This window comes from Nocardia vinacea NBRC 16497, from assembly GCF_000308835.1.
GTDB lineage: Bacteria > Actinomycetota > Actinomycetes > Mycobacteriales > Mycobacteriaceae > Nocardia > Nocardia vinacea.
The window spans coordinates 1-57,671 of record NZ_BAGN01000015.1; the positions used below are offsets into that span (position 1 = coordinate 1).

Sequence of the window (57,671 nt, forward strand, 5' to 3'; positions counted from 1 at the left end):
GGTGCGCGTTGCCAGCGTCCCTGGAGCCGTGGGTCGTCTGTGCCCCGGGGTGGGCGACAACCTGTGCCTGCAGGCGTACGACACCTGTGCCTTGGAAGCATGCGGCATCTCCGTCCTGGAGGCGTGCGGCATCGGCGTCCCGAAGCACCCAGCCGCCCGGGTCTTCCGTGACCGCCGCCACATCCGCTGGCTGACCCGCGCGACAAAGATTCTTTTCTGGATCTCTCCAAATTCTTGACTAATTCAAGAAAAGGCGTAACCATCGGATGCATGCACACCAACCTCACCGATCCGCGCGAACGCTTGCGCGCGGCCGGCCTGCGGGTTACCGCCCCGCGGGTCGCGGTGCTGGCCGCGGTCGTGGCCCGACCGCATTCGGATGCCGATCGGGTGGCCGCCGCCGTCCGCGAAACCCTGGGCTCGGTATCCACGCAGGCCGTCTACGACGTGCTCCGAGCCTGCGTGAACGCCGGAATCCTGCGGCGCATCGAACCCGCCGGTTCGCCCGCGCTGTACGAGGCCAGGGTCGCGGACAACCATCACCATCTGGTGTGCCGAAGCTGCGACACGGTCGTCGATATCGACTGTGTCGTGGGCACAGCCCCCTGTCTGGAACCCGAGGACGCGCACGGGTTCGTGATCGACGAGGCCGAGGTCGTCTTCTGGGGTCTGTGCCCGACCTGCCGTACACATTCAGCGAAGGAGGCTGCCGATGACCAGGCCGACCACCACCAACACCGGAGTGCCGGTGCCGAGCGATAACGAATCGCTCACCGCGGGCACCCAGGGCCCGATCCTGTTGCACGACCACTACCTCATCGAAAAGCTCGCCCAGTTCAACCGGGAGCGGGTGCCGGAGCGGATCGTGCACGCCAAGGGCGCGGGCGCATACGGCGAGCTGGTGGTGACCAATGACGTGAGTCGCTACACCAAGGCCAAGCTCTTCCAGCCGGGCGCGCGGACTGAATCGCTGGCGCGGTTCTCCACCGTCGCGGGCGAGCAGGGCAGCCCCGACACCTGGCGCGACCCACGGGGTTTCGCGGTGAAGTTCTACACCGAGGACGGCAACTACGACCTCGTCGGCAACAACACCCCGATCTTCTTCATCAAGGATCCGCTCGAGTTCCCGGACTTCATCCGTTCGCAGAAGCGCCTGCCCGGCAGCGGCCTGCGCGATCACAATATGCAGTGGGACTTCTGGACCCTGCGTCCGGAGACCGCCCATCAGGTCACCTGGCTGATGGGCGACCGCGGTATCCCGAAGACCTACCGCCATATGAACGGCTACGGCTCGCACACCTACCAGTGGATCAATGCCGCGGGCGAGCGCTTCTGGGTGAAATACCACTTCAAGACCGATCAGGGCATCGACTACCTGCCCCAGGCCGAGGCCGATCGCCTGGCCGGTGCGGACGCCGACTATCACCGCCGCGATCTGTATGACGCGATCGACCGCGGCGAGTTCCCGAGCTGGACCCTGTACGTGCAGGTCATGCCGGTCGCCGAGGCCGAGGGCTACCGCTTCAACCCGTTCGACCTGACCAAGGTGTGGTCGCATCGGGACTACCCGCTGATCGAGGTCGGCAAGTGGACCCTGAACCGCAATCCGGGCAACTACTTCGTCGATATCGAGCAGGCCGCCTTCGAGCCCTCGAATGTCGTTCCCGGCATAGGCTTTTCGCCCGACAAAATGTTGCTCGGCCGGGTATTCGCCTACGCGGACGCGCACCGCTACCGCATCGGCACCAACTACGCGCAGCTGCCGCCGAACCGCCCCCGCGCCGCGGAGGTGAACTCTTACTCCAAGGAGGGCGCGATGCGTTATGACTACAACGACGCGAATGTACCTGTCTACGCGCCGAATTCGTTCGGCGGCCCGCATGCGGATCCGGAGCGGGCGCCCGATGGCGGTGTCTGGGAGTTCGACCCGACCGTCGTACGCTCCGGCTATATCGAGCACGCCGAGGACGGCGACTTCGCCCAGGCGGGCACCCTGGTCCGTGCGGTGTTCGACGACGAGCAGCGAGATCGTCTAGTGGACAACATCGTCGGCCATGTGCTCGGCGGTGTGCGCGAGCCGGTGCTGTCCCGGGTCTTCGAATACTGGAAGAACGTGGACGCCGAGCTCGGCAAGCGCGTCGAGGAAGGTGTCCGCGCCGGACTGGACGGCTGATAGATCAGCTCCGAAAACAGCTCCGCCCCTGACCATTTCGGTCGGAGGCGGAGCTTTTCGTATGCGGGGGGCAGGATTCCACGGGCCCCAGGCCTCGGAACTACAACAGGCCCCACCAATAGAGCAGGCAGGCCAACACCCAGACAACCACGGTTTCCATCGCCGCTCCAATCTCACTGGCGCCCTTATCCACCATCATCCGCCGATTCGCGCCACCGCGCCGCAAACTTGTCGGGATCTTCCACAAATAGTGCAACTACCTGCTGTTTTGTTCCTGCAAGGTCTTCTTAAGTGCCCAACAAGCCCGCGACGGCATTGTTTGTGTCAACACCGCAACACAAGCCACCACCGGGGGTGGGGAACCGGACTCGACCTGTTCACGAGGGGTAACAGGTCGCGTCACGGGGGTAGTGCCAGCCGGGCCGGTCCACGAGGGGTGACCGGCCCGCTGGCGCTTTATCGGGGGCAACCACTTCGGATGGCTCTTCCCGGAGCTGACCGGCGAATCAGTCGCCGCTGCCGAAGGTAACCATTCGGTGCGTGCCGACGATCCCATTCCAAGGGTGTATGTGGCCGGGCCGGTTCACGAGGGGTGACCGGCCCGGCCGGGCCTCGAGCGGTCAGCCGACCGTCTGGACCGAGTAGTCGGGCAGTTCGTAGCTCTCGGTCTTGGTGAGCATCTTCATCATGAGCGGCTTCATGATCTTGGTGGTCATCAGTCTGCTGACGAACAGACCCGCGCGAATGCCGAAGCGTGATTGGGGCGTCATCGACCGCAGGCCACCCGGCGGCAGCTCCTGCGCGGTGGCGACGAACGGCCGCAGCACCTCTTCGTAGCGGGCCAGCGCCTTTTCGGGATCGGTTGCGTGCGCGGCGATTTCACCGGCGAGGACGTACGCGCCGACCAGTGCCATCGCGGTGCCCTGCCCGGTGAGCGGCGAACCGCAGTAGCCCGCGTCGCCGAGCAGCACCACGCGGCCCTTGGACCAGTTCGGGACATCGATGCGGGCCAGTTCGTCGAAGTAGAAGTCTTCGGCGGTGGCCATGGCATCGCGGACGGTGCTCGCGATCGTGCCGCCGTCGGCCAGTCGCTCGCGGATGAGCTGCTGCTGTGCCGCGACATCGCGACGCAGCGCTGGATTCGCGGCGTCGCGAATGACGACCAGCGCCTTGCAGGTGGCCGGATCGGCATCCGGGCGCAGGCCCACACCGGTCGCGCCGACCAGGGAGTTCATCGCGATCCAGTGCTGCTCCGCATAGTCGGGCGTCGGCAGCGTGAAGAAGGACATGTAGCCGCCGAGGTAGGTGGAGAAATCCTCCTCCGGGCCGAAGACCAGGCGCCGGGTCGAGGAATGCAGTCCGTCCGCGCCGATCACGATGTCGAACCGCTCGGTGCTGCCGGAGGCGAAAGTGACATCCGCGCCCGCGTCGTCCTGGCTGATCTCGGTGACCCATTCGCTGTAGCGGTAGTCGACGCCGCCCACCTCGTCGAGCAGATCGAGCAGCACCTGGTTCAGGTCGCCTCGGGTGATCTCGATCTCGGCGACCGCGCCCTTACCTTCGAAGACCTCCGCGGCCATGCGCAGCAGTTCCTTGCCCTCACTGTCCACGAACACCATGCCGCGCTCGTCCAGTTGGGATTTGCGGATACCCGGCATGAGCCCCATCCGCTCCGCCACCTCGACGCTCGGACCGCGCAGATCCACTGCCTGTCCGCCGGGGCGCGGCGCCGCCGCCCGCTCGACCACGGTGGCCCGGATCCCGGCCCGGAGCAGTTGCAGGGCAACGGCATTGCCGCCGATGCCGCCGCCGCAGACGAGGACCCGCGGGCGGATGGTGGCGGGGTTGGTGTTGCTCATGATCTGTTCCTCACTGGCTCGAATGTCTTGCGCATATGTCTAACAGACGTGTTGCACGTTTGTCTAGTACAAATGTGTAAGACGATTGAGTCAGTGGTTAGTTCTGGTTCTGCAGATAGGCCTTCCAACTGCCGTAGGAGGTGATATCGGTGGCGGTACCTGCGGCATCGTAAGTGCAGGCGAAGCCGATAACCGCACGTCCGTCGGATAATTCGATACTGGTCAGCGCCATCGGCGCGGGCAGCGCGGCGAGGAAGCGGCCGAGTCCCGCCGCCGATACCCGGAACAGCTCGCCGAGGATCGGCGCACCGAGTCCCGGACCGTGGCGCACCAGTCCCGGTTTCGGGGGTGTGGTGTCGAGTGCGGTCAGACGGTAGGCGTCGGTGGTGCGGATCTCGCCGGTGAACCGCGCGCCGATCTCTTCCAACTGCCAGTGCAGCGGCTGGCCGCGCAGGTGCGCGCCGAAGACGGCCAATTCGACACCGTCTTCGACCAGTGCCGGGGCGTTGTCCTCGCCGATGATGCGGGCAGCGATATCGATGGCGACCTGATCGGCGAAGGCGGGCGTCACGACCATCACGCCGAAGGGTGCGCCGGTCGCGGTGGGTAGGCCGGGGACGGCGACGGCCGCCATATCCAGCAGATTGCAGAAGTTCGTGAAGGTGCCCATCCGTCGGTTGATGCCGAACGGATCCGCTTGTACCGCAGCGATACTCGGATGCTCCGTGGTCGTCGGCAAGAGCAATCCGGTGAACCCCTGCAATGTCACCGCCGCCGCAGCCTTGGCTCGCGCCAAGGTATCCAGATCAGCCGCGAATCCGGGTCCGGTCGTTGCTCGCGCGGCATTGATGATGGCCATCACGGTGGGATCGGTGCTCGCCGGCGCGGTATCGAGGAATGTGCCGACGGCCGCATAGCGTTCCGCGACGATCGCGCCGTCGTAGAGCAGGAGTGCGGCATCGAGCATCTCGGAGATATCGACCTCTTCGGTCGTTATCCCGGCGCGGGTCACCGCGGATACGGTGCGGGCAAACGCATCTCGGTACGAATCGCTTAGCGCGGCGAGATCCTCCGCGCGCGGAACCGCCAGCCGGATGATCTGCGGCGCGGCGAGCGGAACATCGGCGGGCCAGGAACGGCTGCGCGGATCCCGAGGCTCCGGTCCGACCATGACCGCGGCCGATGCGACCGCGCTGTCGAGGTCGGTGGCGAAGACCGTCACTGCGTCGTAGTCCGCACACGCCGGAACCACGCCGTGTGCCGGGACGATCCCCAAAGTGGCTTTGATACCGACGATTCCGTGCAGCGCGGCCGGGACGCGTCCGGAACCCGCTGTGTCCGTACCGATTCCGATATCCGCGATACCGAGAGCTACGGCGACTGCCGATCCGGAACTGGACCCGCCGGAGATCAACTCCGGATCGTGCGCATGGCGAACCGCGCCGTATGGGCTGCGCGTGCCGACGAGCCCGGTTGCGAACTGATCCAGATTGGTCTTGCCGAGAACCAATGCGCCCGCCGCGACCAGCCGCTCGACCGCCGCCGCGGTGACCTCGGCGGTGTAGGCGAATTCGGGGCAGGCCGCGGTGGTCGGCAGTCCCGCGACATCGATATTGTCCTTGACCGCAACCAACACCCCTGCCAGCGGTAAGGATTCACCTGCGGCGAGCCGCTGCTCGACGTCCGTGGCCTCGGCGGCGACATCGGCCTCGGCGCGCAGCGTGATCCACACCTCCGGCCGATCGACCTCCGCGATGCGCCGATATGCGGCGGCGACCCGCGCGGTCGGCGTGCCATGGACTTCGGTATTGCCTAGGACGCCTGCGGTCATTCGGCGGCTCCGATCACTGCTAGTGGGGTTCCCGGTTCCACTTTCGCGCCTGGGGTGGCCAGTACTTTCAGTACCGTGCCGGTGCCCGGGCTGTGCACCGGCAGTTCGAGTTTCATCGCCTCGAGGATGGCCACCGGATCGCCCGCGCCGAGACGCTGGCCCACCTCGATTTCCACCCGCCAGACATTGCCGATCATCGGTGCGGTGACCACCGTTGCGTCCGGTGGCAATCCGGCCAGTGGGTCGGTAGCGGGTTCCGACACGGTCTCGACGATCGTGCTCTGCTCGAATTCCCCTGCGGCGCGCCAGGCCTGTTTCTCCGCTTCGAAGGCGACGGCCTGTTTGGTCTCGAATTCCGCTATGGCTTCGGCATTTTCGGCGAGCAGTCGCAGATGATCGGCGAGTGCGAAGGTGCCATCACTGACCTCGGCGTCGAAACGGCCCGCCGCTGCGGCCGCGCGCTGTTCGAGCAGCTGCTCGGGAGTCACCGGTTCCCAGACGATGCGGTCGAAGAATCGGAACAGCCACGGGGTGCCAGTTTCGAACGGTGCGGATTGCCGGTAGCTGGACCAGATCGGCACCGTCCGGCCGATCAGCTGATAGCCGCCCGGTGATGCCATGCCGTATACGCAGAGGTACTTGCCGCCGATGCCGACGGCATCCGATGGCGTCCAGGTGCGCGCCGGGTTGTACTTGGTGGTGACCAGCCGGTGTCGCGGATCGAGCGGAACCGCCAGTGGCGCACCGAGGTAGACGTCACCCAGGCCGAGCACCAGGTACTCGGCGGCGAAGACCGCGGCACGCACATCCTCGACACTGTCGAGTCCATTGATGCGGCGGATGAATTCGGTATTCGAAGGCAACCATGGCGCGGTATCGCGGACCCCGCTGCGATATCGATCGATGGCCTCGGCAATCGAGGGATCGTCGAACGACAGCGGCAATCGGATGGTGCGGCTGGGCACCACGAGATCGTGGGTTGCGGGCAGTTCGGATTCGAGTTCGGTCAGCGTGCCGAGCAGCCGATACTGCGGCAGCACTTCGGGATCGAAATGGATGTGCAGCGAACGGACACCCGGTGTCACATCGATGATGCCGGGCAGACCGGTGCCCGCCAGCGCCTCGGCGAGTGCGTGCACCCGCATGCGCAGACCGAGATCCAGCACCATCTCGCCGTATTCGACCAGAATATTGTCATCGCCCCCACGCAGATAGGCGACTTGCGGGCGATCCGCACCCGCCGCAACGGTGCCGAGAATGCCGCGATCATCCAGACCGACCGGCTTGCGGGAACCGGTGAGCGGGCTCGGTACGGCAGCAAGATCCATGGGGGCGTCGGCCTGGGCCCGAGCAGCGTTCGAACGGCGCAGCGCCGTGGCCCGGTCATCGTCGACGGGCACGAAGTGGACGGTATCGCCGGGACGCAGCTGGCCGAGTTTCCAGCGATGCGCCGAGATCACGGTGAGCGGGCAGGCGAAGCCGCCGAGGCTCGGACCGTCCGGGCCGAGCAGGATCGGGGTATCGCCGGAGACATTCAGTGTTCCGACGCTGTACGGGTTGTCGTGCAGATTCGACGGGTGCAGTCCCGCATCACCGCCGTCGGTGCGCGACCAGGTCGGCTTCGGCCCCTCCAGCCGAATGCCGGTGCGGTTCGCGTGGCTGCCGACTTTCCAAGGGTGCGAATAGAATTGGCCCATATCCGCATCGGTGAAATAGGCGGGTGCGGTCTGCGGTCCGATACCGACGGCCAATTGCCAGACGTGCGTGAATTCGGGTCGCTCGTCGAGCGGAACCGCTTGTGGCTCAGCGAGTTCGGGCCGATTCCTGACGATTCCCAGCACATCCCCCGCGACCAGGGCTTTCCCGGTGCTGCCGCCGAAACCGCCGAGGGTAAAGGTGGCGGCGCTGCCGTGATAGAGCGGCGCATCTATGCCACCGCGTACCGCCAGGTAGGTGCGCAATCCGGCGTCCGACGGTGCGCCGATATCGAGTACCGACCCGGCCGGGACCGTTACTGGCTGCCACATCGGGACCGGTTGCCCATCCACCGTGACCGGCGTCTGCGCACCCGCCACACACACCACTGAGTCATCGGCGAAACGCACCTGTGGCCCCTGGAGCGTGCATTCCAGTGCGGGCACACCTGCGGGGTTGCCGACGGCGATATTGGCGAGGGTGAACGACAGATCGTCCATCGGACCCGACGGCGGAATTCCGACCTGCCACAAGCCGATTCGACCCGGATGATCCTGGATCGTGGTCATCGTGCCACCGCGCAGCACATCGATGCGATGGCCGGCGGGTCGGATATCGGCCAGCGTCGTCGTGACGTGGTCCGCGTCGAGCACCATGGCATCGGCACTCGCCGCCCGCAATTGGGGCAGATTCGTTTGGACCCCGTAGATCCTGGTCGCGGCCAGCGCATCGCTCAAGCCCGCGAAGGCCGCGTCGCGAGTGGTCCCCGACGCGATCACCTTGGCCAGCAGCGGGTCGTAGTACGGACTGACCTCGGTGCCCGTCGCGACCCAGGTGTCGACCCGAACCGCCGTATCCACCGGAAAGGTCGCGGCCGTGATCAACCCGGCGCTCGGTCGGTACGCGTGTCCCGGATCCTCGGCATAGACCCGCGCCTCCACCGCCCATCCACTGATCGCCGGTCCGGTCTCGGGCAGTTCGTCGACCATCGAGCTGTCCCCGCCCGCCAGCCGCATCATCCACTCGACCAGATCGACCCCAGCCACCGCCTCGGTCACCGGATGCTCGACCTGCAGCCGGGTGTTCATCTCCAGGAACGAGGCCGCACCATGCTCGACGTCATAGACGAACTCCACCGTGCCCGCCGATCGGTACCGCACCGACCTCGCCAACTCCCGCGACGCCGCGAGCAACTGCTCCGACAGCTCCGGTGCGAGTCCGGGTGCGGGAGCTTCCTCGATGACCTTCTGATTGCGCCGCTGCAGCGAACAATCCCTGGTGCCGAGGCTTACCACGCGCCCGCGACCGTCACCGAAAAGCTGCACCTCGATATGCCGGGCCCGCGCCACGAACCGCTCCAGGAAAACACCGGTCGAGGAGAAATTCGTCGCGGCCAAACGCTGCACGCGCAGATACGCCGACCGCAGCTCATCGGCACTACCGCAGGCCTGCATGCCGATACCACCGCCGCCACCGACCGCCTTGAGCATTACCGGATAGCCGATGCGTTCGGCCTCGGCCACCGCGTGCTCGGCCGATTCGAGCAGTCCGCTACCCGGAATCAGCGGCACCCCAACGGCTTCGGCCGTTTTCCGTGCCGTGTGCTTGTCGCCGAAGATGCGCAGTTGCTCCGGCGTCGGCCCGACGAACGCTATCCCGGCATCGGTCACCGCCGTGGCGAAATCCGCGTTCTCCGAAAGGAACCCGTATCCGGGATGAATCGCGCCCGCACCCGTCGACAGTGCCGCCTCGACAACCAGGTCGGCACGCAGATAGGACTCTGCCGCCGGACTCGCCCCCAGATGTACTGCGACATCGGCGATTTCGACATGTGCCGCACCGACATCGGCGTCGGAGTACACGGCGACGGTTTTCAGACCGAGCGCATGCGCCGTCCGCATGATCCGGCAGGCGATTTCGCCGCGATTGGCGACCAGAACCGTATCGAATCCCAGTGTCACCGGAAACTCCCTATTCAGTTGCCAAGGACATCGCGGCGATGGCCCGCGTGACCCGATCGAGAACGACATCGAGCGATTCGCCGATGTGGGTGTGCAGCAGTCGATATGCCAGCGGAAGATCTTGGGCCAGAACGGCATCCAGAATTCCCAGATGCTCGGCGATGGTGGTCTCGATCCGGTTGTTGACCATGAAGTCGTACATCCGCACATGCCGGATCCGCGAATTCACCGCCTTCAGCGAGCGCACCAGTTCGGCATTGCCCGCCGCCGTCAACAGCGTGACGTGGAACTCCTCGTCGCGCACCACGAAACCGGGCTCCTGCTCGGGCGGATCCGCACGCAGGACCAGCCAGGCCTCGCGCTCAGCCGCCAGCAGCGCACGATCGTGCACGACCGCCGGATTATCGATGGCGCGCTGAATTCCGCCGAGCTCCAAGGTGATTCGCAGCTCGTACAGGTCCCGGATCAACGGAATGCTCGGCCGCACCGGAGTGAAGCCGTATTCCTCCCGCTGCAACAGTCCGTCCGAGCACAGCATGGTCAGCGCCTCGCGGACCGGCGTCCGCGAGATACCGAACCGGGTCGACAGCTTGGGCTCGGTCAGGCGCTCGCCGAACCGGATATCCCCGTTCATCAACTCGCCGCGCAAAGTCGTATAAACAACGTCCCGCAGCGGCCGTCCCGCCGCATCCGCCAGTGTGGCCACCCGTGTCGACATGCATGTATACGCTATGGACCTCGCGTTTCGTCGAGATGACCGCACGTTAGCAAGCGGTAAGAGTCTGCTCACCGCCCATATGGGACATCGGGGGACATATCGGAACGGCCGAGCGTCCATTCGGTCCGTTCTCGGCGCGCCTACTTCCGGAAATTCTCACCAGCGGTGCACAGTGAGGTGGAGCAGACAGCAACACCTGGCAACGCCGATGCGCTATCGCACGACACATCGCTGCAGCAGGCTGGAGATCAGCCCCGGCGCCGGGTCGATGCCCGTACTTCAGGCACACCGCCCGTCTACCGCCGCCGGTCGGTGGCGATCCGCCCCCGGCGCCGGGTGCACCTACGAGAAGTCTCGGGAGGTAATGATGGATGCGTTCGTGATCGTTGGCTTGCTCGCCCTGGTGTGCGGGCTACTAGCGGTCATTGCCTGCACGGTGTGGTGGCCGACCCCGGACCGCCGGGCCAACCAGCGAAAACAGCTCCGCCCCCGACCTGTGCGGGCCGGGGGCGGAACCATTCGTCTCAACCACGAGTCGGGGTGACAGGATTTGAACCTGCGACCTCTTCGTCCCGAACGAAGCGCGCTACCAAGCTGCGCCACACCCCGTGAAGCGAACCTGGAGTAGCTTACAACAGCTCACCTCCAGACGTTAAACCCGCTGGTCAATCAGCCTTCGTGGGGGCGAATGCTGGTGAAGATGCGCATCGCGGTGGCCGCGTCGACGGCATTGGGGACGCCGGTGTCGGCGGCGATCACCATGACGAAATTGCCGCTATCGGTGGGGGTGGCGAAGGTGTAGACCGAGTACTCGGTTGCGCAGCCCGGATTGACCTTGGTCGCGGTGCCCTTGGTCTCCACGAACATGCCCTGCTGGGAGCCGTCGAGCGAGCGGAGCGGCTGTGCCGCGCCCGGGGTGCCGCCCGATGAGTTGGTGTAGGCGATCTGGGCGGTCCTGGTGCCGAGTTCGGTTGCGGCGGTTGCCGAATCGGTGTCCTTGGAGCCGGTCAAGAAGGCCACGGTGCGGGTCGAGCCGGGGCAGTAGCTCTTCCCCTCGGTGGCCAGTCCCTTGCCGGTGACAGCGTTCGGCGGTTCGCCGAAGCCGCCGACCTTGCCGTCGGGGGCGACGGTCCAGTCGGCGGGTACGTCATAGGCGGCCCCGAGGTCCGAGGCGACCACGACTTGGTAACCGGGTACGACCGGGGTCTCGTTATTGGCGGGGGCGGGCTTGGTGGTGGTCGGCTGGGTAGACGTATGTGAAACCGTGGGGGTGAGTGCACTCACCATCGACGGGACCGGATTCTGCGCAGTGGCGTCCGAGCCGTGGTTGGCCGTGACGATCGCCGCCGTCGCCCCGCCCGCGACCACGAGCGTCGCGACCGAGGCGGCGATCCATGCGGTGCGGCGCGTGTGGCCCGATCGGTTCGCGCTCGACGCGGCGACCAAGTCCGAGGCGAATCGGTCACCGAAGAACGCATCCGAGCCACCGCCCGGGCCATGGGGCGTTTGCATACCGCCATACGGTCCGGATGGTGTTGCGCCGGGCTGGAATTGCGTCGTCGAGCCATGCTGCCATGCCGGTGCGGGTTGCGGTGCCCACTGCAGGGTCGGATCGAATTGACCAGGGGCACTTGCCGTTTGCTGCTCGGGCTGCCATGGCATGGGTAGGGCCGGTGCGACGCCGCCGTTCCACGGTGTGGCCGTGGGTTCGGGGCCGAACGGCGACAGCGCGGCCGGATCGAGCTGGACCGGCGCACCGAATGTGCCGTGCGCCGCGTCGGCCCCCGACTGCGTCTCGGATCCCGGCTGTCCCAGCGCAGGACCGAATTGCTCTGCGCCATAGGGCTGTTGCTGTTGCGGCGTACCGGTTTCGCGCCGGTTGAGATCACTCACGACTCCGCCTCGCTGATGCTCGGCTCCGTCGCGCGCGATTGCGCACTGTGTTGATGGTTCACTCGCTGCGCTCTCCCCTGCCTGACGTCAGTCTCGGCAAAGGACCTTAGCGGAACTCAGCGGGCGATGGCTTCCGAGGGGGAAACGCCCTGTCCGCTATCGGCATTGGGACGTTTCGGCGGTGCGGCGACCAGGGTAAGCAGCGTCGCCTCGGGGCGGCAGCAGAAGCGGTACGGCGCCCACGGCGAGGTACCGAGACCTGCGGAGACGTGCAGTTGGGTATGCGCGCCCCATTTGGACGAGCCCTTCACCCGCGAGCGATCGATACCGCAGTTGGTGACCAGTGCACCGTACCCGGGCAGGCACAGCTGGCCGCCGTGTGTATGTCCGGCCATGACCAGGTCGTAGCCGTCCTCGGCGAAGCGGTCCAGCACCCGGGGTTCGGGGGAGTGGGTCAAGCCGATGCTCAGCACGGCGAGTGGGTTGGGCGCACCGGCGACGGTGTCGTACCGATCGCGCTGCAGATGCGGATCGTCGACGCCCGCGCTCGCGATTCGAATGCCCGCGACCTCGACATCACGGCGGACATGAGTCAGATCGAGCCAGCCGCGCTCGGTGAATGCCGCGCGCAGGTCCTTCCACGGCAGCGGCGCGCCGTACACCCGGCGGTGATCCTTCTTGAAGTATTTCGCCGGATTCTTCGCGACCGGCGCGAAATAGTCATTGCTGCCGAAAACGAAAAGGCCCGGGCGGGAAAGCAATCCGCCGAGGGCCTGAACCACCGCGGGCACCGACTTCTGGTGCGAAAGGTTGTCGCCGGTATTGACGACCAGATCCGGCTCCAGCCGATCCAGCTCCCGAAGCCACTGCTGCTTGAGCTTCTGACCAGGCATCATGTGCAGATCGCTGATGTGCAGCACCCGTAGTGACGACGAGCCCGGCTGTAGCACGGGCATCGTGGCCTCGCGCAGTACGAAGGCATTTCGTTCGATCAGCGAGGCGTAGCCGATACCGGCCACCGCGGCCCCGGCGGCTCCCAACGCGGTTCGTCGGATAGCGGAGGTCGAGATTACGGGCATTTGCCCAGCATAGGTGACCCCGGTGCGGAACGCTGAGTGTGTTTCCGCACAAGCGGTCGGTTGGTCGTTTCGGGCGACCTGCAAGCAGTCGCTGCCGACCCGTTCGAGCGGCCTGCAAGCAGTCGCTGCCGACCCGTTCGAGCGACCTGCAAGCAGTCGCTGCCGACCCGTTCGGGCGACCTGCAAGCAGTCGCTACGGCGAGTCGGATGAATCCGAGTCGAGCGCCAAATGTAGTGGGCCGGGAACGGGGAAACGGCTACCGTGTGGCACATGTCGGAACTCAAATCGCAGCTGCGTGCGGATATGACCGCCGCGATGAAAGCCAAGGACACGCTGCGCCTCGCCACCCTCAGGATGCTGCTCGCCGCCATCCAGACCGCGGAGGTCGCGGGCTCGCAGGCACGTGAGCTCTCCGACGCCGAGGTCATCGCCGTACTGCAGAAAGAGGCGAAGAAGCGCAGCGAGTCGGCCGAGGTCTACACCCAGGCCGGGCGTGGCGAACTGGCCGCCAACGAACACGCCGAGGCGCGCATCATCGATGAATATCTGCCGACGCAGCTGACCGACGCCGAGGTCGCCGACGTCGCCGATACCGCGATCGCGCAGGTTGCCCAGGAACTCGGCGAGCGACCGGGCATGCGGCAGATGGGCCAGGTCATGAAGGCCGCCACCGCGATCGCCGCCGGTAAGGCCGACGGTTCCCGCATCTCGGCCGCCGTGAAGTCGCGTCTGTAGCCGTACAGAAGAAAGCCGCCGATCCGGGATCCAGGTCGGCGGCTTTCGTATTTATGAAGCGTTATCGAGGGGCTGGGAATCCCGGAATACTCGGGAATCCCGGTATGCCTGGAATGCCCGGAATCGGAAGGCCGGGCGCAGGCGCCGGTCCGGGTGTCGGCGCGGGCGCCCGTTCCGTCCCGTCGCTGATATAGATCGTGATCACAGACCCGGGAATCGCCGACCCATTCGGCGCTGTCCCCATCACCGTCCCCTTCGGCGGCGCACCGGTGCCGTTCACCGGCGAGACCTGGAAGCCTGCGGCAACCAGTGCGGCGGTCGCTTGACCCTGGGTCATGCCCGCGACATCGGGGACCTGGGCCTGGTTGGACCCGCGCACATACTTGTCGTCCAGCGGTGGCAGTGCGGGTGGCGGGAAGTTCCCGAGCACCGGCTTGACCGCGTTGAACCAGGTGCGAGCTGGTTCATTACCACCGAAGAGATTGCCGTCGCCGCAGCCGCGCAGCGGGAACGAGCAGATCTCACCGGGTGTCGGGCTGTCGCCATAGACGTAGGCCGCGGCCGCCAGCGAGTTGGTGAAGCCGAGGAACGCCGAGGAGCGGTGGCTCTCGGTGGTTCCCGTCTTGGCCGACAGCGGCGCGTTCCAGCCGGTCGCTCGCGCCGCGCCGGCCGCGGTGCCGCTGATGTCGTCCTGACCCATGGCATTGGCCAGCGTGTTCGCCAGTCCCGGATCGACGACCTGCTCGCACGCCTGCTGGGTGAGCGGCACCGTCTTGCCGGAGCGGTCGATCACCTCCTTGATCGGCGAGGGCGGGCACCACCGGCCGCCGGAGCCCAAGGTGGCGGCCACATTCGACAGCTCCAGCGGGTTGATCGCGACCGGGCCCAGGGTGAACGAGCCGAGGTTCTGTTCCTTGATCATGTCCGCCAGGCTCTGGTTGCCGTGGCCCGAGCTGCCCGCCTCGGTGTAGGAGCGCATGCCGAGGCGCACCGCCATATCGACGGTCGGGGTGACTCCGACGGCCTGGATCAGTTTGACGAAAGCGGTATTCGGCGAGGTGGCCAGCGCCTCGGTCACCGACATCGGCGACTTGTAGTTACCCGCGTTCTGCACGCAGTAGGTGGCGGGCGGGCAGCCGCGCGCACCACCGTTACCCATGCCCTTCGCCTCGAACCGGCCCGGCACATCGAGTTGGGCGTTGATACCGAGGCCCTTTTCCATGGCCGCGGCCGTGGTGAAGATCTTGAAAATCGAGCCGGCGCCGTCACCCACCATCGAATACGGCTGCGGCTGCACCGTTTCGTTGGCATCGCGGTTCAGGCCGTAGGTGCGGCTGCTGGCCATGGCCAGCAGCGGATGCGAATCCTGTCCCGGCCCGACCACCGACATCACCTGGGCGATGTCGTCGAGGTTCGGGTTCGCGGCCTCGGTGACCGAGCGTTTCACCGAATCCTGCAGAGCCGGATCGAGCGTGGTCTTGATCGTGTAGCCACCGGTATTGATCTGTTCGCGGCTGATACCGGCATTGGCCAGGTACTGCAGCGCGTAGTCGCAGAAGAAGCCGCGATCGTTGGCGGCGATGCAGCCGCGCGGCAGGCCCTTGGGCTCGGGGAGCACGCCGAGGGGTTCGGACTTGGCCTTGCGGAATTCGTCGGCGCGGCTGGGGATGTTCTGGATCAGCGTGTCCAGCACGGTATTGCGCCGCTGCAGCACACCCTCGGGATTGGTGTAGGGATTCAGCTTCGAGCTGGACTGCACCATGCCCGCGAGCATCGCCGACTGCGGCACATTCAGATTCGCGGCGTCGATGCCGAAGTAGGTCTGCGCCGCGTCCTGGATGCCGTAGGAGGAGTTACCGAACGGGACGAGATTCAGGTATCGGGTGAGGATTTCGTCCTTGGTCAGCTCCCGGTCCAGGGTGAGCGCCATCCGGATCTCGCGCAGTTTGCGTGCGGGAGTGGTCTCGATGGCGGCCCGGCGCTCGGCGTCGGTCTTGGCGACGACGAGTAGCTGGAAGTTCTTCACATACTGCTGATCGAGGGTGGAGGCACCCTGCTGAACCTCGCCGCTGCTCGTATTGGTGACGAACGCGCGCATGGTGCCGGTCCAGTCCACACCTGCGTGCTCGGCGAAGCGCCGATCCTCGATGGAGACGATCGCCAACTTCATATCGTTGGAGATCTTGTCGCTGGGGACCTCGAAGCGGCGCTGCTCGTACAACCAGGCGATGGGCGTTCCGTTCGCGTCGACCATGGTCGAGACGGCGGGGACGGTGCCCTCCACCAGCTCTGCAGACACATTGTCGACGGCATCGGCAGCGCGGTTCGAGACGAACCCGAAACCGCCTGCGAGAGGGAACAACAACCCGGCGACGAGCACGGCGGCCAGCGCGCAGCTGCCGGCCAGCCTCGCGAGCGTATGTGTGATCGGCACGGACCCCAGACTACGGGGTGCCGATCCGGCGCTCTCGGGTGTGTTTGCGAGTAGCTCGGATCCTGGAGTTCTCGAGCGAATGCAGCGAGTGAGCAATAGACACAGACTCGCACGGGGGCTGGCGGAGCTGAGCGTCTGCGAGGCGCCGCCTGCCCCGATTGGGCGTGTCGCGGGATGGATTCCGGCGTGTCGCGGAGGGGCGGGCCGCGGGTCGAGTCGACCGCCCGGTTCTGGATCACGGTTGCAGGGACGGACGTACCAAAAAGTCTCGGGACGGTCTTGCGCAGAAGCCATACCTTTACCTAGATTGAGAACCCAGTGTGATAGAGCTAACACTCAAAGTGGAATGTGGTGCAGTTCGCAGCGGGGTTTGGGTTGCTGCGACACTGACACGCGATTCTGGAGCGCCGTTGACCCGGTGTTCGGACTGCAAAGGGGCACACCAAATGCACATGACAACCCCCATCGCTCGATTGGACGTAGAGCAGGCCGAAGCAAGGATCGCCTGGGTAGCCCAGGCCCGATGCAAGGAAGTAGACCCTGATCAACTGTTCGTTCGCGGCGCGGCGCAGCGCAAGGCGGCGACGATCTGCAGGCACTGCCCGGTGTTGATGCAGTGTGGGGCCGATGCACTCGACAATCGAGTCGAATTCGGCGTGTGGGGTGGAATGACCGAACGACAGCGTCGTGCGCTGCTCAAGCAGCACCCCGAGGTGACGTCCTGGGCGGACTTTTTCCAAGCCCAGCGTCAACATCAAATTGCAATCTAATCCTGGAGATGAAGCCGAGCCCGCGATTGCGGGCTCGGCTTCGTTAATGGGTCTATATCAAACCGACATCAGAATGACACAGTCGCTCAGTCGATTTCGGCGCCGATAACGCCTCAGGCGGTCACCTCGACCGGGTGCGCATCGGTGAGTTGCGCCGCGACGGCACGCAGTGCCTCCAGATCGGAGACCTCGAAGGGCAGCGCGGTCACCGAGGCGATCGGCACCCGCGGATGCGCACCCGTGAACCGGTGCAGCAGATGCTGTTCGCGCTTGGCGGTAGCGACCCGCTGGGCGTGAATGCGCAGCACCGCGGCGGTCAGCTGATCGGATTCGGTGAGCTGATCGGCAGCGGTCAGCGCATGATCGGCGGACAGTGAACTGAGTATCGGGTGGGTCCGGTTCAAGATCAGTCCGGCCAGCGGCATGCGTTCGGTCGAGAGGCGGTCGACGAAGAAGGACGCCTCGCGTAGCGCATCCGGTTCGGCGGCCGCGACCACCAGGAAGTGCGTGCCCGGCTTGGAGAGCATCGCGTACGTGCGGTCCGCGCGATCCTGGAAACCACCGAACAGCGACTCCAGCGACTGCAGGAAATTCGACGCGTCCTTGAGCATCTGGCCGCCGACAATGGTCGAAACACCGCGCACGGCCAGGCTCATCGCACCGGTCACCAATCGGGTGACGCCGCGACCAGGAGCCATGATGACCCGGATCATCCTGCCGTTCAAGAAGTTTCCGAGCCGCTGCGGTGCATCGAGGAAATCGAGCGCATTGCGCGACGGCGGAGTGTCGACCACGATCAGGTCCCACTCCTTGCGCCCGGCCAACTGACCGAGCTTCTCCATCGCCATGTACTCCTGCGTACCGCCGAAGGAGGAGGCGACCGTTTGATAGAAGGGGTTGGCGAAAATCTGCTCCGCCTTCTCCGGACTGGTGTGCTCGAGCACCATATCGTCGAAGGTGCGCCGCATATTGAGCATCATCGCGTGCAATTCGCCCTTGGCCTCCGGACCGAGTGCCACCCGCTGCGGGGTGTTGTCCAGATCGGCGACACCGAGTGACTGGGCCAGTCGACGTGCCGGGTCGATGGTGAGCACCACGACCTTGCGACCCTGCTCGGCCGCGCGCAATCCGATGGCCGCCGCGGTGGTCGTCTTGCCGACGCCGCCGGAGCCGCAGCAGACCACCACCCGCGCGGTGGGATCGGCGATAATGCTCGAAACATCTAGTGGCGTGGCCACATTCGGATTACTCATCGGACCCCCTGCTTGCTCAGATGTTCGGCAAGTTCATAGATGCCACCGAGATCCATGCCGTCTGCGAGCGCGGGCAGATACATCCGCGTGACATCCACGTTCGCGAGTTCGGCGGCGCTTTCGTCCTGTGCCCGCAAAGTGGCCGAATGCTCGACAGTTTCGGTGATCAAGCCCTGGAAGTCCTGGTCCGACAGGGAAATTCCGGCCTCGGTGAGGCCGGCGCGAATGGCGTCGCGGTCGATATCGCCCTGTGCGGCCTTGTTGCGCACGTCGGCGGGTAGCTGGCCCTTGGTCGCCCGGTTCACGATGACGGTGCCGATCCGCAGGTCATTGGCGGTGAGTTCGGCGACCGCGTCGGCGGTTTCCTGCACCGGCAGCGCCTCGAGCAGGGTGACCAGGTGGATCATCGTCTGATCGGAGTGCAGCAGCCTGGAGACGCCCTCGGCCTGCGAGGCGATCGGCCCGCCCTTGGCCACCTCGACCATGGCCTGGGTGACATCGAGGAAGCTGGCGATCCGTCCGGTCGGCGGTGCGTCGACGACGATTTCGTCGAATACGGGCTTGCCCTGCTTATCCACCCGGACCGCGCATTCCTTGATCTTGCCGGTCAGGATGACATCGCGCAGACCGGGTGCGATCGTGGTGACGAATTCGATGGCGCCGACCCGGCGCATCGCCCGACCGGCGAACCCCAAGTTGTAGAACATATCCATGTACTCGAGGAATGCGTGCTCGATATCCAGTGCGAGCGCGACTACTTCACCGCCGCCGTCCGCGGTGGCGATCCTGGTTTCGGTGGGCGGCAGCGGCGGCAGATCGAACAGTTGGGCAATGGATTGTCTGCTCTCCACCTCGACCAACAACACCCGCCGTCCGCCCGCGGCCAGCGCGAGTGCCAGCGCGGCGGCGACCGTCGACTTACCGGTTCCCCCTTTGCCGGAGACATAGTGCAGGCGGGCCTTATCCGCGCGCTCCGGCCAACCCGTTTCCAGCCCCGGCTCCGCCGAAATAGGCACTGCTGTTGGTACTCCCACGATCGCGAGCCTATAACCCGTTCTGACATCGCGTCCCAGCGATATGGTCAGCGCCTCATTTTCCAGGGATTCTGCCTCAGACAGTTGGAGCCGAGTTTGCCGCAAGGTGAGATATCTGCTCTATCGACCACAACGGAGCGAGTCTCACGAGCGACACCGGGGGGCCGCGAACACGCAGTGCCGAAGGCGCTGCCAAAGTTACAGGCATGAGTGATTCGAAGGTGTGGGAGTACGCCACCGTTCCGCTGCTGACGCATGCGACCAAGCAGATCCTGGACCAGTGGGGCGCCGACGGCTGGGAGCTGGTGACCGTGCTGCCCGGCCCGACCGGTGAACAGCACGTCGCCTACCTCAAGCGCCCCAAGTAACCGAAGGGACTTGCACATATGACCCAGTGGGAGAAGAACCTCGCCCAACTCGGCCTGACCCTGCCACCGGTCGTGGCACCGGTCGCCGCTTACATTCCAGCGATCCGCACCGGATCGCTGGTCTACACCTCCGGTCAGCTGCCGTTCGTGGACGGCCAGCTCTCGGCGACCGGCAAGGTCGGCGCGGAGGTCTCGCTCGATCAGGCGAAGGAGGCAGCCAAGTTCTGCGCGCTGAACGCGATTGCCGCGGTGCACGATCTGGTCGGGCTCGATGCGGTGGTGCGCATTGTGAAGGTCGTCGGATTCGTCGCCTCCGCACCGGGATTCACCGATCAGCCGCAGGTCATCAACGGTGCCTCGGAATTGCTCGGCGCGGTCTTCGGTGATGCGGGCGTGCACGCGCGCTCCGCGGTCGGCGTCGCCGAACTGCCCCGCAACACCCCCGTCGAAGTCGAACTGATCGCCGAAGTGCGCTAAACAGGTTCGATGACGCTCACCCATCCCGCATACGGCCAGCTGCGGCAGGTCACGCCGACCGCGGCGGTCGTGCTCGCGGACAATCCAGGCCAGATGACGCTGGAGGGCACCAACACCTGGCTGCTGCGTGCGCCGGGACAATCGGAATACGTCGTCGTCGATCCGGGACCGAAGGATAAGGCGCACAGCGAGACGATCGCCCGCGTCACCGACGGCAATATCGCGCTCACCCTGATCACCCACCGGCATCACGATCACACCGGTGGTATCGACCGGCTGGTCGAGCTGACGGGTACGCCGGTGCGAGCCAGGACCGCCGAATTCCTGCGCGGTTCGGATGCGCCGCTGGTCGACGGCGAGGTGATCGAGGCCGCCGGACTGCGGATCACCGTCCTCGACACCCCCGGCCACACCAAGGATTCGGTGAGTTTCGTACTCGACGACGCGGTGTTGACCGGTGACACCATCCTCGGCTTCGGCACCACCGTGCTCGATTCCACCGACGGCGCCCTCGCCGATTACCTGGCATCGCTGGACAAGCTGGTCGAGGCGGGTGCTGGACGCGCGCTGCTACCCGCACATGGTCCGGATCATCCCGATCTGGAACCGATCGCGCGGTACTACATCGCGCATCGGCAGGAGCGGCTCGATCAGGTGCGGGAGGCATTGCGCGTGCTCGGTCCGAACGCGGGTGCGATGTCGGTCGTGCGCAAGGTCTATGCCGATGTCGACAAGCGGCTGTGGCCGGCGGCCCGCAGTTCGGTGCAAGCGCAGTTGGAGTACCTGCGCGCCGAGCAGAACTAAAACACCGAAGCACGCTGAGTTCATGTGGTAGCTGAACTCAGCGTGCTTTTGCGTTCAGATGCCGCGGCGGCCACCTGCCACGACGCGTCTTCGTAGCGGCCGGGTGTTCGGTCGCCGATCGGATTCGAGCGTCAGCGCGCGCGGCGGGCCAGGCGCTCGGAGTCGGAGATCAGCACGCTCTTGCCCTCCAGCCGTAGCCAGCCGCGGTGCGCGAAGTCGGCCAGAGCCTTGTTCACGGTCTCGCGGGAGGCGCCGACCAGCTGCGCGATCTCTTCCTGGGTGAGGTCGTGGGTGACCCGCAGCGCACCGGCCTCCTGGGTGCCGAACCGCTGCGCGAGCTGCAGCAACGCCTTGGCGACCCGGCCGGGGACGTCGGTGAAGATCAGGTCGGCCAGGTTGTTGTTGGTGCGGCGCAAACGACGGGCGAGAACGCGCAACAGTTGCTCGGCGATCTCGGGCCGCTGGTCGATCCAGGACTTGAGTGCGTCACGGTCCATGGTGACCGCACGGACCTCGGTCACGGTGGTAGCGGTCGAGGTGCGCGGACCCGGGTCGAAGATCGACAGCTCACCGAACATGTCCGACGGACCCATGATGGTCAGCAGGTTTTCCCTGCCGTCCGGGGAACGCCGTCCGATCTTCACCTTGCCGGATGTGATGATGTACAACCGGTCGCCGGGCTCGCCCTCGTTGAAGATGACATGGCCGCGCGGAAAATCCACGGGCTGCAGTTGTTTGGCAAGAGCCGCCACCGCGGTGGGCTCTACGCCTTGGAAGATGCCTGCTCTGGCGAGGGCCTCGTCCACGAATGTGCTCCTTATGGGAAATGGCTCTGTCCTGGACCGAAGCGATTCGGCCAACAGCGCAGTCTACGCGGCATTACAGCAGCGTAGTGACAGACACCACGTAACGAGTGGATTGCGCGGCGTGCCAGGTACCGGTTGGTAGGGGGTTCAGCTGGCGCGTGCGACGTCCAGCTCTTCGCCACGGGACCGGCGCCTGCGCATCCGTGCCACCGCGGCGGGCAGTCCGAGCTTCGTCAGCTCCTTCACTTCGGCGTTGCTTGCCTTGTCCAGGTACTGCTGAACCTCTTCGTCGGGTTCGAGAAGTTTGCGGAGCCGATTCTCGACCCGCTCCATGCCCAGTGCAAACAGCATCAGCACCACTGGGAAGAGCACCACAGCGAGTCCTTGCATGACGAGCAGTAAACACGGTCTAGGTCTCAGATGGAACACGGCAAGAGATCTAGGAGGCCACCGTTGTGGGGTGGTTCCGTATGGTGGACGCGTGCGTGTCTCCCCCTCCACAGCTGCCGTTAGCGGGCCTGCGCCTGCCGTCGAGGCGACCGATGCGCAACCCGCCGCGGTCCCCGCGCCGAAGCGCAAATCCCGAGTGCGACAAGCGGAAACCCAGCTCGGCCTGACCCGAAGGGCCCGCCGGATGAACCGCACTCTCGCGGTGGCTTTTCCGGACGCGCATTGTGAGCTGGATTTCACCACACCGCTCGAATTGGCGGTTGCGACAATACTTTCCGCGCAGTGCACCGATGAGCGGGTGAATCTGACCACACCCGCGCTCTTCGCGAAGTATCGGGATGCCCGCGCCTACGCCGAGGCAAACCGCGCCGAGCTGGAGGAATACATCCGGCCGACCGGCTTCTTCCGCAACAAGACCAGTTCGCTGATCGGGCTCGGTCAGGCGCTGGTCGAACGCTTCGATGGTGAATTGCCTCACACCCTCGACGAACTGGTGCAGTTGCCCGGCATCGGCCGCAAGACTGCCAACGTCATCCTCGGCAACGCCTTCGGGGTGCCCGGCATCACGGTCGACACCCATTTCGGCCGGCTGGTGCGCCGCTGGGCGTGGACCACCGAGGAAGATCCGGTGAAGGTCGAACATGCCATCGGCGCGATCATCGAACGCAAGGAATGGACAATGCTGTCCCATCGCGTGATTTTCCACGGGCGTCGGGTCTGCCATTCCCGCAAGCCCGCATGCGGTGTCTGCATTCTGGCCAAGGATTGCCCCTCGTTCGGGGTCGGGGTGACCGATCCGGAAACCGCGGCCAAGCTGGTGAAGGGTCCGGAGGCGGAGCATCTGCTCGAGCTGGTGGGCCGGTGAGACGATTACCTGTCGCGGCGCGCTTGGCGCTGGCAGGGTTGATCACCGTTGTGGCCTTGGCGGTCGCGCTGTGGCCCCGCGATAACGACGACACCGTGACGAGCGGCGACCATCCGGCGAATTCCCTTGCGAGCGCACCGGTCGAGGCGCGCACCGCCGCCGGGCTGGCGAATTGTCCGACGCCCGCGGCGGATGCGGTGGGACGCGGGCCGCTTGCCGGACTCGCCCTGACCTGTCTGTCCGACGGTAAACCGGTCGACCTGGCGGCCGCGCTCGCGGGCAAACCGGCACTGCTGAACCTGTGGGCGTACTGGTGTGGACCGTGCGCCAAGGAGTTGCCGGATGTGCAGGAGTACGCGCGACGGGCCGGAAACGCGATTACCGTGCTGACCGTGCACAGCGATCCGGATGAGGCGAGGGCGCTCGCGCTGCTGACCGACCTGAAGGTGACGTTGCCCGGAGTCCTCGACCCGCGTACCAAGGTACGAACCGCGGTCGGTGCGCCCGCGGTGCTGCCGGTATCGGTGTTGTTGCGTGCCGATGGTTCGGTCGCCGAGGTGGTGGTGCGGGCCTTCAACGGCGTCGGCGATATCGCCGATACGGTCGCGAACAATTTGGGAGTTGCGGCATGACCGAGATCTCCGTGCCGCACAGCATCCCGCGGTGGCTGCGCCGGGCGGCGGACCCGAATACCGATTCCACCGACACGCTGTCCCTGGCGCGGGCGGTGCGGCGGGCCATGACGATCAGCACCACGCCGCGGCAAGCGGCCGTGCTCGTGCTGTTCAGTGGTTCGCCCGAAGCCGATCCCGAGGCGCCGGGCGGGCTGCCCGCCGATGCGGATGTGCTGCTCACCCAGCGCGCGTCCACCATGCGCCAGCACCGGGGTCAGGTCGCTTTTCCCGGCGGAGCGGTCGATCCCGGCGACTCCGGCCCGATCGATACCGCCCTGCGCGAGGCCTGTGAGGAGACCGGGCTGGCGCGCGAGGGCGTCGAAACCTTCGCGGTACTGCCGAAGCTGTTCGTGCCCCCGTCCCGATTCGACGTGACCCCGGTGGTGGCCTACTGGCACACCCCGAGGGCGGTCCAGGTGGTCAACCACACCGAGACCGAACGTGTCGTGCGGGTGCCGCTCGCGGACCTGCTCGACCCGGCGAATCGCTTCATGGTGCGCGGCAGCCTCGGCTATCAGAGTCCGGCATTCCAGGTGGACGGAATGCTGGTGTGGGGACTGACCGGCGGCATTCTGGCGGGCATCTGCAAGGCCGCCGGATGGGAACGGGACTGGGACCACAGCGATGTTCGCGATCTAGAGTCCGCGCTGGCGGCCGTAGGGATGACGTTATGAGTTCATCGGCTTGGCTCGATATCGCGGTGGTGCTGCTCGCGCTGCTGGCCGCCTCCTCCGGTTGGCGGCAGGGCGCGGTGGCCTCCGCGCTGGCCTTCCTGGGCGTCGTACTCGGCGCGGTCGCGGGCATTCTCATCGCGCCGCACATCCTGGTCCATGTCAACGAGGGCAGACCACGGGTGCTCACCGGCGTGCTGTTGATCGTGCTGCTGGTCATCGTCGGTGAGGTGGCGGGCATGGTGCTCGGCCGGGCCGCGCGCGGCGGTATGCGGCATCCGTTCACCCGCAGCGTGGACAGCGTCGTCGGCGCGGTGCTGCAGGCGGTCGCGGTGCTGGTCACCGCATGGCTGCTGGCGTTACCGCTGGCCACCTCGTCCCAGCCGGCCATCGCCGCGGCCATCAATGGTTCGAAGGTGCTCGCCGACGTCAACGATGTCTCCCCGAATTGGCTGCGGCGGCTGCCGAACGAATTCTCCAAACTGCTCAACACCTCCGGGCTGCCGGATGTCATCGGACCGTTCGGTCGCGCGCCGATCGCTGCGGTCGAACCGCCTGACCCCAGCGTGCTCGCCAGCCCGGTCGCGGCCTCGCTGCAGCAGAGCGTGCTGCGCATCCGCGGCGTGGCACCGAGCTGCCAGCGGGCGCTGGAGGGTTCGGGCTTCGTGATCGCGCCCGAACGCGTGATGACCAATGCGCACGTGGTCGCGGGTACGACGAGCGTCAGCGTGGATACCGCGCGCGGCCCGCTCGAGGCGACGGTGGTGCTGTTCGATCCGTCCAAGGATGTCGCGGTGCTCGCGGTGCCCGGCCTCACCGCCCCGATCGTCCCGCAGGCGCCCTCGCCCGCGCACTCCGGCGACAGTGCCATCGTGCTCGGCTACCCGGGCGGCGGACCGTACACGGCCAGCGCGGCTCGGGTGCGCGAGACGCTGGATCTGACCGGGCCGACCATCTACCGCAACGGCACGGTGGAGCGTGAGGTCTACACCGTCCGCGGGTTGGTGCGGGCCGGTAATTCCGGTGGGCCGCTGGTGGATACCGAGGGGCAGGTGCTCGGTGTGGTCTTCGGTGCGGCTGTCACCGACGATGACACCGGTTATGTGCTGACGCTGAACGAGGTGCGTGCGCAGGTGGAGGCCGCGCCCGGGTCGAATACGCAGATTCAGACCGGAGCCTGCGTACTGAGCTGAGACCGGCTGGGGCGGCTGGCTATGCGAGCCGGTCGCCCGGGTCGGACTCGACGGAACCGGCTACCCGAGCAGCTTGGCCAACTCCATCGTGACCGCTTCCGGGTTCTCTTGGTGCGCAAAGTGACCCGCGCCGGGAATAACGACCTGTCGCCGCTGTGGTGACAACCGGCGGGCGCGCTGGAAGGTCGCGGGCAGGATGTAGCCGTCGAGTTCACCGCGCATGGCCAGCACCGGAATGCGGATCGGCACCCGCATGGTGGCCATGAACCGCCGACCATCCGGACGCCACTGACTGCGGAAGGCCCAGCGCTGATACTCCAGCGCACAGTGCGCCGCGCCCGGAATCTGGATGGCCGAGCGCATCCGATCGGCCGTATCGATGAATTCGGCGGTGCCCGACCAGGTTCGGCTCACCCGCTGGCGTAACAGCCGCTCGACCTCGAAGCCGTTGCCGGTGGTCAGCAGATGTTCGCCGTAGCGCGGCAGCTGATAGCGCAGGAAATTCGGCAGCCAGGTGCGGCGCTGACGCCGGTCCCGCAGTACCGAGCTCTTGAGCGCGGCCGGATGCGGGGAACTGACCAGTGCGATCGAGCGCACCAGTCGTGGATGCAGCACCGCGGTCGTCCAGCACACCAGGCCGCCGTCGGCATGTCCGACCAGCGTGGCCTCGGAATAGCCCATGGCGCGGATGAGGCCGGCGATATCACCGGCCAGCGTCCAACCGTCATAGCCGCGCGGCGGTTTATCACTGTCGCCGTAGCCGCGCAGATCCACCGCGACCGCGCGATAGCCGAGTTCCGAGAGTCCGGTCAGCTGATGTCGCCAGGACCACCAGAGGTCGGCGAATCCGTGCAGCAGGACGACCAGCGGTGCGTCCGGGCGGTCCGGCTCGGCCTCGACGACATGGAAGCGAATGCCGTTTGCGTGCACGTCCCGATGCGTCCACGGACCGTCGTAACGGACGCTGGACGGATCGGGAAATGAGTTCGACGACACGCCGACCGAGCCTAGTGGGGGTCCGGCCAACCGCCTAGTCGACGCTGGCGCGCCGCCCGACCGTCTACTTCGACGGCTGCTCGAGCGACTTCGACTGCGTCGGCTCCGCGAGCACGAGGTGCTCCTCGTGCGAGCCGAATCCGCTCGGCAGCACCGTGCGCGCCTGCTTGAGCGAATCGATCGTCTTCTCCGGCGCCCGCAGCTTCTTGACCCGCAGATAGCCGAGCAGGGCGAGCACCGCCGTCGCGACGATCATCAGCAGGAACACGATCAGGAACGCCGCCCAGCGCGCCAGCCAGACATCGAGCAGCTCGCCGAGGAAGAAGAAAAAGAAGAAGGTGCTGAACAGCAGCACGGTCAACGCGAGGATGAAGTAGACGCTGCCCTGCAGCCCCTTCTTGATCTCCCCGGTCACCTCGGCCTTGGCCAGCGCGACCTCGGCCCGCACCAGCGTCGACATCTGCTCGGTGGCATCGCGGACCAGGGTGCCGAAGCTCGCCGACCCAGCCGGGTTGGCGTCCGAAAGGGGAATCGAGGTCACGGTGCGGTCGCGACGCGACTCGTCCCCGTTACCACGCTGCGTCCCATTCCTATCTTGGGCGAAACTCACTTGGTCGACCCTTCTCCCTGTCCCGGCACTGCTTCCGCCTCGGTCTCTCGTTCTATCGCACGCGCGTCCCGCCGCGCCTGGTGGACACGCCCACGCCGCAACAGTAGCGCCGAACCCGCGAGCGACGCCGTCATTGACGTCACCAACACCGCGGCCTTCGCCAATTCGACGGCCGAGCCGTCACCGACGTCCGTCAGCGCGAGTTCTGCCACCAGAAGGCTAACGGTGAAGCCGATCGCACCGAGCACCGAGAGGGCGAACATGTCCCGGTAGCCCAGGCTGGCCGGACGCTTCGCGATGCCCAATCGGATTGCCACCCAGCTGATTCCGAAGATGCCGACGGTCTTGCCCAGTAGCAATCCGAGAATTATGGCCAGCGACAGCCTATCGCTGAACAGCTGCTGGAAAACCTTGCCGTCCAACGGAACTCCGGAGGCGAACAAGGCGAACAGCGGTACACAGAGCCCGGCCGAGATCGGCTGGACCATATGCTCGAGCCGGGTTGCCGGGGCTTCGGACTCGCCCGGATCCTTGCGCACCCTGGTGAGCAGACCGAGCGCGACACCGGCCAGTGTCGGATGGATGCCCGCCTCGTGCAGCGCGTACCAGGAGATCAGCGCGAGCGGCACATACAGCAGCGGTGTGCAGATCCGCTTGTGCTGGGCCAGCGCCCACCCCGCGAAACAGCCTGCCGCGGCCAGCAGCCACAGCGCCGACACCGTTGTGGTGAACAGCACCGCGATCAGGATGATGGCGAGCAGATCGTCGACCACCGCGAGGCTCAGCAGGAAGACCCGTGCGCTCGCCGGGATCCGGGAGCCGGTCATGGCGAGCACGGCCAGCGCGAACGCGATATCGGTCGCCACCGGGATGGCCCAGCCCCGCTCCATCCCGTCGACGCCGAATCCGACGGCAAATGCGATCAGTGCCGGAGTGACCACGCCGCCGACCGCCGCGATGATCGGCAGCGCGGCCCGCTTGGGATCGGCGAGCTCGCCGACGACCAGCTCGCGTTTGAGCTCCAATCCGGCGACGAAGAAGAAGATGGCCAGCAGACCGTCCTCGGTCCAGTCCGCGACGGTGAGATCCAGATGCAGTGCCTTGATCGGCAGGGCGTACTCGGTGACGGTGAAGTAGCTCTGGCCCCACGGCGAGTTCACCCACAGCAACGCAGCAGCAGCCGCGATCAGAAGTATCGCGCCACCAACGGTTTCGGTGCGTAGATAGCGCGTCAGCTCCGAGCGAACTTGGGTGATCACGGGAAACCTTCCGCCAGGGTGGACTCCGACCGCGGACGCGCAATCCCACCGATCCGGCTTTCAGGTACACGACCGCATGCCGACCAGGCTTCCCGGCACACCTTACGCAATTCTAACTGGTACGGCCGGTGACGAATTCCGTCACCGGCCGTACGCGATGTGCCGACTCAGGCGCGGCTGGCCCGAATCGCCTCGAAAACATTCGGATCGACCAGCGTCGAGGTGTCGCCCAATTCGCGGCCCTCCGCGACATCGCGCAGCAGTCGCCGCATGATCTTGCCGCTGCGGGTCTTGGGCAGCTCGGGCACCACGTGGATCTCGCGGGGCCGGGCGATCGGGCTGATCTCCCGCGACACCTCCGCCTTCAGTTCGTCGATCAGCGCGTCGCCGGTGTCCTTGGCCTCGGCCGTCAGGATCACGAAGGCGACGATGCCCTGGCCGGTGGTCGTATCACTGGCGCCCACCACCGCGGCCTCGGCCACCCCGGAGTGACCGACCAGCGCGGATTCGACCTCGGCGGTGGAGATGCGGTGACCCGACACATTCATCACATCGTCGACCCGGCCGAGCACCCACAGATCGCCGTCGGCATCGAGCTTGGCGCCGTCACCGGCGAAGTACCAGCCCTGTTCTGCGTAGCGCTCCCAGTAGGTGGACCGGTAGCGGTCCATATCGCCCCAGATGCCGCGCAACATCGACGGCCACGGTTGATCGAGCACCAGATAGCCGTTGGCCTCGGTCTCACCGAGTTGGACCGCCTTGCCCTCCTCGTCGACGACCTTCGCCGAAATTCCGGGCAGCGGAGTCATCGCCGCACCGGGCTTCGCGGCGGTGACGCCCGGCAGCGGGGAGATCATGATCGACCCCGTCTCGGTCTGCCACCAGGTGTCCACGATGGGCGCGGTGTTCGCGCCGATCACCTCGCGGTACCAGCGCCAGGCCTCCGGATTGATCGGTTCGCCGACGCTACCGAGCACCCGGATGCTGGACAGATCATGCGCGGCCGGAATCTCCCTACCCCACTTCATGAATGTGCGCACCAGCGTCGGCGCCGTGTAATAGATTGTGACGCTGTACTTTTCGACGATATTCCAGTGCCGGTGCTCATCCGGGAAGTTCGGCGTGCCCTCGTAGACGACCTGGGTGGTCCGGTTCGACAGCGGTCCGTAGACGATGTAGGTGTGCCCGGTGACCCAGCCGATATCGGCGGTGCACCAGTAGATGTCCTGTCCGGCCTTGTGGTCGAAGACATTGTGGTGGGTGTAGGACGCCTGGGTGAGATACCCGCCGCTGGTGTGCAGGATGCCCTTGGGCTTACCGGTGGTACCGGAGGTGTAGAGGATGAACAGTGGGTGCTCGGCATCGAAGGCCTGCGCCTGGTGTTCGGGAGCGGCCTGCGCGACGGTCTCGTGCCACCACAGGTCGCGACCCTCGGTCCACGGCACCTCGATATCGGTGCGGCGCACCACCAGTACATGCTCGACAGAGTGCGGCACATCGCCATTGGCGTAGAGCGCCTCGTCGACGGCCTCCTTGAGCGGGGCGGCCTTACCGCGACGCCACTGACCGTCGGTGGTGATGATCAACCGGGCGCTCGCGTCGTCGACGCGCTGGCGCAGCGCGGTGGGGGAGAAGCCGGCGAATACCACCGAATGCGTCAGTCCGAGTCGGGCGCAGGCCAGCATCGACACGATCGCCTCGGGAACCATCGGCATATAGATGGCGACCCGATCGCCCGCTTCGAGCCCGAGTTCGGTCAGATAGTTTGCGGCGCGGGAAACTTCGGCGAGGAGTTCGGCATAGGTGATGTCGCGGGAGTCGCCCGGTTCGCCCTCCCAATGGATGGCGACCTGATCGCCGTGCCCGTCGAGCACATGGCGGTCCACGCAGTTGTAGGCGACATTGAGCTTGCCGTCGACGAACCACTTCGCGACGGGCGCGTCACTCCAGTCGAGTACCTGCGTCCACGGCTGCTCCCAGTGCAGCCGGTCGGCCTGCTCGGCCCAGAACGCGTCGCGATCCGCCGTGGCCCGCGGGTACAACGACGCGTCGGCATTCGCCGTCGCGGCGAACTCCGCGGTCGGCGGGTACGAGTCCCGGTGGTCGGTGGTTTCGGTCATCTCGTCTCTTCCTCACGTAGCCCCGTGGTGCTGGCAGTCGCAGTCGATTTCGACAGTAGCCAACTGTGATCCAGCCCGCGCCCGGTGTGTCCATTGGGTTTCCATCCCGTCACCGCGGCGGGTATCCTGCGCGATCCGCTGACAAACCGGGCCTTCGGTAGCTATCGTCATAGACCAACCAGCTCCGGATGCCGGAAGCCCCAACGGAGGCATACTTCCGGCGGATGCCTGTCTTCTCCTTAATGTTTAGCGCGTTTCGAGGATGTTGCCGGATTGGTAACAAGTGGAACGAACCTCTGTCAATCCGGTGACAAGGCTGCTTCGAATAGCTAACGTCCCAGGCATTCCAAGGCGGATCGAGTCGAGGCGCGCTGGGCAGATACCCATGCGTCGTCGCGGATCCCCTTCGCCTGTCTCGAAATCGGGAGAACGCGTTGAGATTCAACAGAGCTACAGCGTTGACCGCGGCAGTCCTGCTGGCCACAAGCCTGGGACTGTCCGCATGTTCGTCGAGCGATAGTGCCGACGCCGACATCGTCACCACGAACGGTGGTGAGCCGCAGAATCCGTTGGTGCCGACCAATACCAACGAGAATATGGGCGGCCGCGTCGTCGACCGGCTGTTCGCGGGTCTGAAGTACTACGACGGCAAGGGTGTTGCGCACGACGAGATGGCCGAGTCCATCAAGACGACCGACCGCAAGACCTACACGATCACCATCAAGCCGGACTGGAAGTTCACCGACGGCAGCACGGTGACCGCGAAGTCGTTCGTCGACGCCTGGAACTACGGCGCCCTCGGCACCAACGGTCAGCTGCAGAGTTACGCGTTCACCCCGATCGTCGGATTCGACGAGGTGTCGGCGGAAAAACCCACGGCGCAAACGATGTCGGGTCTGAAGGTGGTCGACGACCGAACCTTCACCGTCGAGCTGAAGTCGCCGTCCATCGACTTCGAGACCGAACTCGGCTACGCGCCGTTCTATCCGCTGCCCGATGCCGCGTTCAAGGATATGAAGGCCTTCGGTGAGAACCCGGTCGGCAACGGCCCGTACAAGTTCCAGACCTGGGAGCACAACGTCAAGATCGACCTGACGCCCAACCCGGACTACACGGGCGGACGCGCGCCCAAGAACAAGGGTCTGCGGTTCGTCATGTATCAGTCGTTCGATACCGCCTACTCGGATCTGCAGGCAGGCAATCTCGATACCCTCGACACCATTCCGGACAGCGCGCTGACTTCGTACAAGAAGGACCTCGGCGATCGCGCGATCCTGGAGCCGTCCGCGCAGAACCAGCACATCGGCGTCCAAGCCAATGTCCCGCACTTCGGCGGTGAGGAAGGCCTGCTGCGTCGCCGCGCCATCTCGATGGCGATCAACCGGCAGCAGATCTGCGACACCATCTTCAACGGCACCAAGATTCCGGCGCGCGACTTCACCTCGAGCACCCTGCCCGGATTCAACGGGAACCTGCCCGGCTCCGAAGTATTGAAGTACAACCCCGAAGAGGCCAAGAAGATCTGGGCGCAGGCCGATGCCATTTCGCCGTGGTCGGGGCGCTACGAAATCGCCTACAACTCCGACGGCGGCCACCAGGCGTGGATCGAGGCCGTGGCCAACAGCATCAAGAACACCCTCGGTATCGATGCCGTCGGCGCGCCGTATCCGACGTTCAAGAACATCCGAGATCTGGTGAACCAGAAGACGATCGGCAAGGCGTTCCGCTACGGCTGGCAGGGCGACTACCCGACCATGCTGCAGTTCCTCACCTCGCAGTACTACAGCTACTCCGAAACCAATAACGTCGACTACAAGAGCCCCGAATTCGACCACCTGCTCGACGCCGCACTGGCCGCGCCGACACTGGAGGAGTCGTACAAGATCGTGGCGCAGGCGCAGGCGTTGCTGATCAAGGATATGGCCGATATCCCCGTGCTCGATTATCTCGCCGCGGCGGGACGTTCGGACAAGGTGAAGAAGGCCGACCTGGCCTGGAATGGTCTGTTCGACTTCGAAAACATCGAGAAGTAGCCGCTCGGCGCGGTCGTGCCGCACATTGTGACGGCACGACCGCTCCGCTCACCCAGGAGACGAAATGGCCTGGTATGTCGTGCGGCGTCTGCTCCAAATGATCCCCGTCTTCCTCGGGGCGACGCTGCTCATCTATGCACTGGTCTTCTTAGTTCCGGGCGATCCGATCCACGCGCTGGCCGGCGACAAGCCGATGACGCCTGCCGTCGAGGCCCAACTGCGTGCGCGTTATCACCTGGATCGTCCGTTCATCGTGCAGTATCTGCTGTATCTGAAGGGCATTTTCACCCTCGATTTCGGGACGGCCTTCTCCGGTCGACCGGTGCGCGACGAACTCGCCCGCGCCTTCCCGATCACCATCAAATTGGCATTCATGGCGGTGCTCATCGAGGGTGTCTTCGGTGTCGTCTTCGGTCTGATCGCGGGGCTGCGCAAAGGCAAACTCTTCGATTCCACGCTGCTGGTGGTCAGTCTGATCATCATCGCGGTGCCGATCTTCGTGATCGGCTTCCTTGCCCAGTTCGTACTGGGTGTGAAGTGGGGTATTGCGCCGGTGACCGTCACGGGTAAGGCCAGCGTCGGTGAATTGCTCGTGCCCGCATTCGTTCTCGGTTCGCTCTCGTTCGCCTATGTGCTGCGGCTGACCCGAAATTCGGTGGCGGAGAACATGTCCGCCGATTACGTGCGCACCGCGACCGCGAAGGGACTCAGTCGCCCGCGCGTGGTCACCGTGCACATTCTGCGTAACTCGATGATTCCGGTGATCACCTTCCTCGGCGCCGACCTCGGCGCGTTGATCGGCGGCGCGGTCGTCACCGAGGGCATCTTCAACATCCCGGGCGTGGGTGGGACGCTGTACCAGGCGATTACCCGCGGTGAGCCGCCGACGGTGGTCTCGTTCGTGACCGTGCTCATCGTGATCTTCCTGATCTCGAATCTGATCATCGATCTGCTCTATGCCGCGCTCGACCCGAGGATCCGATATGCCTGAGCTCGAGAAGAAAGCTCCGGACCGGCAGCAGCATTTCGTCGCGCCGCCCGATGAAGTCGAGGTGCTCGCCACCGACCAGGTCGTCGATACCGGTTCGCCGACCAGCATCTGGCAGGACGCGTGGCGGCAGTTGCGCCGCAATCCGATCTTCATCGTTGCCGCGGTGCTGATCGTGTTCATCGCCATCGTTGTGCTGTGGCCGGGCCTGTTCTCCGATCAGGATCCGCGCTACTGCAACGGCGATTTCAGCATGGATCCGCGCGGGCCCGGACATCCGTTCGGTTTCGATAAACAGGGCTGCGATGTCTATACCCGAACCGTTTACGGCGCACGGGCTTCCGTAATGGCGGGCTTGGGTGCCACCACGGTATTCCTGCTCGTCGGCGGCACGCTCGGGGCCCTTGCGGGCTTCTACGGCGGGCTGCTCGATTCGGTGGTGTCCCGCATTGCGGAGATCTTCTATGCGATTCCATTGATGCTGGCCGCGATCGTCATCATGCAGTTGCTCGATTCACGCACGATCTGGACCGTCATCCTGATCCTGGCCGCATTCACCTGGCCGCAGGCGGCGCGTATCGCGCGCAGTGCGGTGATCGAGGCGAAGAACAGCGAATATGTCACGGCGGCGAAGGCATTGGGTGTGTCCCGAATACGCACGCTGCTGCGTCATGTGTTGCCGAATGCGGCCGGCCCGCTGATCGTGGTGACGACGATCTGGCTCGGCGCGTTCATCGTCACCGAGGCGACGCTGTCCTACCTCGGCGTCGGCCTGCCGCGCACGATTGTGTCCTGGGGTTCGGATATCAATACCAATCAGCACGAGTTGCGCGGCGGATCGCCGATTCTGTTCTATCCCGCAACGGCTTTGGCGCTCACCGTGCTGAGCTTCATCCTGCTCGGCGACGCGCTGCGGGACGCGCTCGATCCGAAGGCGAGGAAGAGGTGACCGCGGCGATGTCGGATAAACCATTGCTCGAGATCGAGGATCTCAACGTCTGCTTCTCCTCCGAGGGCAAGAAGATTCCGGCGGTGCGCGACGTCGGTCTGACGGTGTATCCGGGCCAGACCGTCGCCATTGTCGGCGAATCCGGATCCGGGAAATCAACGACTGCGCACAGCATTATCGACCTGCTGCCCGGCACCGGGCAGGTCACCTCCGGCTCGATCAGGTTCGACGGCAAGGATCTGGCGAAGGCGTCGAAGCGGGAGGTCATCGCGGTCCGCGGCAGCGGTATCGGATTGGTACCGCAGGATCCGATGTCGAATCTGAACCCGGTGTGGAAGATCGGGTTCCAGATCCGCGAGACCTTGGAGGCCAATGGCATTGCCAAGGGTAAGGCGGCCAAGCAGCGAGCCATCGAACTGCTCGAGGAAGCCGGGATGTCCGATGCGGCGCGCCGGGTGAACCAGTATCCGCACGAATTCTCCGGCGGTATGCGCCAGCGCGCGCTCATCGCCATCGGATTGGCCTGCCGACCCAAACTGCTGATCGCCGACGAGCCGACCTCGGCCCTCGACGTGACGGTGCAGCGGCAGATCCTCGACCATCTCGACGGACTCACCAGCGAACTCGGCACCGCTGTCCTGCTCATCACCCACGACCTCGGCCTGGCCGCGGAACGCGCCGAGCACCTGGTGGTGATGTATCGCGGCAAGGTCGTGGAATCCGGTCCGGCACTGCAGATTCTGCGCGAACCCCAGCATCTGTACACCAAGAAGCTGGTGAATTCCGCACCCTCGCTCGCCTCGCAGCGGCTGTCCTCGGTGCGTGAGCGCATAGAAGTGCGGAAGCAGGCCGTACAGGTCGCGGAAGAGGTCGCGGCGGCCGATACGGAAATCGCGGCGGTCTCCGATTACGTGGTGGTCGCACAGAATCTGACCAAGGCGTTCAAGATTCGGGGCAGTACGCCGTGGAAGTCGACGGATTTCGTCGCGGTCGATGATGTGTCGTTCCGGCTGAAGCGCGGCACGACCACTGCCATTGTCGGCGAGTCCGGTTCGGGTAAATCGACTGTGGCGCAGATGGTTCTGGGTCTGCTCGAACCGACATCGGGTTCGGTGACCTTCGACGGTCGTGAAGTGGCGAAACTGGATCGGAAGGGCGCGTTCGCTTTTCGTCGTCGAGTGCAGCCGATCTTCCAGGACCCCTACGGTTCGCTGGATCCGATGTACTCGATCTATCGCACCATCGAGGAGCCGCTGCGCACGCATAAGATCGGCACGGCCAAGGAACGCGAGGCAACGGTGCGCGACCTGTTGGACAAGGTGTCGCTGCCGTCCTCGGTAATGCGCCGCTACCCCAATGAACTCTCCGGTGGCCAGCGCCAGCGCGTCGCGGTGGCCCGTGCGCTCGCGCTCTCCCCGGAGGTCGTGGTGTGCGATGAGGCGGTCTCCGCGCTCGACGTCCTCGTCCAGGCTCAGATCCTCAAGCTGCTCAACGACTTACAAGCCGAGCTGGGTCTGTCCTATCTGTTCATCACCCATGACCTGGCCGTCGTCCGCCAGATCGCCGACGACGTCCTGGTCATGCAGACCGGCAGAATCGTCGAAGCGGCCACAACCGACGAGGTTTTCCAGAACCCCGAGGAGGAGTACACCCGCCGCCTGCTGGACGCCATTCCCGGACGGGACCTGCTGGCAGGCTGACCAGGGCGCACCGGACCCCGACGGAGTGAGTCTTACGAGCGATGTTCGCGGCCCGTCTCGCGTCCGTGCCGAAGGCGCGGCCGTCGAACACAGCCGAGTCGTCGAAGCGCATGCGACGAAGTCGCGAGTCTCGACGGCGCCGCTAGTGACTGCTTGCAGGTCGCTCGAAAGGGGCCGCTAGCGGACTGCTTGCAGGTCGCTCGAAAGGGGCCGCTAGCGACTGCTTGCAGGTCGCTCGAAAGGGTCAGCCGCCAGACAGTAGGGGGCCGCGAACACGCAGCGTCGCCGGCGCTGCAAAATGTCTCAGTGACCGATCCGCTACAGCCCCTCGTCGATCTGCCAGGTGTGCGCGAAGCCGCCGATAAGGCGCGTGACGCGCTTGCCGCGGTGCATCGGCACAAGGCGAACCGGCGAGGCTGGCCGACTACGGCCGCCGAGGCGGCGGTGCGTGCCGCGCGCTCATCCGCTGCCATCGAGGGCGGCAGTACCGAACTGCCCGCTGACGGCAGGGTCGCGGATCCGATCCTGGCCGGCTCGCTGCGGGTCGGGCAGGCGCTCGACGGTGACGCGCTGCGGAATCTGGTCGGCACCTGGCAGCGCGCGCCGCTGCAGGCGCTGGCCCGGCTGCATCTGCTGGCCGCGGCCGATCTGGTGACCGACGAGGCGCTGCTCGGGCGCCCGCGCGCTGACGGCGGTGTGGCCGAACGGCTCGACCTGCTGGTGCAGACCGTGCTCGGATCCAAGGCGCCCGCGCCGGTCATCGCGGCGGTCGTGCACGGTGAACTACTGACCTTGCGGCCGTTCGGTACGGCCGACGGCATCGTGGCGCGGGCGGCCTCTCGACTGGTGGCCGCGTCCAGTGGGCTGGACCCGCACAGCCTCGGCGTACCGGAGGTGTTCTGGTTGCGGCGGCGTCAGCAGTATCTGGATGCGGCGGCCGGATTCGGCTCGGGTGCTCCGAATGCGGTGGGCGGCTGGGTGATCCTGTGCTGCGGCGCCTTCGAAGACGGTGCGCGGGAGGCGACATCGATCGCCGACGCGGCATCCGGATAGGGGGCCACACACATCAAAGCGGGCGGCGTTGTCGTTGACGACCTCACCGCCCGCTAGCACGGATACCCGGTTACCAAGCGTGCTGGGTGGGTTGTGTTCTGCGGCCTCGGCGATTATCCGAACTCCGCCGGTTCATCCCCGCAACCTGTGCGAGGCCTTCGCCGTCGAAAACCCGGATCTCGCAGGCCCACAACGCTTCTGCCCTTGTCGCGGCGCGCTCCGCGTGGGTGCCTGGTGCCCGTGCTGGGAAGGGTAGGTCGGGGAGCTGAGCCTTCTCTTCCGGCTCCGCTCAGGCCTTCCGTCCTTCCGTAGTTACATTTCTACACTGTGACCGCCCCCACATCAAGGCTTGGAAAAACATTAAATAACCGGCGCGTCTACCGGCGTTTCGTGCTTAAATGCCTGGTCGCAGCGGCCTCTGTGTTATGTCAGCAAGCCCTCCGCCGCGCCCCTCATCAGCCCGGCCTCGCGGCCCGCGCCGGGCAGCAATAGCTCAGCGGCGCCGGCGCAACAGCCGGTAGCTGATCGCACCGGCCAGCACCGCGCTCAGCCCGACCGCCGCCGTCGCGGCAAGGGTGGTCGACGACGGGCTCTGGAAACGTGCCCACAGCGAGACCGGGTTGGAGAACGTGAGAATCGGCCAGCCCTTGGCCACCGCTTCGCGTCGCAGATTGCGATCCGGGTTCACCGCCGTCGGATGCCCCACCGCGCTCAGCATCGGTAGATCGGTCACCGAATCGGAGTAGGCATAACACCGCGAGAGATCGTAACCCTCAGTGGCGGCTAGCTTTTCGATCGCGGTCACCTTACCCGCACCGTAGCAATAGAATTCGACCTCGCCGGTGTAGCGGCCGTCCTCGACCACCATCCGGGTCGCCGCGGTATGCGAGGCGCCCAGCACCTCGGCGATCGGACCGACGATCTCCTCGCCCGAGGCCGAGACGATCACCACATCGTGTCCCCGGATCTTGTGGTCGGCAATGAGATCCGCCGCCTCGGCATAGATCAGCGGGTCGACGAGTTCGTGAAGTGTTTCGGCCACAATGGATTTCACCTGCTCGACATCCCAGCCCGCGACCATATTCGTCAGATTGGCGCGCATGCGCTCCATCTGATCGTGGTCGGCGCCCGAGAGCATGAACAGGAAGTGGGCGTAGCTGCTCTCCAGCACCGCGCGCCGGTTCAGCAGGCCCTGTGCGTAGAAGGGCTTACTGAACACGTAGGTGCTCGATTTCGCTATCACCGTCTTGTCGAGATCGAAGAAAGCGGCTACGCGCTCGCCACCGGCGCTCGGTCGCTTCGTTGCCGTCACGTCCCGTGCCGTCTGGTCCTCGAGCTCTGTCTGGTCGCCATCGGCCGTCACTCGTTCAGAATATGCATGCCGCGGCGACGCTGTCGGACGGGTCGGGTGTCTGGTTCGTTCGGCGGGTTTGCCCCGGAGACGCCGGGCCGGTGGTGGCCACAAAGTTCTCCGAAGACAGACTTGCGTTGTGGCCCGGGCTTGGGTGTAGTATTGCTGGCACCTGGACATAGTCCAGGCGCGTTCAGCCCGACCCCCCGGGGCTGAACCCGACGGCCCCAGCCTCCTCCCCCCCCGGCTGGGGCCGTCCTCTATTTCGGGGTAGGTTCCCCCCGGTTTCCGGGCCTCCGGATTTATCCACACCCCCCGAGTTATCCACATTCGGCATATTGCATCTTCTGCTCGGCTTCGTCTTCGAGCACGCTGACCTGCATGAATCTCGAAGCCGCCCCGGCACTCACGCCACCCGCGCTCGTGCTCATCCAGGACACCCGGCTGCGCGATGAGGTGCGTCGGGTCGCGGCGGCCGCGGAGCGCGCGCTAGACGAGCGCGCGCTTGCTGTCGGGCGGCACGCCTGGGTGGCGGCACCCCTGGTGATCCTCGACACGGTGGCGGCCGAGAGCTGTGCACGGGCCGGTTACCTCCGACGGATCGGCGTCGTGCTGGTGACAGACGGGGAACCCGGATTGACCGATTGGCAGGCCGCCGCGGCTGTCGGTGCCGAGCGCGTCATCGCGCTGCCCGGTGCCGCGGTAGGGCTTATCGAGAAGTTTGCTGAACACGGCGAATACCGCATGGGCGACGGTGTTGTCGTCGCGATCGCGGGTGCGAGCGGCGGTGCGGGCGCCTCTACATTGGCCGCGGCGACCGGACTGCGATCCGCCGCCGAGCGGTTCCGGCGCGACACCGTGCTCATCGACGGCGCACCCCTCGGCGGCGGTCTCGACCTGCTGCTCGGCATCGAAACCAGGGCCGGACTGCGCTGGCCGGATCTGGTGATCGAGGACGGTCGGGTGTCGGCCGCCGCACTGCACAGCGCACTGCCGGCAGCCGTCCCGGGACTGGCGGTGCTGTCCTGCGGCCGCGGCGGTGCCGGACGCTTGCCCGCCGAAATCGGCGCTGCCGCCGTTCGCGCCGTCATCGAAGCGGGCCGTGCCGCAGGCGATTTGGTGATATGCGACATCTCGGGCGAACGCGGCCCCCACGCCGATCAGATACTCGACGCGGCCGACCTCGTCGTCCTGGTCGTCCCCGCCCGCCTCCGCGCCGTAGCCGCCGCCGAATCGGTCGCCGCCCATATCGGTAAGCGAAATCCCAACCGGGGCTTGGTAGTCCGCGGCCCGGCACCCGGCGGACTACGCGGCCCGGAGGTCGCCGAGGTCCTCGACCTCCCCCTGCTAGCCGCCGTCCGACCGCAACCCGGACTCGCCGCCCGCCTCGAACGCGGCGGGCTTACTTTGCGCCGCGGGCCTCTCCGCGACGCTGCGGACGCAGTGCTCGGAGTGCTCAGCGCTCCGGCCGGGAAGGCGCTGCTATGAGTGCGTTGACGTCCCCGCCGTCGTTTCGGGTCCGCGCGGCGGTGCGTGAGAATCCGGTGCGCCGTGGTGAGGCGCATGGGCCGATGGAATACGAGCTGCTGCAGCGGTATCGGAACGCTGCGTGCGCTGTCCCGACGGTGCTCGGCATGCGGCGATCTGCGCTGTCGGATGAGGTGCTCGGTGCCGAGCGATCTGCGGCTTCGAATGCGTGGGCGATGCGCTGGATGCTGCGGAAGGTTCTTGCCGGTTCGGTTGGGAGGGGTTCGCGGTGAGTGCGTTGGTTACGTCGGAGTTGTTGGATCGGGTGCGGGAACGGCTGTCCGGTGCGTCGGGGGATCCGGATCCGGCGCAGGTGGCGGCTGCTATCCGAGCCGAGGCCGGTGGTGTACTCGGTGATACCGATCTGCTGCGGGCATTGCGGCTGTTGCAGACCGAGATGACCGGAGCGGGGCTGTTGGAGCCGCTGCTGCAGGATCCCCGGGTCGCCGATGTGCTGGTGACCGCGTCGGATGCGGTGTGGATCGACCGGGGCCGTGGGCTGGAACGAACCTCGGTCGTCTTCCCGGATGAGGCCGCGGTGCGCCGCTTGGCCCAGCGGTTGGCGCTGTCGGCCGGGCGGCGCCTCGACGACGCACAACCGTGGGTCGACGGCCGGTTATCCGGAAGGGAAGCGGCACTGGGGGATTCGTTCGGAGTCCGGCTGCACGCGGTCTTGGAGCCGGTGGCACACGGCGGCACCTGCCTGTCGCTACGCGTCCTGCGTCCGGCGACACAGGGACTGGATGCGCTCGCCGCGGCGGGCGCGGTACCCGCCGACGCGAAACTTCTACTGGAGCAGATCATTCGGGCCAGACTCGCCTTCCTGGTGGTCGGCGGAACCGGCGCGGGCAAGACAACGCTCCTGTCCGGCCTACTGGCCAAGGTCGCCGCCGACGAACGCATCATCTGCGTCGAAGACGCCGCCGAACTGGCACCCCCACATCCCCACGTCGTACGACTGGTCGCGCGCACCGCGAACGTGGAGGGCGTCGGCGCGGTAACCGTCCGCGATCTTGTCCGGCAGGCCCTGCGAATGCGCCCCGACCGAATCGTCGTCGGCGAAGTCCGTGGCGCGGAGGTGGTCGACCTTCTGACCGCCCTGAACACCGGCCACGACGGCGGCGCGGGCACGGTCCACGCGAACTCACCACGCGAGGTCCCCGCCCGCCTGGAAGCCCTTGCCGCACTGGGCGGTATGGACCGAGCCGCCCTCCACAGCCAGCTCGCCGCCGCAGTCCAGGTAGTGCTGCACGTCCACCGCCGAGCCGACGGCTCCCGCGGCCTCCGCGAAATCGGCATCGTGGACCGCGACCTCCAAGGCCGCGTCACCATAACCGCCGCCTGGCACGCCGACCGAGCCCCGACCCCGGCCGCCCCCACTCTCACTCGCCTCCTCGACGAACGGCTCGACCGGTGAATGCGGGAATGGAGCGCACGGCGCTGGCAACCCGGCTGGCTTCGCTGTCGCGTGTGCTTGTGGTCCCTTCGTCGGATGCGGTGCCGGTGCTCCTTGTGGACGCGACTTCGGCAACGTTGCGGTCCAGCCTGATCACGGCAGCGGTGCATTCGGGAATTGCTGGTCGGATGGCACCGTCGCGGTGCCTGGTCGACGAACGGCTCGGTCGATGATCGCGGGATTGGTGTGTCTGGCGATCGGGGTTTTACTGGCGCCGCCGCCGAGTTCGCAGCGGCGGTTCGCCACGCTGTTCTCGGCGGCAGGCGATGTTCGAAAGCTCGGTCGGGGCAGTGGGTTTCGGGTGGCGATCGGTGTTGTCCTCGTGGGGGCGTTGGCCGTTGGAGTCGGTCCGCTGGTTGCGGCGGTGTTGGTCGGGGGAACGGTCGGTATTCGGGTGCGGTGGGCGAGCCGGGAGCGGCGGCGCAGTGCGGAGTGCGCTTATCTGTTGGACGCGCTCGAGGCGGTGATCGGGGAACTGCGGGTGGGCGCGCATCCGAGTTCGGCGGCTGAGGTTGCCGCGCAGGAGTCGCGCGGGGAGGCCGCCCGCGTCTTCGCGGTGAGCGCGGCGCGCAGCAGGCTCGGTGGTTCCGGCGCGGACGGGTTGCGCGATTCCGATTCGATCGTCGATGCGGAACTCGCCAGGATCGCCGACGCGTGGCAGGTTGCCGAGCACCACGGTCTCGCGCTCGCGGAACTGCTCTCGGCTGCTCGCGCGGACCTATTGGGGCGCATCCGTTTTCGCACGCGCACCACAGCCGCACTGGCCGGTGCTCGCGCCACAGCGGCGGTCCTGGCGGGCCTACCGCTCCTCGGTATCGGCCTGGGTCAACTGATGGGTGCCGCTCCTCTGCACGTGCTGCTGAGCCCGGGTGCCGGAACTGTATTGCTACCACTCGGCGCGGCATTGGCGTGTATCGGCTTGCTGTGGACCGACGCGATCACGCGAAAGGTCTTCGTATGAAACACATCTGCTGTTCACGCACAGCTTCGAAGGGGTTGCGAATGGTTGGAATTTCCAGTGTGCCAGTGCTTTTGCTCGCAATGGCATTGTTCGTGCTGCCCGGACGAGTTGCGGTGAATCGGCGATTGCGGACGCTGCGAGAGGCGGGCCCACAGCCGGTCGCCCCGTCATCTCCACGCGGCACCAACAGCGATCCGCTGGCCATAGCCTCGGTATTCGACCTGCTGGCCGCCTGCCTACGAGCCGGATTACCGATGGCATCTGCAGCCCGCGCGGTGGCACCGAGCGCGCCGCCGGCCCTCGGCGCGGCATTGCGCAAGGCAGCCGACCTGCTGGCACTGGGCGCGGACGCGACAATCGCCTGGGATCAGGTGGCCCGCGACGGCGCGGACCAACCGGGCGCCGATGAGGTCGACTCACTGGCCCGCATGGCCCGGCGCTCCGCCCGCTCCGGCGCCTCGCTCGCCACCGCCATCGGCGAACTGGCCGAACAGCGCCGCAGCGGAGTCGAAGATGCGGCCGCCGCCCGCGCCGAACGTGCCGGAGTCCTCATAGGCGGCCCCCTCGGCCTTTGCTTCCTCCCAGCGTTTGTCTGCCTCGGCATCGTCCCCGTAGTAATCGGCCTCGCCGGCCGCGTCCTCGGAGGTGGACTGCTGTGAGAACGACAGCGCAGGGAAATACTGCGTCACGAACGACGGAGCTACGAAAGACCGAGCGAGGCGCTGCCGGTTCCGACAGTTCTGCTGCCACAGACAGCGCAGCACGGTGCGCTACCGAGCTGGGATCAACAGAGCCCAGCCGTGCTGAGCGGGGCACTGTTCTGCTACCTCTCGGCCTTCGTCTGTCCCGACATCCGCGTCACCGCCCGCGCCCCCGGAAGCGGACTGTTGCGAGCCTGCCGCAGCCGGGAACTGCCATGCGAAACAAAGCCGATCCGGGGATGCCTCCGCCGGACATAGTCGGGTTCGGGACCGCTGTGCGGACCGGTGTCGAGCTATGGACGATCGCGCCGCGCACTGCCGGGCTGGGAATGCCGACTCGGAGCAGTACCTACCTGGGCGCGATAGCGCCGGACTTTGTCGGGCTGGAGACGACCGCACGAGGCGCTGTCGACCACGGCTCTGCTAAAGGTGCCGTTGCTGAGCTAGCGAGTGCTCCGCTCGGGGGCGATGAGGTGTGCGGTGCGGTGCCGGGGCGTGTGCGGCGGGGAAGAGCATATGGGCGCGGCGTAGCTACCCGGAACATTGTCGACCCGGTGCGGTGCGCGCACGGTGCTGTCGAGCGCGGCGGTGTTGAAGGTGCCGTTGCTGAGCTGCCGAGTGCTTTGCTCGGGAGGTTTGGGCTGCGCGGTGCGATGCCGGGGCGTGCGCGGCCGGGAAGAGTGTGTCGGCGCGGAGTGGCCGCGCGGGCGGGAATGAGAGGGGAACACGGTGCGAATGGGGACGATGCGGGATCGGGTAGTGCTTCGGCTGGGGGCCGTCGGCATGGAGGTGCGGGCTCGGGTGCTGCGGGTGCTGGTCGCGGACGACGGGATGAGTACCGCGGAGTATGCGATCGGGACTATTGCGGCTGCGGCGTTCGGAGCCGTGCTCTATGGGGTGGTGACCGGGGACAGCATTGTGAACGCGCTGACGAAGATCATCGACAAGGCGTTGAATACCGCGGTGTAGCGGAGGGTAGTTGTCGATTAAACTACTGTGGTACAACGCATCTCGGTGACGATCGGGGTGCGGTAACGGTTGAGGCGGCGATCGCGCTCGCTGCCATCGTGTTTGCGGTGGTGCTGTGCGTCGGTGCCTTGCTCGCGGCGTCGACGCAGGTGCGCTGTGTCGACGCCGCTCGCGAAGCGGCCCGGCTGGCTGCTCGCGGTGATCAAGCGAATGCGGTGTCGGCGGCGCGGCGGGTAGCTCCGCCGACCGCCGACATCTCGCTGCGCAGCGAGGGCGACCGGGTAGTCGCGGCGGTCTCCGCCCACGCACCCCTACTGCCCTTGTTGGTCCTGCACGCCGAGGCCGTCGCAACCCGCGAGCCAGGAGCCGAGCCGTGACCGACAACGGCCGGCCAACGGACCGTGACGTGCCAATGGGCGCAACACAGATGAAAGACAGCGACGTGCCGCGCGACCGAACCGCGGCAGTAAGGATGCCCAGTGACCGAGCAGTAGAAGCAGCTCCGCCGAACAGCCCACCCTGCCAAGGACGCGACCACAACCGAAGCGACATCGTCGACGGGCGAACCGCACGTGTCCGCTGCGCCGTCGGCGCCAGTCGCCTCGTCCGGTGGTACAGCGCGTTCGCGGGCGATGCGCAGGGTCCTTGCGCATCCATACGGCGGGCCCCGGACGGCCGAATCGACCGCGTGTGCCGAGCATTTGCATCCGGAGGCCGCCGAGTCGCCAATGGGCGCAGTGTCCTTGCGCTGGGTGGTGCAGGTCGCCGCGGCGTCACGATGCGGCGGGACGAGGGCGTCGCGACGGTGTTCGCCTGTCTGGCGCTGGCTGCGCTGATCGGCGCGACGCTATTGATCGCTCAGGTCGGGGCGGTTGTTGTGGCGCGGCATCGGGCGCAGGCCGTGGCGGATTTGGCGGCATTGGCAGCGGCGGGGGAACTCGCGCGTGGGGCCGATGTCGGATGTACAGAAGCGGCGGAGATCGCGCGACGGATGGGAGTGCGGATTCAGCAGTGTGAAGTCGTGCAGTGGGATGCGACTGTCACTGTTGAAGAGAATGTACCAATGGGTCTGTTAGGAAAGCGGACTGTTCGCGCGGTTGCTCGTGCGGGACCTGTAGAAGTCGGAACGTGACCGGTACGTACTTACACTCGCCAGTGGTACTTCACGATGCCGAATTCGGTAATTGCGATGCTCGAATAAATACGCCATTGCCTCAATTTACTTAGTAACCGCAGAACGCAATCGAATGAATCTGCACGTCGGGCGGTAATGCCCGTGGCAATACCTCAGTTAACATGAATCTAATCCTCTTTATTCGGCGGTCCGACGCGCCCGGCACCGCAGGGCGAGGTACGCCGACATGCGCCTATAGCCCCTGGTGACCACCCGGAAAGGTGGACAAGCGATCACGTTCGGAGGTCGGTGCTGTCACGAATCGAGCGCGGCGCCTTCGCCGCGCTGTTCAGTCGCCCGTACCGGCGGCCAATTCGCCCAGAACCGCGGCCAGTAGGCGGGCCGCACCGGCCTTGTCCAGCGGATGGTTGCCATTGCCGCACTTGGGCGACTGCACGCAGGACGGGCACCCGGCCGCGCAGGTGCACGTCTCGATCACCGCGAGCGTCGCCGACAACCAGTGATGTAGCTGCGCGAACCCGCGTTCGGCGAAGCCCGCACCACCGGGCTGCCCGTCATAGACGAACACTGTCGGCAGCCCGGTATCCGGATGGTCGGCGGTTGAGACACCGCCGATATCCCACCGATCACACGTCGCGACCAGCGGCAATAGGCCGATCGCCGCATGTTCGGCGGCGTGCAGCGCACCCGGCACCCGTGGCGTATCCAGGCCTGCCTCGACGAGTAGTTCGGGTGTCACCGTGTACAGCACCGCGCGGGTCGGCAGCGTCTGCTCCGGCATATCCAGCTCGACCAGGTCCAACACCTCGCCGGTGCGCAGCGTGCGCAGATACCCGATCACCTGGCTGGTGACGCTGACCTGCGCCAACGCGGTCGTCACCCGGCCGTGGCGGCGCTGTTCGGCCACCGTGTCGACGGCGATGGAGGTGACCTGTCTGGCGCTGGTGGTCCAGCCGGGATCGGTGCTGCGCACGAAGGCCACTCCGCCCTCGAGGTCCAGCTCATCGACCAGGTAGGTATCGCCTTGATGCAGGTGAACGGCCCCTTCGTGCAGCGTCGCCCGCGCTCTCCCGGCATCGGCCGTACCGAGCAATCTGCCGGTCTCGCCATCCACGATGGCAATGAGTGTGCCGATGCCACCGCGCACGTCGACGGCATCGTGCGGCTGCGCCTCGGCCGTCGCGAACCAGCGCGCGCTACCGTCGCGCACCGCACTGTTCCGGCGTCGGATCAACCCCTGACCTGCGAGATCGGTGAGCACCTCACCAGCCCCGAGCTCATCGACCTCATTGTCGGTGAGCGGCAGTTCCAGCGCCGCGCACAGCAATTGCGGACCAAGTACATATGGGTTGTGCGGATCGGTGATGGTGGCCTCGATCGGCTTGTCCAGCAGCGCCTCAGGGTGGTGGACCAGGAAGGTGTCCAGCGGATCGTCCCTGGCCACCAGCAGCACCAGCGATCCCTGCGTGCGCCGGCCCGCGCGCCCGGCCTGCTGCCAGAACGAGGCGACCGTGCCCGGAAAACCCGAGATCACGACCGCATCCAGCCCCGCTATATCGACGCCGAGCTCTAGCGCATTCGTAGTGGCGGCTCCTAGCAGCGACCCATCCGACAGCGCGGCCTCCAGGTCGCGCCGATCCTCCGCGAGATAACCCGCCCGGTAGGCGGCGACTCGTTTGCTGAGCTCTGGATCGACGTCGGCGAGCAGCCTGCGCGCCTCGATCGCGGTCAGCTCGGCGGCCCGCCGCGACCTGACGAATACGAGCGTGCGCGCGCCTTCGACCACCAGATCGGCCATGATCCTGGCCGCTTCCGACGTCGCGGATCGCCGAACCGGCGCACCGTTTTCGCCGGTCAGGGTGGTCAACAGCGGCGGCTCCCACAGTGCGATGGTGCGCGAGCCCTGCGGCGATCCGTCCTCGGTGACCGCAACGCAGGGCGCGCCGATCAGCCGGGATGCCGCAGCCGCGGGCTCGGCGGTGGTGGCCGAGCACAGTATGAATATGGGATCCGCGCCGTAATGTGCCGCGATCCGCCGCAGCCTGCGCAGCACCAGCGCCACATGCGAGCCGAATACGCCCCGGTAGGCGTGGCATTCGTCGACCACCACATAGCGCAGCCTGCGCAACACCCTGGCCCAGCGCTGATGTGAGCGCAGCATGCCGACGTGCAGCATGTCCGGATTGGTAAGGATCAGGCGGGCATTCGCCCGCACCCATTGCCTGACCTCGGCCGGTGTGTCCCCGTCGTATGTGGCCGGATGGACATCCCGCAACGGCCCCTCGTGCGTCAATTCCGCTATTGCCCGCAGCTGGTCAGCACCCAATGCCTTGGTCGGCGCCAGATAAAGGGCAGTGGCGAGTGGATCTTCGCGCAATGCGGTGAGCACCGGTAGTTGGTAGCCGAGCGATTTCCCGGATGCTGTGCCGGTGCTGACGACAACGTGCCTGCCGCTCGCGGCGAGCTCCGCGGTCTTGGTCTGATGAGTCCACGGCGCCTCGACCCCGGCGGCTCGCAGCGCGGCGACGACGTCGGGCGCGGCCCAATCCGGCCAGGTTGTCGTGGCTGCGGGCCGCGCGGCGAGCTCGACGACATGGGTGAGACGCGGGTCGTCATCGGGTGCCGCATCAAGGACACGATTCAGCAACGATGCCCCGTAACTTCGGCCGTTGCTGGCGCGTGGCCGAGTCCCCGGTTCGGTCGGATTCACGACTCGGGCTCCGCGACACGCGCAGAAAGTGTGAAACGTGTGCGCTTGGGAAGCCCTACCTGCCATTTCGATACCAAATAGCGACCTGGGTCACAGGCCGTTTGCCAGACGCTGGCTCGGTTATCCGCAAGCAAACGAACCACAAGTCTGGATTCCGGCATTGTGTCCCTCACCTGCGCATTCGCAAGATCAACTTTTTTGCAAATTGTCGGTAACTCGACTGTTGAATTGCTCGAAGACATGGTTCACTAGTTCCTGGTCGCAAGCTTCTGTGTTCGAGGGACGGATCCAAAGTCCAAACCGTCAGCAGGATCGATGTTGCGAACGGTGTGCTTGGTGCTTTCCTGCAGGGGGAACCAACAGTACAGCGGTCGGAACGGACCCGGTGGATGAACCTACTTGTCCGCCGTTCCGGTAAGAAAAGAGAAGGAACAGAATGGCACAGGGAACTGTGAAGTGGTTCAACGCGGAGAAGGGGTTCGGCTTCATCGCGCCCGAGGACGGCTCCGCCGACGTCTTCGTCCACTACTCCGAGATCCAAGGGTCGGGCTTCCGCACCCTCGAGGAGAACCAGAAGGTCGAGTTCGAGGTTGGCCAGGGCACCAAGGGCCCGCAGGCCACCGGAGTTCGCGCGCTCAGCTGAGCGTCGAAACAATCCGCTCGTCCCTCACCCCCGGTAACGGAGGTGAGGGACGAGCTATATCTGGGGTAAGACAAAAACCGACGTGTACCTGCCGGTGCGGTCGTATCGCGACAGGCACTGCATACTGATTACCAGGGACGCAGGTACGCTCTGTGGTTCGAGTCGCAAGCGCTCGGCCACACGTCGCGTCAAGGTATAAACGTGTCTGGTGGCAACGTCATCCCCGTCGCCGCCGCTTGCCCCAGCCGCGCACAGTGCGAAAAAGCGCCGCGCGGGTCGATAAGGAAAGGTGTATTCGCCGGTGGCAACACGAGACCGCGGTGCAGCCGACCAGGGCCGTCCCCTGCGTCGTCTCGTGATCGTCGAGTCCCCGACCAAGGCCCGCAAAATAGCGCCCTATCTGGGCCGCAATTACACGGTCGAGGCCTCGGTCGGTCATATTCGGGACCTGCCGCGTGGTGCGGCGGACGTGCCCGCCAAGTACAAGGGCCAGTCCTGGGCGCGCCTCGGCGTCGACGTCGACAACGACTTCGAACCCATCTATGTGGTGAGTCCGGATAAGAAGGCCAAGGTTTCCGAGCTCAAGAGTCTGCTGGCCGATGCCGACGAGCTCTATCTCGCCACCGACCCCGACCGTGAGGGCGAGGCGATCGCCTGGCACCTGTTGGAGACGTTGAAGCCCAAGGTGCCGGTGCGACGCATGGTGTTCCACGAGATCACCGAGCCCGCCATTCTGGCCGCCGCCGCCGACACCCGCGATCTGGACAACGATCTGGTCGATGCGCAGGAAACCCGGCGCATACTGGACCGGCTGTACGGCTACGAGGTCAGTCCGGTGCTGTGGAAGAAGGTCATGCCGCGGCTGTCGGCGGGCCGGGTGCAGTCGGTCGCGACCAGGGTGATCGTGCAGCGCGAGCGCGAGCGGATGGCATTCCGCTCGGCCGAGTACTGGGATATCGCGGCGAAGCTGGATGCGGGCGGGGACAACGGCGATGCCACCAATCCGCGGACCTTCGGTGCGCGACTGGTCAGCGTCGACGGGACCAGGGTCGCCACCGGCCGGGACTTCGGACCGGACGGGCAGCTCAAGGGCAATGGCGTGGTCGTCCTCGACGAGCCGTATGCCCGCCGCCTCGCCGAGGCGCTCGACGGCGCCGATCTGGTGGTCTCGTCAGCGGAGGCCAAGCCATATACGCGCAAGCCGTACGCGCCGTTCATGACCTCGACGTTGCAGCAGGAGGCGGGCCGCAAGCTGCGGTTCAATGCCGAGCGGACCATGCGGGTCGCGCAGCGGCTGTACGAGAACGGCTACATCACTTACATGCGTACCGACTCGACCACGCTGTCGGAGTCGGCGATCGCCGCGGCCAGGTCGCAGGCGACCCAGCTGTACGGCGCGGAGTATGTGCACCCGACGCCGCGGCAGTACACCCGCAAGGTGAAGAACGCGCAGGAGGCGCACGAGGCGATCCGCCCGGCGGGCGATACCTTCGCGACCCCGGGCCAATTGCATGCGCGGTTGGACAACGACGAGTTCCGGCTCTACGAACTGATCTGGCAGCGCACGGTCGCCTCGCAGATGGCCGATGCCAGGGGCACTACGTTGACGCTGCGGATCACCGGTGTCGCGGGGACCGGCGAGGAATGCGTGTTCTCGGCCTCCGGTCGGACCATCACTTTCCCGGGCTTCCTCAAGGCCTACGTCGAGAGTGTCGACGAGGAGGCGGGCGGTCAGTCCGACGACGCCGAATCCCGGCTGCCCGCGCTCGACGAGGGCGAGCGCGTCACGGCGGTGGAGCTGAATCCCGATGGGCACAGCACGAATCCGCCTGCGCGGTATACCGAAGCGTCGTTGATCAAGACGCTCGAAGACCTCGGCATAGGGCGGCCTTCGACGTATTCGTCGATCATCAAGACCATTCTCGACCGCGGATATGTGTACAAGCGCGGCAGTGCGCTGGTGCCGTCGTGGGTCGCCTTCGCGGTGGTCGGTTTGTTGGAGGCCTACTTCGGGCGGCTGGTCGACTTCGACTTCACCGCCGCGATGGAGGATGATCTCGACGCCATCGCCGGCGGGCGTGAGCAGCGCGGAAATTGGTTGTCCAGCTTCTATTTCGGTGGCGATCACGGTGTCGAGGGTTCGGTCGCGCGCTCCGGTGGTCTGAAGCGGATGGTTGGTGAGCGGCTCGATGATATCGATGCCCGCGAGGTCAATTCGATCAAGCTGTTCGTCGATGACGAGGGTCGCGACGTGGTGGTTCGGGTCGGTCGATTCGGACCGTATCTGGAGCGGATGGTCGCCAATCCGGATGATCCGGAAGGGGATTCGATTTCGCAGCGGGCGAATCTGCCCGATGATCTGCCGCCGGACGAGCTGACCGCCGCAGTCGCCGAGAAGCTTTTCTCGACGCCGCAGGAGGGACGCACGCTGGGTACCGATCCGGCGACCGGACATGAAATCGTCGCCAAGGAAGGACGTTTCGGGCCGTACGTCACCGAGATCCTGCCGGAGCCCGCGGCCGAGGAAGTGCCCGCGCCCGCGAAGAAGACCGCGAAAAAGGCTGCGGCGCCTAAGCCGAGGACCGGATCGCTGTTCAAAGATATGGATCTGGCGACGATTACGCTCGACGATGCGCTGAAGTTGTTGTCGCTGCCGCGCGTTGTCGGCGCCGACCCGGCTTCCGGTGAGGAGATCACCGCGCAGAACGGGCGCTACGGCCCATATCTGAAGAAGGGCACCGATTCTCGCTCGCTGCTCAACGAAGACCAGATCTTCACCGTGACGCTGGACGAGGCGCTCAAGATCTACGCCGAGCCCAAGCGGCGCGGCCGCCAGGCCGCCAGTGCTGCGGCGTTGCGCGAGCTCGGGAACGATTCGGCCACCGGTAAGCCGATGGTGATCAAGGACGGGCGCTTCGGTCCGTACGTCACCGATGGTGAGACCAATGCCAGCCTGCGCAAGGGCGACGAGGTCGATTCGATCACCGATGAGCGGGCTTCGGAACTGCTCGCCGATCGGCGAGCGCGTGGTCCGGTGAAGAAGACGGCCAAGAAGGCGGCGGCGAAGAAGACTCCGGCCAAGAAGGCGACAGCGGCGAAGAAGACCGCTGCCAAGAAAACCACTGCCAAGAAGACGGCCGCGAAGAAGTCCTGACGGTTTCGTCGGTGCATTGCCGTAGCCTCGCCCCGGTATCGAAGCTCGATCGAGAAGGGGACCACCATGGCCATCGATCAGGAACGCGAAGATCTCATCCTCGCACTCGACAGTCAGCGCGAGCTGTTTCGAATCACCCTGCGTGGTCTCGACGAGCAGCAGGCCCGGCAGCGCACAACCGTCAGCGAGTTGACTCTCGGTGGACTGCTGCACCATGTCGTCAACTGCGAGCGGCATTGGACAAAGGTCATCGTCGAGCGCGATGAGACGGCGAAGCAGGAACTGGCCGAATTCGAGGGTGAATATGTGATGGCGCCCGACGATACGATTGCGGGACTGCTGGCCACTTGGGACGAGGTGGCGGAGGCGACCGCGAAGCTGATTCGAACCGAGCCGGATCTGAGCACGTCCATCCCGACCCCGACGACACCGTGGACGCCCGACCGCGTGTGGTGGACCGTGCGGTTCACGCTGCTGCACGTGTTGCGCGAGATCACCCACCATAGTGGGCACGCCGACATCATTCGGGAGGCGCTCGACGGTGCCAATACCACCTACCAGCGAGCTTGATTCGAATCCGTTCAGCCGTCCGGTCGGGGCTGTCGGAGGGGGCGGCTAGGGTGTAGCGCGTGGCGGGTGTCTTCGATCGGCTGGTTGGGCAGGATGCGGTCGAGTCCGAATTGCGGGCGGCCGCGGTCGCCGCGCGCGGGGGGACCGGCAATGGTGCGATGACGCATTCGTGGCTGTTCACCGGACCGCCCGGATCGGGGAGATCCGTTGCGGCGCTGTGCTTTGCGGCCGCGTTGCAGTGCACGGACGAAGGGGAGCCCGGATGTGGTCGGTGCCATGCGTGCACGACCACGATGGCCGGAACGCACGGCGATGTGCGGCGGGTGATTCCGGAAGGGCTGAGCATCAGCACCAAGGAGATGCGCGAGATCGTGCAGATCGCCTCGCGGCGGCCGAGTACCGGTCGATGGCAGGTGGTGCTGATCGAGGACGCCGACCGGTTGACCGAGGCGGCGGGCAATGTGCTGTTGAAGGTGGTCGAGGAGCCGCCGGATCGGACGGTATTCCTGCTGTGCGCGCCATCGGTGGATCCGGAGGACATTTCCGTGACGCTGCGGTCGCGCTGTCGGCATGTACATCTGGTGACGCCATCGGTGCCCGCCATCGCGCAGGTGCTGCGCGAGCGCGACAAGCTCGATGAGAAGACCGCCACCTGGGCGGCATCGGTGAGCGGCGGTCATGTCGGGCGGGCTCGGCGGTTGGCCACCGATGAGGAAGCGCGTGCTCGTCGGCAGCGGGCGCTGGCGTTGGTGGGCGCGGTTTCGCGGCCGGGTGCCGCGTATGCGGCCGCGGATGAATTGGTGAAATCCGCCGACGATGAGGCCAAGCAGATGAGTGCGGCCCGCGACGAACGTGAGCGCGAAGAACTGGCGACCGCAATGGGCGCGGGCGGCACCGGTAAGGGCGCCGCCGGCGCGACCCGAGGTTCGGCCGGTGTGCTCAAGGACCTTGAGCGCAGGCAGAAATCCCGTGCCACCCGCACCGGGCGCGATGCCCTCGACCGCGCGCTCATCGACGTCGCCGGCGTCTACCGCGATGCCCTGGCAGTCCGCTTCGGTGCCGCCCGCAACGGTTCCGGCGTCACCCTCACTCACCCCGATATGTCCGACCAGATCCACGACCTCGCCGACCGCGTCCGTCCCGAGGGCCTGCTCCGCTCCATCGAAGCCGTCCTCACCTGCCGCGAGGCCCTCGACCTCAACGTCAAACCCCGTTTCGCCCTCGCCGCCATGGTCGCCACCCTCATCTCCGCCCAAACCGCGTGACCGCTACCACCCGTTTTCGCGATCCGACCGCCGAGACGATAGACTCGCGTGGCCGAAAGGCACGCCGCCTTAGCTCAGTCGGTAGAGCGCTTCACTCGTAAGTACGGCATTGCTGACCTCGTTGTCTCCCTTGCGGTTTCGAATTCAATCTCTTTGCTTCGGCGTTGGATCGCTGGTGTGACCTGCTTTGATGCGTTCGACCAGCAAAGACATGTTGATTCTGCCGTGGGACGGGCGTGCGCAGTGTGGTCACGATCGCTGCTGTGCCTCAGTCGGGTTCGGTGTGTTTCGCTCCGATTCGGCTTGGTTCGGCAGGGTAATTTTTACCGAGATTCTGCCGACTTTCGGGAGCCGATCGCCTAGCTTCCGGTTCGCTGGTTACCGGTCAGCGATGGTGGTCCGGCGCTGGATGGAAATCTGTTGATATTCACGGCGTGTCGCGCACCGTGTCGCGCGTGCGTCGGTTGGTGTGAGCCGCTGCGGCACGAAGGCTATTGCGCGACAGTCGATCCGCAGATAGCCTGGCGTGGCTATCTGAGCTGTCGGTGTATCCATCGCAGCGGCGTCGAGGGACTTGATCGGCGCGAATCCTGACAACCACTGCTCTATGTCTGCATGCGGTTGTCGTCGTCCCTCCGCCGCGTACACACGCGCATGACGCCAGGAGTGCTTACCGAATGCCCGCAATCAATCGCGGCCTGTACTTCGAAGCCAGATTCAAGACCAGCCCGGGGAAGTATCAGACGATCCGGGACGAGAATGGCAAGCCTCGGCGGTACCCGACCAAGGAACTGGCCGAAACCGCTTGCAAGGAAGAGGAGATTGTCTATCGGGTTCTGAGCACACGGCCCGCCGTCGCTGCGGGGGCTGTCAATGGCCGCAGTGAGCCTTATGGGGTCGCACAGATGCTCGATTGGAGTGTCGATCCCGGCCAGCAGGCGTTCCAGGACTATGTCGAAGAGTGGCTGGATGATCAGGATCTCGCCGACAACACGGTTCACAACTATGAGAGCCACATCCAGTGCCATCTGCTGCCGACGTTCGGACCGATGCCGCTGCTGGATATCACTCGCAGGGCGGTCGCTGATTGGGAAAGGGCTTTGCGTGCAGGGGGTACAGTGCCGACAGTATCAACACGTATCGTGCGTTCCTGCATGTGATTCTGGAGGATGCGGTCGAGGCTAAGAAGATCCCGGTCAATCCGGCACGACGTAAACGCAATCGGGGTCGTCGTACCGGAATGACACCGCATGGGAATCGGCATTCTCACCGAACGTTGCTGGAGCAGTTGGGAACGCCGCAGAAGTTGATCAACGAAAGGATCGGCCACCAAGACTCGTCGGTGCAGGACCGCTATCCCCAGGTCACTGACGCGATGGTTAAGAAATTGATGGCCGACTTGACTGAGGTGGGGCCCGATGCTCTGGACTAGCGTCTGGAAATCTGTCCAACCTCGCCGGTTGCGATGCTGAACGGGCTCCTGCGCCTGCGGGCTGAAGAGCTGCAAAAGCAAGGCCGGGTGGTGGCTGCGTAGGCGACTCTCGTCTGCGAGCGCCATTTCCCTTTCATGCTGTGCCGCTTGTGTTTTCGTATCGGTTCACCGGTCCGCAGCTTCTTGCGCATCGGTTTCGAGATCAGTTTCCACCGGCTGGTGTAGATCGTCTCATGACTGATGGTCATCTCGTTGTAGCTTATACGACGACCGGGTTGCCATACACTACGACCGTTTCGTCGTCGATCTTGGATTTCGCCGATACCATCACGAAGGAACGGACTGTGAGTCCGGTCAGGCAACCATCGGCTTTGATACTGGTTCGAACAATATCGATGCGCGGCTCGTGATCTTTCAGGGAGATCTTTTCGACAACTATGTCCGAGATCGTCCCCGCTGCGAGGCTGACGGTTATTTTCGGTTTCACCTCTATTTTGGGTGACACGTTCGACCGCCGATCTTTCGGCGACTCGAACACCTGCGGAGTTATCACCAGCACGCTTGGCGGTACGAGGCCGGCATCGACGCCGAGGGACGCGGTGATCGACCGCAAGGATGCTGCGCATCCGACGTGATAGCCGACTATCAGCTCGGCGTCCTTCAGGTTCTTGAATACAGAACCCTTGATCTCGGCGTAGGCCGAATTGCTCACCACCGCTTCCCGAGTCGGGATGAGTCCGGGACCGGTCGCATTGACAACCTCCTCGTCACGGTGCCCGACGATCAATGTTCGACCGTCCGCGGTCCCGATCGACAGTTCGTGTCGGTCACTCCGCGGAGCGTCGGCTGAGGCATTGGGCGCACCCGCGATCAGAACGACCGCAGTGAGCGATACGCACCACCACAACCATGCACCACGAATTCTCTGTTCTAGCTTCACCGCAGCGCGTCCGTCTTACAGCGGGATCGGGTCACCGTAGACCGCGACCGAGTCGTCGGCTTGGGTGGATTTCGCGGCGATAATCGTGTACGAGCGGATACTTGCCGGCCCCACACAGCCGTCGATCTTCACATGGGCATTGCGAGTGGTGATGAATGCCTTGGTGTCCTCCAGCGGCTTCTCGCCGGTAGGGAGATCGACAACCTTGCCCGGTGCCAGCGTGACCTGGAAACTCGGCGAAATCGAGGCGGTCGGACCGATATTCGCGCCGACGGTGGGTGTCGGGATGCCGGGGTTGATGAGGATGCCCGGGGTGAAGCCGACGTTCACCGAAGCGCCCAGGGTGATGGATGTCAGATCTACCGCACATCCGACGTGGTAGCCCGTCCGTAGTACCACACCCTGCAGCTTTGAGCCGTGCCCCGCGATCGAGCCGTAGGCCTGGTTGGTTACGAAGACTTCGCGGGTGGTGCCGATGCCGTTGAGTGGGGGGACGCGGTTGGCTTCCTCGTTGCGGTGGCCGACCGCCAGCTGCCAGCCGTCCTCCATGGCGACGGAACTTTCATGGGGTGGCAGGGACAGCCCCTCCGCCTGGGCATTCGTGGCACCGGCCAGCAGAGCGGCACCTACAGCCGCCATAGCCGGGATCAACTTCTTGGTACGCATCAGCTCCCCCTTTTCGATCGAATGAACCGGGTCGACCAACTCCCTGGGTCGCTCGGCATTGCGCCCGGAACGCTAGGGCGCAGTTGGCGGACACCGCAATCCCCGCAATCGCGCCGTACATAGGGACTGTGCAGGTCACACGCAGTGCAGATTCAGTCCGGTCCGGACACAGAACAGCAGGGGTCATGGTCGAACGCGCATGCCGAATGGACGCCTGGCAGATTGCACGGAGCTCGCCGGCTCAGTTCGGGCAGGTGACGAAAAATGTTGGAAATCAATGGAACTGAATCATCCTCGCCGCCGTCTATACCTGTCGTAGAGACACAACCGACCAGTCGTTTACGACGACGTGGTCTTCGAACTGTTCGGGGGAGCACATGACGGTGTCATCAACTGGCACAGCCCAGTACGCCAACCACGGGAGGGCCGAGCGAGGGGAGTTCGCGAGACGACTATCTGCCCTGCATCGGGACGCGGGCGCCCCCTCACTGCGGTATGTCGCCACGCTGGCTCAGCAGCGGGCGCGCAATACCGAGGGCGGGGGTCGTTCGGCACTGGCGACGGCGCAGCGGATCAGCGACTGGATGAACGGACGCAATGTTCCGGCGCGGTTTGAATCGCTGGTTCCGGTCCTGCACGTATTGGGCGCACGGGCACGACGCCGCGCCGGAACACCCCGCCAGACAGTGAGTCTGCAAGCCTGGAGGTCACTGTGGGCGGCGGCGCGGCGCGCCCCGGC

General features: G+C 65.7%; 51 protein-coding genes and 1 tRNA gene (1 of these 52 running past the window's edge). 32 read left to right on the forward strand and 20 right to left on the reverse strand.

Going from position 1 to position 57,671, the window contains the following annotated elements; genetic code table 11:
• From ON44_RS51855 to ON44_RS01995, 3 genes are all read left to right on the forward strand, one after another.
• A partial coding sequence (locus tag ON44_RS51855; protein ID WP_040686042.1) for a hypothetical protein occupies positions 1-238 on the forward strand: 238 nt, incomplete at its 5' end.
• A 32-nt stretch (positions 239-270) separates the two neighbouring features.
• Positions 271-762, forward strand: coding sequence for a Fur family transcriptional regulator (locus ON44_RS01990; RefSeq protein ID WP_051181345.1), 492 nt, complete (start codon positions 271-273; stop codon positions 760-762).
• On the forward strand, positions 713-2,173 hold the full coding sequence (locus ON44_RS01995) for a catalase (RefSeq protein ID WP_040686043.1): 1,461 nt from the start codon (positions 713-715) through the stop codon (positions 2,171-2,173). Before ON44_RS01990 ends, ON44_RS01995 begins: the two co-directional genes overlap by 50 nt.
• A 620-nt stretch (positions 2,174-2,793) precedes the next feature.
• On the opposite strand, the gene ON44_RS02000 is transcribed toward ON44_RS01995, so the two are convergent.
• From ON44_RS02000 to ON44_RS02030, 7 genes are all read right to left on the reverse strand, one after another.
• Positions 2,794-4,032, reverse strand: a complete 1,239-nt coding sequence (locus ON44_RS02000; RefSeq protein WP_040686044.1) for an FAD-dependent monooxygenase — start codon at positions 4,030-4,032, stop codon at positions 2,794-2,796.
• Between the two features lie 97 nt (positions 4,033-4,129).
• A complete protein-coding gene (atzF, locus tag ON44_RS02005; protein WP_040686045.1) occupies positions 4,130-5,863 on the reverse strand; it encodes an allophanate hydrolase in 1,734 nt (577 codons plus the stop codon).
• Positions 5,860-9,519 carry an urea carboxylase gene (gene uca, locus ON44_RS02010; RefSeq protein ID WP_040686046.1) on the reverse strand — a complete coding sequence of 1,220 codons (3,660 nt, stop codon included), beginning with the start codon at positions 9,517-9,519 and terminating at the stop codon, positions 5,860-5,862. Before uca ends, atzF begins: the two co-directional genes overlap by 4 nt.
• 10 nt (positions 9,520-9,529) lie before the next feature.
• On the reverse strand, positions 9,530-10,237 hold the full coding sequence (locus tag ON44_RS02015; protein WP_051181347.1) for a GntR family transcriptional regulator: 708 nt from the start codon (positions 10,235-10,237) through the stop codon (positions 9,530-9,532).
• Between the two features lie 535 nt (positions 10,238-10,772).
• A tRNA-Pro gene (locus ON44_RS02020) sits at positions 10,773-10,846 on the reverse strand.
• 60 nt (positions 10,847-10,906) lie between these two features.
• Positions 10,907-12,130, reverse strand: coding sequence for a DUF8017 domain-containing protein (locus ON44_RS02025; RefSeq protein WP_040686047.1), 1,224 nt, complete (start codon positions 12,128-12,130; stop codon positions 10,907-10,909).
• A gap of 116 nt (positions 12,131-12,246) precedes the next feature.
• Positions 12,247-13,209: a metallophosphoesterase gene (locus ON44_RS02030; protein ID WP_040686048.1), complete on the reverse strand. Its 963-nt coding sequence runs from the start codon at positions 13,207-13,209 to the stop codon at positions 12,247-12,249.
• Positions 13,210-13,480: 271 nt separating this feature from the next.
• On the opposite strand from ON44_RS02030, the gene ON44_RS02035 reads away from it, so the two are divergent.
• Complete coding sequence (locus ON44_RS02035) at positions 13,481-13,945, forward strand: GatB/YqeY domain-containing protein (protein ID WP_040686049.1); 465 nt, start codon at positions 13,481-13,483, stop codon at positions 13,943-13,945.
• Positions 13,946-14,006: 61 nt separating this feature from the next.
• Here the strand turns inward: ON44_RS02035 and ON44_RS02040 are convergent, their stop codons facing one another.
• Positions 14,007-16,379 carry a penicillin-binding protein gene (locus ON44_RS02040; RefSeq protein WP_040686050.1) on the reverse strand — a complete coding sequence of 791 codons (2,373 nt, stop codon included), beginning with the start codon at positions 16,377-16,379 and terminating at the stop codon, positions 14,007-14,009.
• Positions 16,380-16,825: 446 nt separating this feature from the next.
• On the opposite strand from ON44_RS02040, the gene ON44_RS02045 reads away from it, so the two are divergent.
• A complete protein-coding gene (locus ON44_RS02045) occupies positions 16,826-17,149 on the forward strand; it encodes a WhiB family transcriptional regulator (RefSeq protein WP_040686051.1) in 324 nt (107 codons plus the stop codon).
• Between the two features lie 113 nt (positions 17,150-17,262).
• On the opposite strand, the gene bagB is transcribed toward ON44_RS02045, so the two are convergent.
• Both bagB and bagA read right to left on the reverse strand, forming a co-directional pair.
• Positions 17,263-18,402, reverse strand: a complete 1,140-nt coding sequence (gene bagB, locus ON44_RS02050; RefSeq protein ID WP_040686052.1) for an ATPase BagB — start codon at positions 18,400-18,402, stop codon at positions 17,263-17,265.
• A complete protein-coding gene (gene bagA / locus ON44_RS02055; protein ID WP_040686053.1) occupies positions 18,399-19,418 on the reverse strand; it encodes an ATPase BagA in 1,020 nt (339 codons plus the stop codon). Before bagA ends, bagB begins: the two co-directional genes overlap by 4 nt.
• Positions 19,419-19,642: 224 nt before the next feature.
• Here bagA and sp36 point away from each other — a divergent pair, with 224 nt between their 5' ends.
• Genes sp36 through ON44_RS02065 form a run of 3 tightly spaced genes read left to right on the forward strand, consistent with a single transcriptional unit; the run spans position 19,643 to position 21,085 of the window.
• A complete protein-coding gene (gene sp36 / locus ON44_RS49380; RefSeq protein WP_085998464.1) occupies positions 19,643-19,804 on the forward strand; it encodes a Sp36 family protein in 162 nt (53 codons plus the stop codon).
• 18 nt (positions 19,805-19,822) lie between these two features.
• Positions 19,823-20,281, forward strand: a complete 459-nt coding sequence (locus tag ON44_RS02060; RefSeq protein ID WP_040686054.1) for a RidA family protein — start codon at positions 19,823-19,825, stop codon at positions 20,279-20,281.
• A 9-nt stretch (positions 20,282-20,290) separates the two neighbouring features.
• Complete coding sequence (locus ON44_RS02065; protein WP_040686055.1) at positions 20,291-21,085, forward strand: MBL fold metallo-hydrolase; 795 nt, start codon at positions 20,291-20,293, stop codon at positions 21,083-21,085.
• 131 nt (positions 21,086-21,216) lie between these two features.
• On the opposite strand, the gene ON44_RS02070 is transcribed toward ON44_RS02065, so the two are convergent.
• Both ON44_RS02070 and ON44_RS02075 read right to left on the reverse strand, forming a co-directional pair.
• Complete coding sequence (locus ON44_RS02070) at positions 21,217-21,891, reverse strand: Crp/Fnr family transcriptional regulator (protein ID WP_011206875.1); 675 nt, start codon at positions 21,889-21,891, stop codon at positions 21,217-21,219.
• Between the two features lie 147 nt (positions 21,892-22,038).
• Positions 22,039-22,281 (reverse strand): hypothetical protein, encoded by a 243-nt coding sequence (locus ON44_RS02075; RefSeq protein ID WP_040686056.1) that lies wholly within the window; start codon positions 22,279-22,281, stop codon positions 22,039-22,041.
• Between the two features lie 244 nt (positions 22,282-22,525).
• Here ON44_RS02075 and nth point away from each other — a divergent pair, with 244 nt between their 5' ends.
• The 4 genes from nth to ON44_RS02095 are packed head-to-tail and all read left to right on the forward strand — an operon-like array spanning position 22,526 to position 25,744.
• Positions 22,526-23,206, forward strand: a complete 681-nt coding sequence (gene nth / locus ON44_RS02080; protein WP_083897601.1) for an endonuclease III — start codon at positions 22,526-22,528, stop codon at positions 23,204-23,206.
• Positions 23,203-23,838, forward strand: coding sequence for a TlpA family protein disulfide reductase (locus tag ON44_RS02085; RefSeq protein WP_040686057.1), 636 nt, complete (start codon positions 23,203-23,205; stop codon positions 23,836-23,838). The genes nth and ON44_RS02085 overlap by 4 nt, the downstream gene beginning before the upstream one ends.
• On the forward strand, positions 23,835-24,554 hold the full coding sequence (locus tag ON44_RS02090) for an NUDIX hydrolase (RefSeq protein ID WP_083897602.1): 720 nt from the start codon (positions 23,835-23,837) through the stop codon (positions 24,552-24,554). The genes ON44_RS02085 and ON44_RS02090 overlap by 4 nt, the downstream gene beginning before the upstream one ends.
• Positions 24,551-25,744, forward strand: coding sequence for a MarP family serine protease (locus tag ON44_RS02095; protein ID WP_040686058.1), 1,194 nt, complete (start codon positions 24,551-24,553; stop codon positions 25,742-25,744). Before ON44_RS02090 ends, ON44_RS02095 begins: the two co-directional genes overlap by 4 nt.
• A 60-nt stretch (positions 25,745-25,804) precedes the next feature.
• Here the strand turns inward: ON44_RS02095 and ON44_RS02100 are convergent, their stop codons facing one another.
• The 4 genes from ON44_RS02100 to acs form a co-directional block, all read right to left on the reverse strand.
• Positions 25,805-26,740, reverse strand: coding sequence for an alpha/beta fold hydrolase (locus tag ON44_RS02100; protein WP_040686059.1), 936 nt, complete (start codon positions 26,738-26,740; stop codon positions 25,805-25,807).
• Between the two features lie 64 nt (positions 26,741-26,804).
• A complete protein-coding gene (locus tag ON44_RS02105; protein ID WP_040686060.1) occupies positions 26,805-27,350 on the reverse strand; it encodes a phage holin family protein in 546 nt (181 codons plus the stop codon).
• On the reverse strand, positions 27,347-28,606 hold the full coding sequence (gene nhaA, locus ON44_RS02110; protein WP_040686118.1) for a Na+/H+ antiporter NhaA: 1,260 nt from the start codon (positions 28,604-28,606) through the stop codon (positions 27,347-27,349). Before nhaA ends, ON44_RS02105 begins: the two co-directional genes overlap by 4 nt.
• Before the next feature lie 170 nt (positions 28,607-28,776).
• The gene (gene acs, locus ON44_RS02115) at positions 28,777-30,729 is read right to left on the reverse strand and encodes an acetate--CoA ligase (RefSeq protein ID WP_040686061.1); all 1,953 of its coding nucleotides are present in this window, start codon (positions 30,727-30,729) and stop codon (positions 28,777-28,779) included.
• Positions 30,730-31,187: 458 nt separating this feature from the next.
• On the opposite strand from acs, the gene ON44_RS02120 reads away from it, so the two are divergent.
• The 5 genes from ON44_RS02120 to ON44_RS02140 all read left to right on the forward strand — a co-directional run bounded on the left by ON44_RS02120 (position 31,188) and on the right by ON44_RS02140 (position 37,452).
• Positions 31,188-32,762 carry a peptide ABC transporter substrate-binding protein gene (locus tag ON44_RS02120; protein ID WP_040686062.1) on the forward strand — a complete coding sequence of 525 codons (1,575 nt, stop codon included), beginning with the start codon at positions 31,188-31,190 and terminating at the stop codon, positions 32,760-32,762.
• A gap of 64 nt (positions 32,763-32,826) precedes the next feature.
• A complete protein-coding gene (locus ON44_RS02125; protein ID WP_040686063.1) occupies positions 32,827-33,753 on the forward strand; it encodes an ABC transporter permease in 927 nt (308 codons plus the stop codon).
• Complete coding sequence (locus tag ON44_RS02130; RefSeq protein ID WP_040686064.1) at positions 33,746-34,699, forward strand: ABC transporter permease; 954 nt, start codon at positions 33,746-33,748, stop codon at positions 34,697-34,699. The genes ON44_RS02125 and ON44_RS02130 overlap by 8 nt, the downstream gene beginning before the upstream one ends.
• A gap of 8 nt (positions 34,700-34,707) precedes the next feature.
• Positions 34,708-36,399, forward strand: coding sequence for a dipeptide ABC transporter ATP-binding protein (locus ON44_RS02135; protein WP_051181371.1), 1,692 nt, complete (start codon positions 34,708-34,710; stop codon positions 36,397-36,399).
• Positions 36,400-36,705: 306 nt separating this feature from the next.
• A complete protein-coding gene (locus ON44_RS02140) occupies positions 36,706-37,452 on the forward strand; it encodes a Fic family protein (RefSeq protein ID WP_040686066.1) in 747 nt (248 codons plus the stop codon).
• Positions 37,453-37,945: 493 nt separating this feature from the next.
• On the opposite strand, the gene ON44_RS02145 is transcribed toward ON44_RS02140, so the two are convergent.
• Positions 37,946-38,764: an HAD family hydrolase gene (locus ON44_RS02145; protein WP_040686119.1), complete on the reverse strand. Its 819-nt coding sequence runs from the start codon at positions 38,762-38,764 to the stop codon at positions 37,946-37,948.
• A gap of 420 nt (positions 38,765-39,184) precedes the next feature.
• Here ON44_RS02145 and ssd point away from each other — a divergent pair, with 420 nt between their 5' ends.
• The 8 genes from ssd to ON44_RS02190 all read left to right on the forward strand — a co-directional run bounded on the left by ssd (position 39,185) and on the right by ON44_RS02190 (position 45,549).
• Positions 39,185-40,291, forward strand: coding sequence for a septum site-determining protein Ssd (gene ssd, locus ON44_RS02150; RefSeq protein ID WP_051181351.1), 1,107 nt, complete (start codon positions 39,185-39,187; stop codon positions 40,289-40,291).
• Entirely contained in the window at positions 40,288-40,563 is a 276-nt protein-coding gene (locus ON44_RS02155; protein WP_040686067.1) for a hypothetical protein, read from the forward strand. Before ssd ends, ON44_RS02155 begins: the two co-directional genes overlap by 4 nt.
• A complete protein-coding gene (locus tag ON44_RS02160; RefSeq protein ID WP_040686068.1) occupies positions 40,560-41,747 on the forward strand; it encodes a TadA family conjugal transfer-associated ATPase in 1,188 nt (395 codons plus the stop codon). Before ON44_RS02155 ends, ON44_RS02160 begins: the two co-directional genes overlap by 4 nt.
• A 208-nt stretch (positions 41,748-41,955) precedes the next feature.
• The gene (locus ON44_RS02170) at positions 41,956-42,747 is read left to right on the forward strand and encodes a type II secretion system F family protein (RefSeq protein ID WP_040686070.1); all 792 of its coding nucleotides are present in this window, start codon (positions 41,956-41,958) and stop codon (positions 42,745-42,747) included.
• 41 nt (positions 42,748-42,788) lie between these two features.
• On the forward strand, positions 42,789-43,406 hold the full coding sequence (locus ON44_RS02175; RefSeq protein ID WP_040686071.1) for a type II secretion system F family protein: 618 nt from the start codon (positions 42,789-42,791) through the stop codon (positions 43,404-43,406).
• Positions 43,407-44,231: 825 nt separating this feature from the next.
• Positions 44,232-44,417 carry a DUF4244 domain-containing protein gene (locus ON44_RS02180; RefSeq protein ID WP_040686072.1) on the forward strand — a complete coding sequence of 62 codons (186 nt, stop codon included), beginning with the start codon at positions 44,232-44,234 and terminating at the stop codon, positions 44,415-44,417.
• A gap of 80 nt (positions 44,418-44,497) precedes the next feature.
• On the forward strand, positions 44,498-44,794 hold the full coding sequence (locus ON44_RS02185) for a TadE family type IV pilus minor pilin (RefSeq protein ID WP_051181375.1): 297 nt from the start codon (positions 44,498-44,500) through the stop codon (positions 44,792-44,794).
• 401 nt (positions 44,795-45,195) lie between these two features.
• Positions 45,196-45,549 carry an Rv3654c family TadE-like protein gene (locus ON44_RS02190; protein WP_040686073.1) on the forward strand — a complete coding sequence of 118 codons (354 nt, stop codon included), beginning with the start codon at positions 45,196-45,198 and terminating at the stop codon, positions 45,547-45,549.
• Positions 45,550-45,880: 331 nt separating this feature from the next.
• On the opposite strand, the gene sftH is transcribed toward ON44_RS02190, so the two are convergent.
• A complete protein-coding gene (gene sftH, locus ON44_RS02195; RefSeq protein WP_040686074.1) occupies positions 45,881-48,199 on the reverse strand; it encodes a DEAD/DEAH box helicase in 2,319 nt (772 codons plus the stop codon).
• Between the two features lie 499 nt (positions 48,200-48,698).
• On the opposite strand from sftH, the gene ON44_RS02200 reads away from it, so the two are divergent.
• From ON44_RS02200 to ON44_RS51865, 6 genes are all read left to right on the forward strand, one after another.
• Entirely contained in the window at positions 48,699-48,905 is a 207-nt protein-coding gene (locus tag ON44_RS02200) for a cold-shock protein (RefSeq protein WP_011206895.1), read from the forward strand.
• Between the two features lie 355 nt (positions 48,906-49,260).
• Positions 49,261-52,059, forward strand: coding sequence for a type I DNA topoisomerase (gene topA / locus ON44_RS02205; protein WP_245566979.1), 2,799 nt, complete (start codon positions 49,261-49,263; stop codon positions 52,057-52,059).
• A 66-nt stretch (positions 52,060-52,125) separates the two neighbouring features.
• Complete coding sequence (locus ON44_RS02210; protein ID WP_040686075.1) at positions 52,126-52,629, forward strand: DinB family protein; 504 nt, start codon at positions 52,126-52,128, stop codon at positions 52,627-52,629.
• Between the two features lie 59 nt (positions 52,630-52,688).
• Positions 52,689-53,894, forward strand: coding sequence for a DNA polymerase III subunit delta' (locus tag ON44_RS02215; protein ID WP_040686076.1), 1,206 nt, complete (start codon positions 52,689-52,691; stop codon positions 53,892-53,894).
• Between the two features lie 677 nt (positions 53,895-54,571).
• Entirely contained in the window at positions 54,572-55,054 is a 483-nt protein-coding gene (locus ON44_RS51860; RefSeq protein ID WP_040686077.1) for an N-terminal phage integrase SAM-like domain-containing protein, read from the forward strand.
• The gene (locus ON44_RS51865; RefSeq protein ID WP_218007505.1) at positions 55,051-55,326 is read left to right on the forward strand and encodes a hypothetical protein; all 276 of its coding nucleotides are present in this window, start codon (positions 55,051-55,053) and stop codon (positions 55,324-55,326) included. Before ON44_RS51860 ends, ON44_RS51865 begins: the two co-directional genes overlap by 4 nt.
• Before the next feature lie 259 nt (positions 55,327-55,585).
• Here the strand turns inward: ON44_RS51865 and ON44_RS02230 are convergent, their stop codons facing one another.
• A complete protein-coding gene (locus ON44_RS02230; RefSeq protein WP_157187026.1) occupies positions 55,586-56,113 on the reverse strand; it encodes an MspA family porin in 528 nt (175 codons plus the stop codon).
• A gap of 168 nt (positions 56,114-56,281) precedes the next feature.
• Complete coding sequence (locus ON44_RS02235) at positions 56,282-56,932, reverse strand: MspA family porin (RefSeq protein ID WP_040686123.1); 651 nt, start codon at positions 56,930-56,932, stop codon at positions 56,282-56,284.
• 383 nt (positions 56,933-57,315) lie between these two features.
• Between ON44_RS02235 and ON44_RS52265 the strand changes: the two genes are divergently transcribed.
• Positions 57,316-57,671, forward strand: partial view of an ATP-binding protein gene (locus ON44_RS52265; RefSeq protein ID WP_245566983.1) — the start only. 1,390 nt of this gene lie beyond the right edge of the window; the window shows 356 of its 1,746 coding nt (coding positions 1-356); its start codon is at positions 57,316-57,318; its stop codon lies beyond the right edge, outside the window.

What these genes read in the sequence shown, in the direction of transcription:
- ON44_RS01990 (WP_051181345.1), top strand. Translation starts at nt 271, where the DNA reads ATGCACACCAACCTCACCGATCCGCGCGAACGCTTGCGCGCGGCCGGC.
- ON44_RS01995 (WP_040686043.1), top strand. Translation starts at nt 713, where the DNA reads ATGACCAGGCCGACCACCACCAACACCGGAGTGCCGGTGCCGAGCGAT.
- ON44_RS02000 (WP_040686044.1), bottom strand. Translation starts at nt 4,032, where the DNA reads ATGAGCAACACCAACCCCGCCACCATCCGCCCGCGGGTCCTCGTCTGC.
- atzF (WP_040686045.1), bottom strand. Translation starts at nt 5,863, where the DNA reads ATGACCGCAGGCGTCCTAGGCAATACCGAAGTCCATGGCACGCCGACC.
- ON44_RS02015 (WP_051181347.1), bottom strand. Translation starts at nt 10,237, where the DNA reads ATGTCGACACGGGTGGCCACACTGGCGGATGCGGCGGGACGGCCGCTG.
- ON44_RS02030 (WP_040686048.1), bottom strand. Translation starts at nt 13,209, where the DNA reads ATGCCCGTAATCTCGACCTCCGCTATCCGACGAACCGCGTTGGGAGCC.
- ON44_RS02035 (WP_040686049.1), top strand. Translation starts at nt 13,481, where the DNA reads ATGTCGGAACTCAAATCGCAGCTGCGTGCGGATATGACCGCCGCGATG.
- ON44_RS02045 (WP_040686051.1), top strand. Translation starts at nt 16,826, where the DNA reads ATGCACATGACAACCCCCATCGCTCGATTGGACGTAGAGCAGGCCGAA.
- bagB (WP_040686052.1), bottom strand. Translation starts at nt 18,402, where the DNA reads ATGAGTAATCCGAATGTGGCCACGCCACTAGATGTTTCGAGCATTATC.
- sp36 (WP_085998464.1), top strand. Translation starts at nt 19,643, where the DNA reads ATGAGTGATTCGAAGGTGTGGGAGTACGCCACCGTTCCGCTGCTGACG.
- ON44_RS02060 (WP_040686054.1), top strand. Translation starts at nt 19,823, where the DNA reads ATGACCCAGTGGGAGAAGAACCTCGCCCAACTCGGCCTGACCCTGCCA.
- ON44_RS02065 (WP_040686055.1), top strand. Translation starts at nt 20,291, where the DNA reads ATGACGCTCACCCATCCCGCATACGGCCAGCTGCGGCAGGTCACGCCG.
- ON44_RS02075 (WP_040686056.1), bottom strand. Translation starts at nt 22,281, where the DNA reads ATGCAAGGACTCGCTGTGGTGCTCTTCCCAGTGGTGCTGATGCTGTTT.
- nth (WP_083897601.1), top strand. Translation starts at nt 22,526, where the DNA reads ATGAACCGCACTCTCGCGGTGGCTTTTCCGGACGCGCATTGTGAGCTG.
- ON44_RS02090 (WP_083897602.1), top strand. Translation starts at nt 23,835, where the DNA reads ATGACCGAGATCTCCGTGCCGCACAGCATCCCGCGGTGGCTGCGCCGG.
- ON44_RS02095 (WP_040686058.1), top strand. Translation starts at nt 24,551, where the DNA reads ATGAGTTCATCGGCTTGGCTCGATATCGCGGTGGTGCTGCTCGCGCTG.
- acs (WP_040686061.1), bottom strand. Translation starts at nt 30,729, where the DNA reads ATGACCGAAACCACCGACCACCGGGACTCGTACCCGCCGACCGCGGAG.
- ON44_RS02125 (WP_040686063.1), top strand. Translation starts at nt 32,827, where the DNA reads ATGGCCTGGTATGTCGTGCGGCGTCTGCTCCAAATGATCCCCGTCTTC.
- ON44_RS02130 (WP_040686064.1), top strand. Translation starts at nt 33,746, where the DNA reads ATGCCTGAGCTCGAGAAGAAAGCTCCGGACCGGCAGCAGCATTTCGTC.
- ON44_RS02135 (WP_051181371.1), top strand. Translation starts at nt 34,708, where the DNA reads ATGTCGGATAAACCATTGCTCGAGATCGAGGATCTCAACGTCTGCTTC.
- ssd (WP_051181351.1), top strand. Translation starts at nt 39,185, where the DNA reads ATGAATCTCGAAGCCGCCCCGGCACTCACGCCACCCGCGCTCGTGCTC.
- ON44_RS02155 (WP_040686067.1), top strand. Translation starts at nt 40,288, where the DNA reads ATGAGTGCGTTGACGTCCCCGCCGTCGTTTCGGGTCCGCGCGGCGGTG.
- ON44_RS02170 (WP_040686070.1), top strand. Translation starts at nt 41,956, where the DNA reads ATGATCGCGGGATTGGTGTGTCTGGCGATCGGGGTTTTACTGGCGCCG.
- ON44_RS02175 (WP_040686071.1), top strand. Translation starts at nt 42,789, where the DNA reads ATGGTTGGAATTTCCAGTGTGCCAGTGCTTTTGCTCGCAATGGCATTG.
- ON44_RS02180 (WP_040686072.1), top strand. Translation starts at nt 44,232, where the DNA reads ATGGAGGTGCGGGCTCGGGTGCTGCGGGTGCTGGTCGCGGACGACGGG.
- ON44_RS02190 (WP_040686073.1), top strand. Translation starts at nt 45,196, where the DNA reads ATGCGGCGGGACGAGGGCGTCGCGACGGTGTTCGCCTGTCTGGCGCTG.
- ON44_RS02200 (WP_011206895.1), top strand. Translation starts at nt 48,699, where the DNA reads ATGGCACAGGGAACTGTGAAGTGGTTCAACGCGGAGAAGGGGTTCGGC.
- ON44_RS02210 (WP_040686075.1), top strand. Translation starts at nt 52,126, where the DNA reads ATGGCCATCGATCAGGAACGCGAAGATCTCATCCTCGCACTCGACAGT.
- ON44_RS51860 (WP_040686077.1), top strand. Translation starts at nt 54,572, where the DNA reads ATGCCCGCAATCAATCGCGGCCTGTACTTCGAAGCCAGATTCAAGACC.
- ON44_RS02235 (WP_040686123.1), bottom strand. Translation starts at nt 56,932, where the DNA reads ATGCGTACCAAGAAGTTGATCCCGGCTATGGCGGCTGTAGGTGCCGCT.